The sequence below is a fragment of the Fodinicurvata sp. EGI_FJ10296 genome (assembly GCF_040712075.1).
Lineage (GTDB): Bacteria > Pseudomonadota > Alphaproteobacteria > DSM-16000 > Inquilinaceae > JBFCVL01.
The window spans coordinates 1-57,671 of sequence record NZ_JBFCVL010000004.1 but is presented as its reverse complement, the minus strand read 5'-3'; the positions used below and the strand labels follow the sequence as shown (position 1 = coordinate 57,671).

The 57,671-nt window shown below is 63.4% G+C and carries 54 protein-coding genes and 1 other RNA gene (1 of these 55 running past the window's edge); 26 read left to right on the top strand and 29 right to left on the bottom strand.

Features of this window, described 5'->3' with window-relative positions; translation table 11 throughout:
- A protein-coding gene (gene efp / locus ABZ728_RS09085) for an elongation factor P (protein ID WP_366655787.1) crosses the window boundary here: on the top strand, positions 1-302 show its 3' portion. The gene continues 265 nt to the left of window position 1, outside the view; only the last 302 of its 567 coding nucleotides appear in the window; the start codon falls outside the window, past its left edge; its stop codon occupies positions 300-302.
- A gap of 9 nt (positions 303-311) precedes the next feature.
- Positions 312-1,238 carry an inositol monophosphatase family protein gene (locus tag ABZ728_RS09080; RefSeq protein ID WP_366655786.1) on the top strand — a complete coding sequence of 309 codons (927 nt, stop codon included), beginning with the start codon at positions 312-314 and terminating at the stop codon, positions 1,236-1,238.
- Between the two features lie 271 nt (positions 1,239-1,509).
- On the opposite strand, the gene ABZ728_RS09075 is transcribed toward ABZ728_RS09080, so the two are convergent.
- Positions 1,510-2,361: a hypothetical protein gene (locus tag ABZ728_RS09075; RefSeq protein WP_366655785.1), complete on the bottom strand. Its 852-nt coding sequence runs from the start codon at positions 2,359-2,361 to the stop codon at positions 1,510-1,512.
- 45 nt (positions 2,362-2,406) lie between these two features.
- Here ABZ728_RS09075 and ABZ728_RS09070 point away from each other — a divergent pair, with 45 nt between their 5' ends.
- From ABZ728_RS09070 to ABZ728_RS09060, 3 genes are all read left to right on the top strand, one after another.
- Positions 2,407-2,946: a hypothetical protein gene (locus tag ABZ728_RS09070; RefSeq protein ID WP_366655784.1), complete on the top strand. Its 540-nt coding sequence runs from the start codon at positions 2,407-2,409 to the stop codon at positions 2,944-2,946.
- 98 nt (positions 2,947-3,044) lie between these two features.
- Positions 3,045-4,220, top strand: coding sequence for a flagellar motor protein MotA (locus tag ABZ728_RS09065; RefSeq protein ID WP_366655783.1), 1,176 nt, complete (start codon positions 3,045-3,047; stop codon positions 4,218-4,220).
- A gap of 27 nt (positions 4,221-4,247) precedes the next feature.
- On the top strand, positions 4,248-5,996 hold the full coding sequence (locus ABZ728_RS09060; RefSeq protein ID WP_366655782.1) for a peptidoglycan -binding protein: 1,749 nt from the start codon (positions 4,248-4,250) through the stop codon (positions 5,994-5,996).
- A 16-nt stretch (positions 5,997-6,012) separates the two neighbouring features.
- Here the strand turns inward: ABZ728_RS09060 and ABZ728_RS09055 are convergent, their stop codons facing one another.
- From ABZ728_RS09055 to tkt, 5 genes are all read right to left on the bottom strand, one after another.
- Complete coding sequence (locus tag ABZ728_RS09055) at positions 6,013-6,735, bottom strand: hypothetical protein (RefSeq protein ID WP_366655781.1); 723 nt, start codon at positions 6,733-6,735, stop codon at positions 6,013-6,015.
- 7 nt (positions 6,736-6,742) lie between these two features.
- Positions 6,743-7,672 (bottom strand): class I fructose-bisphosphate aldolase, encoded by a 930-nt coding sequence (locus ABZ728_RS09050; RefSeq protein ID WP_366655780.1) that lies wholly within the window; start codon positions 7,670-7,672, stop codon positions 6,743-6,745.
- 125 nt (positions 7,673-7,797) lie between these two features.
- Positions 7,798-8,466, bottom strand: a complete 669-nt coding sequence (locus ABZ728_RS09045) for a gamma-glutamylcyclotransferase (RefSeq protein WP_366655779.1) — start codon at positions 8,464-8,466, stop codon at positions 7,798-7,800.
- A gap of 68 nt (positions 8,467-8,534) precedes the next feature.
- Entirely contained in the window at positions 8,535-9,542 is a 1,008-nt protein-coding gene (gap, locus tag ABZ728_RS09040; RefSeq protein ID WP_366655778.1) for a type I glyceraldehyde-3-phosphate dehydrogenase, read from the bottom strand.
- Positions 9,543-9,638: 96 nt separating this feature from the next.
- Positions 9,639-11,609: a transketolase gene (gene tkt, locus ABZ728_RS09035; RefSeq protein WP_366656226.1), complete on the bottom strand. Its 1,971-nt coding sequence runs from the start codon at positions 11,607-11,609 to the stop codon at positions 9,639-9,641.
- A gap of 375 nt (positions 11,610-11,984) precedes the next feature.
- On the opposite strand from tkt, the gene ABZ728_RS09030 reads away from it, so the two are divergent.
- The 5 genes from ABZ728_RS09030 (at position 11,985) to ABZ728_RS09010 (ending at position 14,385) form a co-directional block, all read left to right on the top strand.
- Entirely contained in the window at positions 11,985-12,251 is a 267-nt protein-coding gene (locus ABZ728_RS09030; protein ID WP_366655777.1) for a hypothetical protein, read from the top strand.
- A gap of 84 nt (positions 12,252-12,335) precedes the next feature.
- Complete coding sequence (gene zapA / locus ABZ728_RS09025) at positions 12,336-12,665, top strand: cell division protein ZapA (protein ID WP_366655776.1); 330 nt, start codon at positions 12,336-12,338, stop codon at positions 12,663-12,665.
- Between the two features lie 8 nt (positions 12,666-12,673).
- Positions 12,674-12,833: non-coding RNA, 6S RNA (gene ssrS / locus ABZ728_RS09020), on the top strand.
- Positions 12,834-12,922: 89 nt separating this feature from the next.
- The gene (locus ABZ728_RS09015; protein WP_366655775.1) at positions 12,923-13,522 is read left to right on the top strand and encodes a 5-formyltetrahydrofolate cyclo-ligase; all 600 of its coding nucleotides are present in this window, start codon (positions 12,923-12,925) and stop codon (positions 13,520-13,522) included.
- 44 nt (positions 13,523-13,566) lie between these two features.
- On the top strand, positions 13,567-14,385 hold the full coding sequence (locus ABZ728_RS09010) for a TIGR00282 family metallophosphoesterase (RefSeq protein WP_366655774.1): 819 nt from the start codon (positions 13,567-13,569) through the stop codon (positions 14,383-14,385).
- 12 nt (positions 14,386-14,397) lie between these two features.
- Here ABZ728_RS09010 and ABZ728_RS09005 read toward each other — a convergent pair whose 3' ends face one another.
- Positions 14,398-15,561, bottom strand: a complete 1,164-nt coding sequence (locus ABZ728_RS09005; RefSeq protein WP_366655773.1) for a hypothetical protein — start codon at positions 15,559-15,561, stop codon at positions 14,398-14,400.
- Entirely contained in the window at positions 15,558-16,283 is a 726-nt protein-coding gene (locus ABZ728_RS09000) for a hypothetical protein (protein ID WP_366655772.1), read from the bottom strand. The genes ABZ728_RS09005 and ABZ728_RS09000 overlap by 4 nt, the downstream gene beginning before the upstream one ends.
- A 55-nt stretch (positions 16,284-16,338) precedes the next feature.
- On the opposite strand from ABZ728_RS09000, the gene ABZ728_RS08995 reads away from it, so the two are divergent.
- On the top strand, positions 16,339-17,439 hold the full coding sequence (locus ABZ728_RS08995; protein ID WP_366655771.1) for a hypothetical protein: 1,101 nt from the start codon (positions 16,339-16,341) through the stop codon (positions 17,437-17,439).
- Between the two features lie 17 nt (positions 17,440-17,456).
- Here the strand turns inward: ABZ728_RS08995 and ABZ728_RS08990 are convergent, their stop codons facing one another.
- Positions 17,457-18,044, bottom strand: a complete 588-nt coding sequence (locus ABZ728_RS08990; protein WP_366655770.1) for a hypothetical protein — start codon at positions 18,042-18,044, stop codon at positions 17,457-17,459.
- 252 nt (positions 18,045-18,296) lie between these two features.
- Positions 18,297-18,527 (bottom strand): DUF1289 domain-containing protein, encoded by a 231-nt coding sequence (locus ABZ728_RS08985; protein WP_366655769.1) that lies wholly within the window; start codon positions 18,525-18,527, stop codon positions 18,297-18,299.
- Positions 18,528-18,730: 203 nt separating this feature from the next.
- Between ABZ728_RS08985 and ABZ728_RS08980 the strand changes: the two genes are divergently transcribed.
- The 4 genes from ABZ728_RS08980 to ABZ728_RS08965 are packed head-to-tail and all read left to right on the top strand — an operon-like array spanning position 18,731 to position 22,183.
- Positions 18,731-20,380: a trimethylamine methyltransferase family protein gene (locus ABZ728_RS08980; protein WP_366655768.1), complete on the top strand. Its 1,650-nt coding sequence runs from the start codon at positions 18,731-18,733 to the stop codon at positions 20,378-20,380.
- 47 nt (positions 20,381-20,427) lie between these two features.
- Positions 20,428-21,132 carry a B12-binding domain-containing protein gene (locus ABZ728_RS08975; protein WP_366655767.1) on the top strand — a complete coding sequence of 235 codons (705 nt, stop codon included), beginning with the start codon at positions 20,428-20,430 and terminating at the stop codon, positions 21,130-21,132.
- A 30-nt stretch (positions 21,133-21,162) separates the two neighbouring features.
- Positions 21,163-21,858 (top strand): DUF1638 domain-containing protein, encoded by a 696-nt coding sequence (locus tag ABZ728_RS08970; RefSeq protein ID WP_366655766.1) that lies wholly within the window; start codon positions 21,163-21,165, stop codon positions 21,856-21,858.
- Complete coding sequence (locus tag ABZ728_RS08965) at positions 21,836-22,183, top strand: virulence factor (protein ID WP_366655765.1); 348 nt, start codon at positions 21,836-21,838, stop codon at positions 22,181-22,183. The genes ABZ728_RS08970 and ABZ728_RS08965 overlap by 23 nt, the downstream gene beginning before the upstream one ends.
- Positions 22,184-22,191: 8 nt before the next feature.
- Here ABZ728_RS08965 and ABZ728_RS08960 read toward each other — a convergent pair whose 3' ends face one another.
- Positions 22,192-23,112: an AEC family transporter gene (locus tag ABZ728_RS08960; protein WP_366655764.1), complete on the bottom strand. Its 921-nt coding sequence runs from the start codon at positions 23,110-23,112 to the stop codon at positions 22,192-22,194.
- A 151-nt stretch (positions 23,113-23,263) separates the two neighbouring features.
- On the opposite strand from ABZ728_RS08960, the gene ABZ728_RS08955 reads away from it, so the two are divergent.
- The 3 genes from ABZ728_RS08955 (at position 23,264) to ABZ728_RS08945 (ending at position 27,208) form a co-directional block, all read left to right on the top strand.
- Positions 23,264-24,166 (top strand): methyltetrahydrofolate cobalamin methyltransferase, encoded by a 903-nt coding sequence (locus ABZ728_RS08955; protein WP_366655763.1) that lies wholly within the window; start codon positions 23,264-23,266, stop codon positions 24,164-24,166.
- A gap of 86 nt (positions 24,167-24,252) precedes the next feature.
- A complete protein-coding gene (locus ABZ728_RS08950) occupies positions 24,253-26,430 on the top strand; it encodes an ASKHA domain-containing protein (RefSeq protein WP_366655762.1) in 2,178 nt (725 codons plus the stop codon).
- Positions 26,431-26,587: 157 nt separating this feature from the next.
- A complete protein-coding gene (locus tag ABZ728_RS08945) occupies positions 26,588-27,208 on the top strand; it encodes an ATP-dependent Clp protease proteolytic subunit (RefSeq protein WP_366655761.1) in 621 nt (206 codons plus the stop codon).
- A gap of 18 nt (positions 27,209-27,226) precedes the next feature.
- Here the strand turns inward: ABZ728_RS08945 and bmt are convergent, their stop codons facing one another.
- The 14 genes from bmt to lgt all read right to left on the bottom strand — a co-directional run bounded on the left by bmt (position 27,227) and on the right by lgt (position 42,960).
- Entirely contained in the window at positions 27,227-28,306 is a 1,080-nt protein-coding gene (gene bmt, locus ABZ728_RS08940; RefSeq protein ID WP_366655760.1) for a betaine--homocysteine S-methyltransferase, read from the bottom strand.
- A 72-nt stretch (positions 28,307-28,378) separates the two neighbouring features.
- Positions 28,379-29,614 carry an FAD-dependent oxidoreductase gene (locus ABZ728_RS08935; RefSeq protein WP_366655759.1) on the bottom strand — a complete coding sequence of 412 codons (1,236 nt, stop codon included), beginning with the start codon at positions 29,612-29,614 and terminating at the stop codon, positions 28,379-28,381.
- A gap of 73 nt (positions 29,615-29,687) precedes the next feature.
- The gene (locus tag ABZ728_RS08930) at positions 29,688-30,365 is read right to left on the bottom strand and encodes a sarcosine oxidase subunit gamma family protein (protein ID WP_366655758.1); all 678 of its coding nucleotides are present in this window, start codon (positions 30,363-30,365) and stop codon (positions 29,688-29,690) included.
- On the bottom strand, positions 30,358-33,402 hold the full coding sequence (locus tag ABZ728_RS08925; protein WP_366655757.1) for a sarcosine oxidase subunit alpha family protein: 3,045 nt from the start codon (positions 33,400-33,402) through the stop codon (positions 30,358-30,360). Before ABZ728_RS08925 ends, ABZ728_RS08930 begins: the two co-directional genes overlap by 8 nt.
- The gene (locus ABZ728_RS08920) at positions 33,402-33,788 is read right to left on the bottom strand and encodes a sarcosine oxidase subunit delta (RefSeq protein ID WP_366655756.1); all 387 of its coding nucleotides are present in this window, start codon (positions 33,786-33,788) and stop codon (positions 33,402-33,404) included. Before ABZ728_RS08920 ends, ABZ728_RS08925 begins: the two co-directional genes overlap by 1 nt.
- Positions 33,789-33,864: 76 nt before the next feature.
- Positions 33,865-35,115, bottom strand: coding sequence for a sarcosine oxidase subunit beta family protein (locus ABZ728_RS08915; RefSeq protein ID WP_366655755.1), 1,251 nt, complete (start codon positions 35,113-35,115; stop codon positions 33,865-33,867).
- 180 nt (positions 35,116-35,295) lie between these two features.
- The gene (locus ABZ728_RS08910; RefSeq protein WP_366655754.1) at positions 35,296-35,976 is read right to left on the bottom strand and encodes a dienelactone hydrolase family protein; all 681 of its coding nucleotides are present in this window, start codon (positions 35,974-35,976) and stop codon (positions 35,296-35,298) included.
- A gap of 74 nt (positions 35,977-36,050) precedes the next feature.
- A complete protein-coding gene (gene ychF, locus ABZ728_RS08905) occupies positions 36,051-37,154 on the bottom strand; it encodes a redox-regulated ATPase YchF (protein WP_366655753.1) in 1,104 nt (367 codons plus the stop codon).
- Between the two features lie 91 nt (positions 37,155-37,245).
- Positions 37,246-37,818: an aminoacyl-tRNA hydrolase gene (gene pth, locus ABZ728_RS08900; protein ID WP_366655752.1), complete on the bottom strand. Its 573-nt coding sequence runs from the start codon at positions 37,816-37,818 to the stop codon at positions 37,246-37,248.
- Between the two features lie 166 nt (positions 37,819-37,984).
- On the bottom strand, positions 37,985-38,629 hold the full coding sequence (locus ABZ728_RS08895) for a 50S ribosomal protein L25/general stress protein Ctc (protein ID WP_366655751.1): 645 nt from the start codon (positions 38,627-38,629) through the stop codon (positions 37,985-37,987).
- A gap of 219 nt (positions 38,630-38,848) precedes the next feature.
- A complete protein-coding gene (locus tag ABZ728_RS08890; RefSeq protein WP_366655750.1) occupies positions 38,849-39,781 on the bottom strand; it encodes a ribose-phosphate pyrophosphokinase in 933 nt (310 codons plus the stop codon).
- A gap of 243 nt (positions 39,782-40,024) precedes the next feature.
- Positions 40,025-40,882 (bottom strand): peptidoglycan editing factor PgeF, encoded by an 858-nt coding sequence (gene pgeF / locus ABZ728_RS08885; protein ID WP_366655749.1) that lies wholly within the window; start codon positions 40,880-40,882, stop codon positions 40,025-40,027.
- Positions 40,883-40,939: 57 nt separating this feature from the next.
- On the bottom strand, positions 40,940-42,106 hold the full coding sequence (locus ABZ728_RS08880) for an SAM-dependent methyltransferase (protein WP_366655748.1): 1,167 nt from the start codon (positions 42,104-42,106) through the stop codon (positions 40,940-40,942).
- A gap of 20 nt (positions 42,107-42,126) precedes the next feature.
- The gene (gene lgt / locus ABZ728_RS08875; RefSeq protein WP_366655747.1) at positions 42,127-42,960 is read right to left on the bottom strand and encodes a prolipoprotein diacylglyceryl transferase; all 834 of its coding nucleotides are present in this window, start codon (positions 42,958-42,960) and stop codon (positions 42,127-42,129) included.
- Between the two features lie 198 nt (positions 42,961-43,158).
- Between lgt and ABZ728_RS08870 the strand changes: the two genes are divergently transcribed.
- From ABZ728_RS08870 to ABZ728_RS08845, 6 genes are all read left to right on the top strand, one after another.
- Positions 43,159-43,629 (top strand): accessory factor UbiK family protein, encoded by a 471-nt coding sequence (locus ABZ728_RS08870; RefSeq protein WP_366655746.1) that lies wholly within the window; start codon positions 43,159-43,161, stop codon positions 43,627-43,629.
- Between the two features lie 255 nt (positions 43,630-43,884).
- Positions 43,885-44,388 carry a YbjN domain-containing protein gene (locus ABZ728_RS08865; protein ID WP_366655745.1) on the top strand — a complete coding sequence of 168 codons (504 nt, stop codon included), beginning with the start codon at positions 43,885-43,887 and terminating at the stop codon, positions 44,386-44,388.
- A gap of 408 nt (positions 44,389-44,796) precedes the next feature.
- A complete protein-coding gene (locus tag ABZ728_RS08860; RefSeq protein WP_366655744.1) occupies positions 44,797-46,206 on the top strand; it encodes an ABC transporter substrate-binding protein in 1,410 nt (469 codons plus the stop codon).
- Positions 46,207-46,232: 26 nt separating this feature from the next.
- Positions 46,233-47,141 carry a ribokinase gene (locus ABZ728_RS08855; protein WP_366655743.1) on the top strand — a complete coding sequence of 303 codons (909 nt, stop codon included), beginning with the start codon at positions 46,233-46,235 and terminating at the stop codon, positions 47,139-47,141.
- 166 nt (positions 47,142-47,307) lie between these two features.
- A complete protein-coding gene (locus ABZ728_RS08850) occupies positions 47,308-48,486 on the top strand; it encodes a M20 aminoacylase family protein (protein ID WP_366655742.1) in 1,179 nt (392 codons plus the stop codon).
- Between the two features lie 2 nt (positions 48,487-48,488).
- Positions 48,489-48,992 carry a protease complex subunit PrcB family protein gene (locus ABZ728_RS08845; protein WP_366655741.1) on the top strand — a complete coding sequence of 168 codons (504 nt, stop codon included), beginning with the start codon at positions 48,489-48,491 and terminating at the stop codon, positions 48,990-48,992.
- 84 nt (positions 48,993-49,076) lie between these two features.
- On the opposite strand, the gene ABZ728_RS08840 is transcribed toward ABZ728_RS08845, so the two are convergent.
- From ABZ728_RS08840 to ABZ728_RS08830, 3 genes are all read right to left on the bottom strand, one after another.
- Entirely contained in the window at positions 49,077-50,033 is a 957-nt protein-coding gene (locus ABZ728_RS08840; protein WP_366655740.1) for an ABC transporter permease, read from the bottom strand.
- The gene (locus ABZ728_RS08835; protein ID WP_366655739.1) at positions 50,030-50,998 is read right to left on the bottom strand and encodes an ABC transporter permease; all 969 of its coding nucleotides are present in this window, start codon (positions 50,996-50,998) and stop codon (positions 50,030-50,032) included. The genes ABZ728_RS08840 and ABZ728_RS08835 overlap by 4 nt, the downstream gene beginning before the upstream one ends.
- Before the next feature lie 98 nt (positions 50,999-51,096).
- Entirely contained in the window at positions 51,097-52,809 is a 1,713-nt protein-coding gene (locus ABZ728_RS08830) for a peptide ABC transporter substrate-binding protein (RefSeq protein WP_366655738.1), read from the bottom strand.
- Between the two features lie 176 nt (positions 52,810-52,985).
- On the opposite strand from ABZ728_RS08830, the gene ABZ728_RS08825 reads away from it, so the two are divergent.
- Complete coding sequence (locus ABZ728_RS08825) at positions 52,986-53,798, top strand: enoyl-CoA hydratase-related protein (RefSeq protein WP_366655737.1); 813 nt, start codon at positions 52,986-52,988, stop codon at positions 53,796-53,798.
- 54 nt (positions 53,799-53,852) lie between these two features.
- Entirely contained in the window at positions 53,853-54,617 is a 765-nt protein-coding gene (locus ABZ728_RS08820; RefSeq protein WP_366655736.1) for a sulfite exporter TauE/SafE family protein, read from the top strand.
- Positions 54,618-54,821: 204 nt separating this feature from the next.
- Here the strand turns inward: ABZ728_RS08820 and ABZ728_RS08815 are convergent, their stop codons facing one another.
- Positions 54,822-57,257, bottom strand: coding sequence for an FAD-dependent oxidoreductase (locus tag ABZ728_RS08815; protein WP_366655735.1), 2,436 nt, complete (start codon positions 57,255-57,257; stop codon positions 54,822-54,824).
- Positions 57,258-57,671: the final 414 nt, after the last annotated feature.

Sequence of the window (57,671 nt, the reverse complement as noted above, 5' to 3'; positions counted from 1 at the left end):
TCGAGCAACACGTCATCGAGGGCGACACGATCGGGCCGAGCAAGGTCTTTCTCAAGGACGGCATGATCTGCACGGTGAAGATGCATGAGGGGACGCCGATCACGGCCGATCTGCCCTCGACCGTCGTGCTCGAGGTCGTTGAGTCCGAGCCGGTTGTCAAGGGGCAGACGGCGTCGTCGTCCTACAAGCCGGCGATCGTCAGCAACGGCGTCAAGGTGATGGTCCCGCCGCACATTGAAGTCGGCACACGAATCGTCGTCAACACGGCCGATAGTTCCTATCTGGAGCGGTCTAAGGAATAGGCGACAGCCATGGTAATCCGCTCCCCCACCATGAACGTCATGGTCAGAGCCGTCGAACGCGCCGGAAAAGGTTTGGTCCGCGATTTTGGCGAGGTCGAGAATCTGCAGGTGTCCCGCAAAGGACCGGCGGATTTCGTGTCGCAAGCCGATATGAAATCGGAAAAGACCCTTGTGGCCGAACTGCGCAAGGCCCGTCCCGAATACGGATTCGTGCTTGAGGAGAGCAAGGAGATTCCGTCGCAGGACGGACGTCACCGGTTCATGGTCGATCCATTGGACGGGACCACCAACTTTCTGCACGGCATTCCCCACTTTTCGATATCGGTCGGTCTGGAACGTGACGGCGAAATCGTCGCCGGGGTCGTCTACAACCCGATCACGATGGAACTTTACCGCGCCGAAAAAGGCCAGGGTGCCTATCTCAACGACCGGCGCATCCGCGTCTCGGCGCGCCGGGAACTGATCGCTTCGGTCATCGGCACCGGCATTCCCCATCACGGCATGGGTGACGCCGAACGTTTTTCCGAAGAACTGTCGCAACTGATGCCCCGCGTCGCCGGCGTCCGCCGGATGGGATCGGCCGCGCTGGATATGGCCTATGTGGCGGCCGGCCGCTTTGAGGGGTATTGGGAATTCGGCCTTCACCCGTGGGATATCGCCGCCGGAATCATTCTGGTCTCGGAGGCTGGCGGCTACGTGACGGAGGTCGGGGGCGGACGTGCACCGTTAAAGGGCGGTAGCGTCCTGGCCGCCAATGCCGGTCTGCACATTCATCTGGGCAAGCTTCTCAGGTCGGCGGGAGAAAGTGCGGCCCGGAAGCGTGATCAGCGGGAACGGCTGGATAAAGCCTCCGCCGATAGTGGTCCCGGCGTCGCCAACAAGGATGGGGGCGAGGTGAGGAAAGCTGGCGACAACGGAAAGGGACGGCCTGCTTGAAAAACGGACTGCTAAACCGTTTGTTGGCAATGCCCGGCATGGTTTATTGTCCAGTCCGAATGCTGAGCGAAACTTGCTTCCAGACTGACGAGGCGGCGAGTATCGGCAACAACACCGTTGGGCGTCGCTCATGACGACACCACATTCCTTCATCACTTTCCGATATCGCCCTGGTTGCGCCCGCTGTGTCCGGGCAAAGCGTGGTATGGCGGCCGAACTGCTCGGAACGGCCCTGGTGGCGGTGTGTTTGTCGTCTGCTGTGCCGGGAATGTCAGCCGCTCAGGTCATTATTGGCGGATCGAGCGGATCGGGCGTTACAATCGATCAGGGCGTTCTCGACTCGCTTGGACCGGCACCGTCGCGCCCCTCCGGCGATCCACTCCCGGGATTCGAGCGGCCGCCGCCGCCACCGCCACGGCCGTTGTTGCCCGAAACGAGGAAGGAGCCAACCCAGCCGGCGCCAGTGCCCGACGCTCGGGATATCGAAAGGCCTCGTCCGGCGCCGGTCGAGCCGCCGGATCCAGGTCAGGATTTCGATGTAGCAGCACCCCGACCCGCCGACCCGGAGCCGGCCGCCCCCGAACCGACCGATCCACCCCTTGCTTCCGAACCGGATGAGCCAGCTGCCGGCGAGTTGGAATTCGAAGAGCCTGTTGACGTGGAACCAGACCGGCAGCGCGTCGTATCGATTCCCGGCCCGCCGCCTACGCTGGATCTTTCGCAACCGATAACGATGCCTGAGCCGGCGCGTGCGCCCGGCACCGAGGTCGCCGCCGAGCCAACACCGGAACCCCGCCCCGAACCTCGCCCGCAACGCGAACCTCAACCGCAGCCCGAGCCAGCGCCACATCCGGAATCCGAACCGGGGCCTGAGCCGGAATCCCAGCAGCCTGAGCCTGAACCCGAGCCCGCGCCCGAACCGGAACCTGAGCCCGAACCGGAACCTGAGCCCGCGCCCGAACCGGAACCTGAGCCCGAACCGGAACCTGAGCCCGAACCGGAACCTGAGCCCGCGCCCGAACCGGAACCCGAACCGGAACCCGAACCCGAACCGGAACCCGAACCCGAACCGGAACCCGAACCCGAACCCGAACCCGGGCCTGCGTCCTCTGACGCCGATCATGGCGACACTCTGCCGCCCCCGTCTGTCGATCAAACGCCAAATCGTGTGCCCGACGATGCGGAACCGGTACCGGACCTGGTCGCCCGGCCAGAGGATCAGCGGTTGGTCGAGCCGCCGGAATTCGGGGAGTACGCACCCCGTCGACCGGGATCGACAAGCTCGGACATGGCTGCGCTACCACCATTGCCGCCGAATCCAGGCATCGGTGACCTGCCGGAACCGGGACAGACCGTGGACATGGCAGAGGGCGAGACCGTCGGCATGATGGGCGGTGGGCAAGGCTATCGCATCCTTTTCGAGAGTCGCGAAGGCGCGTTGTCCGATGCCGCCGGACTGCTGCTCGGCGGCCTTGCCCAGCGCATGATCGAGAATCCGTCCCTCAGGATCAGAATAGACAGCTTTGCCGATGACGGAACGGGAGCAGGGGCGGGCGCGCGAACGGTATCCCTGGATCGCGGCTTCATGATACGAACGTTCCTCACCGATAGAGGTGTCCGCTCGACGAGGGTCGACGTACGCGCGCTCGGTGACTCTGCGCCAGAGGGTCCGCTCGATCGGGTTGACCTGTACTTGTCGTCCCGCTGATTGGCGGGCACTCTGTAGCCGAGTACGTCTGCCCGGTCGTTGCACGCGTACCGGCCCCGGATCAGCACGGACTGTAAACAGGAGGTCCAGCAACGACGATGTCGCGACCGAATCGCTACCTTACCCGAATGTATATTTTCGTAGCCGCGGTGATCGCGGTTGGTGCGGTCCTGTATCCGGGTCTCTCCGACGCGTTCATGGCCAATGCGGTGCTGAACGGCGTCATCGTGGCGCTCATGCTGGTCGGCATCGGATATACGATGCGATCGGTGATGACGCTCAAGCCGGAAATCACCTGGATGCAGGGCTATAAGGCCCGCAGGCAAGACAAGGCCGCTCCGGCAACCCTGCCTGAGCCGCGGCTGCTGGCGCCGGTGAAACAGGTTCTGGGCGATCGCCGGGGCACTGTTACGATGCCGGCGCCGGTCATGCGTTCGGTCATGGACGCCGTTGGGTCCCGGTTGAACGAATCCCGGGAAATCTCGCGCTACCTGATCGGCCTGCTCATTTTCCTGGGTTTGCTGGGGACGTTCTGGGGGCTGCTGCAGACAATCACCGCCGTATCGGGCGTGATCGGGGATCTGTCGATCGAAGGCGGCAATCTGGGCGTGGTGTTCGCCGATCTGAAAGAGGGACTGGAGGCGCCGCTGGAAGGAATGGGCACCGCCTTTTCGTCGTCCCTGTTCGGCCTGGCGGGGTCGCTCGTTCTCGGCTTCATGGAATTGCAGGCCAGTCAGGCCCAGGGCCGTTTCTACAACGATTTGGAAGACTGGATGGCCAGCGTCGTCCGGATTACCGGTGGAGACGCCGGCGGCGACTCATCCGCGCCGTCCGATCGCTTTTCCTCCTCGGCGCCGCCCGCTTTCCTGCAAGGCATGGTCGAACAGACGGCCGAGAATGTCGAAAATCTGCAGCGCGCCATCGGCGATGCCGAGGACCAGCGCCAAAAGACGAATCAAGCATTGAATGCGCTGACCGACTCGCTGTCGTCTCTGGGGGATCATCTGCACGGGGATCAGGCGATGATGCGGACGATCATGGAGACGCAGCGCGACCTGGCGCCGGTGATGAGCAGGATTGCCAATGCGATGGAGGATGGTACGCTCGGCATCGACGAAGCGACGCGCCATCATATCCGCAATATGGACGGCTATCTAACGAGGCTGGCGGACGATCTTCCGCAGGCGCGCGACCACACGATCCGGGAACTCCGCGGCGAGATCCGACAACTGACCCGGACCATCGCGGCCCTAGCGGAGGATCAGGAAGGCTAACCTTTCTGATCCGGGTGATGGAAACTTATGTTCAGCATGAACCGCCAGCGCGGGTCCGGCCTGCAAAGCGTGAATATCTGGCCGGGCTTCGTCGACGCGCTCTCGGCCCTGCTCATGGTCGTCATATTCGTCCTGATGATTTTCATGGTAGCGCAGTTTTACCTGTCCAACCTGCTGTCCGGTCAGGAAGAGACTGTCTCGCAATTGACCGCTCAGGTTGAGGAACTCGATACGCTGCTGGAGGTCGAACGGGACGAAAGCCGGTCGATGCGAAGCCGGGTCACCGAAATGTCGGCTGACCTACAGGCCGCCATCGAGGATCGGGATGCGCTTCGGTCGTCGCTGACCAGTGTCCGCGCCGAACGCGACTCGGCGCAACGCCAGCTTGCGGATGCAGTGCGGCTGAACCGGGAATTGACAGCCGAATCCGAACAATTGGACAGCCGTCTGGCAGACGCTGTCGAGACCATCGACGCGGATCGCGAGACGATCGAGCTTCAACTTCAGGAAATCGCCAGCCTTCAGGCTGATCTTCAAGCGCTGCGCAGCGTGCGCGATGATCTGGAGATTCAGGTGGCGTCGCTGGAATTCGTGCGCCGCAACCTTGAAGACGATGTTGCTGCGGGTGTGGCCGAGATCGAAGACCGCGAAAATACGATCGCAGCCATGGCCGCCGATTTGGCGGATGCCGAAGGCAACGTCGATGCGCTTCAGACGCAGACGGCCGATGCGGAGGAGGAAATCGACCGCGCACGCAACGCATTGACGGCCGCCCGGGGTGAGGTGGATGCCCTTGAGCGGTCGCTGCGGTTGACCGAGGAAAACCGGGAGCGGCTGATGGCTGAGCTTGCGGCTGCTCGCGATCGGACCGAGGGGCTGGCAGAGACGTTGAGTAGCGAGCAGGAGCGCACGGTGCTGGCGCAACGACAGATCGAAGAGCGCGATATCCGGATCGAGGAACTGACAGCGCGTCTCAGTTCGACCCAGGGTCTGCTGGACCAGCAGCTGGACCTGCGCCGGGAAGCCGAGGGCCGGGTGGCCGTTCTGGATCAGGAGATACTCGACCTTCGCAATCAACTGGATCGGGTTGAGAGCCTTCTGGCCGAATCGGAAAGCCAGATTGATTCGCGGGATGTCGAAATCGCGCAGTTGGAGGGGCGCCTCAACCAGGCATTGCTCCGCGAGGTCGAAGAACTGACTCAGTACCGGTCGGAATTCTTCGGCAGGTTGCGTCAGGTTCTCGGCGGCCGCGAAGATGTGCGGATCGTTGGCGACCGCTTCATCTTTCAGTCAGAGGTTCTGTTCCCGACCGGGTCGGCGGATCTGCAGCAAGGGGGACGGCAACAGCTGGCAGAACTGGCTGACGAACTGATGGCCGTCGCGGAGCAATTCCCCCCGGAAGTCGACTGGATCCTTCGCGTCGACGGTCATACCGACACCATTCCGATCGCGACACCCGATTTCCCATCCAACTGGGAATTGTCGACCGCGCGCGCCGTTGAAGTCGTAAAGTACCTGGCGGATCAGGGAATTCCGCAATCCCGGTTGGCGGCGGCCGGATTCGGCGAGCATCAGCCCATTGCCGAAGGCACATCGCCTGAAGCGCTCGCGCGAAACCGGCGGATAGAATTGCAGCTTGATCGCGCGGCGAGCGATTCCGAGGCGGAAATCGTCGACGGGTTCGAACCCGGCATACCGGCTGACGCCATCCCTGGCGCCACCGGGACGCCCGAGGCCCCCAGTGATAACGACGACGGCGACGACAACCCGGCATAGCTCGTGGAGAGTCGGGCTAGCGACCCGGGTTGAGAATTCTGTTCAGCGCGGTGAGTCGTTCGCGAATATTGGGTTCGGCCCAAAGCCGATGGTCCAGGCCGACGAAGTCGGCTGCAGCGGCTTTGGCCGACTGAGCGGCTTCCGGTGTCGGGGGGATGATTGCGATGCAGGGAGCTTCCATCATCTCGGTCCACCACTGGACCGTTCTCCAATCTCCATTCCCGGTTTCGTCCTTGCCAGACCCGGCCCCGGCCGAGGCGTCGTCTTCCGCGCTGTCGATCCGGAAGATGACCACGTCGGCGCCGCTTTCGGCCGCGACCATGGCGTCGTGGCGGGCGCTGGCGGCCGGGCCGGCGATCGGCCCCGTCAGGCTGCCGACGATATCGCTCTGGCCTGCGGCATCGCGGGCAATCTTTGCGTAGCGGGCGTCGGTTACCACGACACCGTCCATGCCGGCGGCGCGATAGGTATCGAACCAGGCGCTGGAGGTGGCGGGGATGCGCAGCAGTGCCGCCGTCCCATACCGCTGTATTCCGGGCACCAGCGTCCGCAAAAACGGCCGCCACCAAAGGTCCTCGGTCAGAGTGTCGTGCTCGATCTGCGGCGGGACGAATTCCGCCGAGGCCACCGGCACGGCCGCAAGCAAGTCGCTTATGCCCGTTGCAAACGATTCCGGTGTGGCGTCGCCGATCATTTCAGCAGACAGCACTAGATGAAGACCGATGGTGGTGTCCGTCACGTCTTTGTCATGCCTTTCCCTGGAAGATGCGTATCATCGTGTCCAGCAGTTCCAGCGCTTCCTCGCGCGGGCGCCGGAAGCAGTTTCGCCCGATGATCGAGCCATTGCCGCCGCCTTCATGGATCGCCCGCACATCATCAAGTACGGCATCGGTCCCCTTGGCGGCACCGCCGGAGAACACGACGATACGCCGGCCGTTGAAGCAGGAGCGCACCACTTCGGCCACGCGCTCCCCCTGGCTGCCGATCGGGATCCTGGCGTTCTGAAATTCTTTCTTGGCTTCGGCCTGCTCCAGGTGATCCGTCGGCAGCTTGACCTTGATGACGTGCGCACCGAGTTGAGCGGCAAGATGGGCACCATAAGCGACGACGTCCATCGCCGTCTCGCCGTCCTTGGACAGGTTTCCGCCGCGCGGATAGGACCACAGCACCGTGGGCAGACCAACAGCCTTGGCTTCGCGGATCAGTTCGGCAATCTCTTCCATTTGCTCCAGCCCCTGGTCGGAGCCGGGATAGATGGTAAAGCCGATCGCCGATGCGCCAAGCCGGAGGCAATCCTCGACCGAACCGAAGATCGCCTGATCGGCGTCTTCCTTCAGGCGGGAAAGGCTGTTGGAATGGTTGAGTTTGACGATTGTGGGGATCTGGCCGAAAAACGATTGCGTGGACACCTCTAGCTGGCCGAGCGGCGCCGCATAGGCGTTCAGCCCCGCGTCGATGGCCAGTTGATGGTGGTAATCCGGATCGTAGCCATCCGGATTTACGGCGAAACTGCGGGCGGGGCCATGTTCGATGCCCTGGTCAACCGGCAGAATGATCATGCGCCCGGTGCCGCCCAGCTTGCCGGCCATCAGCATCCGCGCAAGATTCGCCTTAACGCCAGGATTTTCGCTGTCGTAGTTGGATAGGATTTTCTTGACGCGTTGGGTGACTCGCATCGGGCATCCCCTTTTATCGGTTGCTGCGATCGCTCGCTGTCGCTGGTGGTCAAAGATCGCTCGTAGTCGAAGGAAATAGACCACGCTTGCGAGCGACGCAACGCCGCGTGGCCCCGATGTTCACTTCAGGTACCGATGATCCGGTTTACGCGGGCGACGAGATCCCGCAGGTGTTCGTCGGGAAGTCCCAGCTCTTCGAGATGGGCGACGGTGTTGAACAGGTATTCCCGGCAGGTGCCCAGGCGGCCAGTCGCGTGTGCGATGGCCGCGGCCGTCGCGTCCGACGTCAACTCGCCGGCATACCGCTCGTTCTCCGGATCCATGACGAAGGTCAGCGCCTGGCGTTGCAAGCCGTCGTCGATCATCTGCAGCGGGACCCATGTCGGTCGGTAGGCGCCTGTAACCATTTCCCGGCGCCAGACGACATCCAGCTCGGTCATGACGGCATCGGCAGCCACCCGGAAGGCGACGCCGCGGCATCGGCCGCCCGGCTTGAGCCCCAGGGTCAGTCCGGGTGTTTCCGGCGATCCGCGTCCGATCGGCGTCCACAGGCAGAATGCCCGGTGAAACCCGTCCAGGACAGCGGTCGATCGTTCTTCGTAATGGAAGGCGGGATTCCAGATCAACGAGCCATAGCCGAAGACCCAGATATCCTCGCCCAAGGTATGAGCCGCAAGCGCCGCCTGAAGCGAACGCTCGCGATCTTCGTCGCTCATGATCCTGTGGCCTTCACCGGCCTCACGGATCATACGGGCCAGATCGCCACTCAGGATGGTGTCGCGCGTCAGACTCAATTCCGCACTTTCATGAATAGCGGGCATAATCGAGGGGCCCTCTGGACGAGGGCCCCGTCAGTCCCTTGTCAGCCGATTTTTGCCATCGCGACGGCCGTGTCCGACATGCGGTTGGAAAAGCCCCACTCGTTGTCGTACCAGGTCATGATGCGCACCAGCCGCTTTTCCATCACCTTGGTTTCGTTGACGGCGAAAATCGAGGAATGGGCGTCGCCGTTGAAATCGCTGGAAACGAGCGGCTCGTCATAGGTGTCGAGAATACCCTTCAGCGGGCCGTTCGCAGCTTCCACAATTGCGGCGTTGACTTCTTCGACGCTGGTATCGCGCTTGGGCACGAATTTGAAATCGACCACCGATACGTTCGGCGTCGGCACCCGAATCGCGACGCCGTCGAGTTTGCCCTTGAGCTCCGGCAGTACCTTGCCGACGGCCTTGGCGGCGCCGGTCGAGGTCGGGATCATGTTTGCCGCCGCCGCACGGGCACGATGCAGATCCTTGTGCATCGTATCGACGGTCCGCTGATCGCCGGTATAGCTGTGGATCGTCGTCATGAAGCCGAGATCGATGCCGACGGACTTCTGCAGGACCCAGGCTACTGGCGCCAGGCAATTCGTCGTGCAGGACGCGTTGGAGACGATCTTGTGTTCCGGTGTCAGGTCGGCGTGATTGACGCCGTAGCAAACAGTGATGTCTTCATCCGTCGCCGGCGCGGAAATCAGGACCTTTTTCGCGCCGGCAGCGATGTGCTTCGCGGCGCCGTCGCGGCCGGTGAAAACGCCGGAGCATTCCAGCACGACGTCGACGCCCAGGTCGCCCCAGGGCAGATCGCCCGGATTGCGCTCCTGGAAGGTCTTGATCAGTTTGCCGTTAACGACCATGCCGTTGTCGGCGCCCTCGGCGGTGCCTTTGAAGCGGCCGTGAACCGTGTCGTATTTCAGCAGATGCACGTTGGTGTGCAGATCGGCCAGATCGTTGACGGCGACGACCTCGATATCGGAGCGGCCGGTTTCCGCGATGGCGCGGAGCACAAGCCGTCCGATACGACCGAAACCGTTAATGGCGACACGAGCTGTCATGAATGTTTCTCCTTACCCACTGATCCCTGTGGGGATCATTATTCCGTCAATTGTTCCGGCACCCGCGCCGGCCGATGGCCGGATCGGCCTGCCGGGTCAAACCGTATCGCGCAGCCGCGCCTTGACGGCGGCGGCCACCGCATCGGCGGTGATGCCGAAATGGCTGTAGAGTTCCTTGTAGGGGCCGCTTTCGCCGAACCCCTTCATGCCGATAAAGATCCCATCGGCGCCGATATACCGCTCCCATCCAAAAGAGACGGCAGCCTCGACGGCCACGCGAACGCCGCCGGACCCCAGGACTTCCGACCGATACGCGGCATCCTGCGTCTCGAAAAGTTCCCAGGAAGGCATGCTTACAACTCTTGTGGGAATCCCGTCGGATTGCAAGAGCCGACGCGCGTCCATGGCAATTTCGACCTCGGATCCGGTGGCGAAGACGGTCGCCTGATGGGCGCCGCCCTCGGCCGATGCAAGGACATAGGCCCCGCGGGCGGATCGGTTGTTGGTCGGGTCGTCCGCCCGCTGGATCGTCAGCCCCTGACGGGTCAGCGCCAATACCGACGGCCCGGTCTGATTGTTCAGCGCCAGTTCCCAGCATTCGGCGGTTTCGATGGCGTCAGCGGGTCGGAAGACCTTGAGATTGGGTATCGCCCGGAGCGCGGCGACATGCTCGACCGGCTGGTGTGTCGGCCCGTCTTCGCCCAGGCCGATGCTGTCATGGGTCATGACCAGAACGATCCGCTGGCGCATCAGGGCCGCGAGGCGAATGGCCGGCCGGCAATAGTCGGTGAAGGTCAGGAACGTCGCGCCATAGGGCAGGAGACCGCCGTGCAGCGTCATGCCGTTCATCATCGCGACCATGGCATGTTCACGCACACCATAGCGAATGTATCGGCCGTCGAAGGAATCGGGACCGATATCGCCCATGCCGTCGACCAGCGTATTGTTTGACGGTGTCAGATCGGCCGATCCGCCGATCATGAAAGGGATGGCCGGGACGAGCGCTTCGAGGGTCTTGCCGGAGGCTTGCCGGGTGGCCAGCGCCTTGCCATCGGTGGCGAAAGCCGTTTTCGTTGCGTTCAGGGCATCGGCGACGCTGGCGGGAATGTTGCCGGCCATTGCCTCCTGGAACGAGGATGCGATCTTTGCGTCGGCGGCTGCCAGCCGCTTGTCCCACGCTTCGCGGGCGGCCTGCGACCGACTTGCGACCGAGCGCCATGCCGAGGCGATATCATCGGGTATATCGAACGGCTCGTGCGTCCAGCCCAGCGCCTTGCGCGCGCCGGCGATTTCCTCGGCCCCGAGGGGTGAACCATGGGCGCTCGCCTTGCCGGCCTTCGTCGGGGCGCCGAAGCCGATTGTGGTGCGGCAACAGATGATCGACGGGCGGTCGTCGTTGCGTGCCGCGGCGATCGCGGCATCGGCCGCTGCCATGTCGTGGCCGTCGATCGACTGGACGTGCCAGCCATACGCGTTGAACCGGGTCACGGCGTCTTCGGAGTAGGAAAGATCGGTCGACCCATCGATCGATATGCCGTTCTGGTCATAGAGGACGACCAGGCGGCCGAGTTTCAGATGGCCGGCCAGCGAGCAGGCTTCGTGGCTGACGCCTTCCATCAGGTCGCCGTCGCTTGCGATCACATAGGTGTGGTGATCGACGAGGTCGGTGCCGAACCGATCGTTCAACACACGCTCCGCCAGCGCCATGCCGACGGCCGTGGATATCCCCTGTCCGAGCGGTCCGGTCGTGGTCTCGATGCCGATGCTGTGATCGACCTCCGGATGGCCCGGCGTAAGGGAGCCGATCTGGCGGAACGCCTTGAGCTGGTCCATGGTCATGGCCGGGACGCCGACGAGGTGCAACAGGCTGTAGAGCAGCATGGATCCATGGCCGGCCGACAGGACGAAACGGTCGCGGTCCGCCCAGTCGGGCTTTGCCGGATCGAAACGGAGGTGCCGGGCCCACAGGACCGTCGCCGCATCGGCCATGCCCATGGGCATGCCGGGATGCCCCGATTTCGCCTTTTCCACGGCATCCATCGACAGTGCGCGAATGGCATTGGCCATAGTGCGCAGGGGAAGCTGTTCGCCGGGAATGCCGGATGCGGCTGTCTGGTCGGGGGTCGATGCTGCGGACATTTGTCGGCTCTGCCTGCTGGTGGACGAGGAACGGCTTTTTTGCGGCTTCAAAACGCGGCCCCCACCGGTCGGGCGGCGCCTTTCCGGTGGGAAACCAGAGGGCGGGAACCCCCCGGTCGTCATGGGCGGCAAACATGCCCCTGCCAGCCCCGAAGGTCAATATACGTTGCCCCATGTGCCTCGCGTTCGGCAGGGGCATTCGGCCTGTTCGGGAAGTGCGACGCGGGCCGTTGTTGACGATTGCCCCTCATTCTCCTTAATCTGCGCATCGGGGTCGCATCGTTCAAAGGGGTCAATACCTGCATGTCCGCCGTGCCGGAACAGCTACAGCGTCTTGCGGCCGCCCTCGATCGACTGGAGGCGGCGCTGAATACCCGCATCGCCGAGGCGGAACAGCTGGATCGCGCCGCTATCGAGGCGGAGATCGAGCATCGGGTCGAAGATCGGCTGCCGCAGCGCATGGCGGCAGAACTGGATGCGATCAAATCTTCCCACGAGTCGGAACGGGCGACTCTGACCCGCAAGGTGGACGATGCGATCGCGCGCCTCGAAACCGTTCTTAGCCGTTGATGCGGGTGCCGGTCGTCCGCTGGCCTCTGTCATCGTTCATCGTTTCCGCCGCCCTATGTGTCGCTGATCGACAGGAAACCAGCCATGCCCATCGTCGATGTCACGCTGAACCATCGGGTTTACCCGATTGCTTGCGAAGAGGGGCAGGAGGATCGGGTCCGTAACGTCGCGCGCTTTCTTCAGCAGCAGGTCAAGGAGGTGCGCAATCAGGCGCCCGGTGCGACGGACGCCCATCTGCTGGTAATGGTCTGCCTGATGCTGGCCGACGAACTGACTGATTCCCGCGGTAAACCCAGCGGTCCCGGCAGGGACCCGGCGTCGCCGGACGACGGCGAGGCCGAAGCCATGGCAGCGATGGTCGCAACCCTCGCCGAACGTATCGAAACCATTGCGCAACGCCTTGAACAGGCCTAAATCTAGAGGCGAGGCTGCGCGGCACGTCAGGCACCGCTATCCCGGGGGCCGATGCGACTCCTCTAGGGAGCTGTCCCTGTCATGACCCTGGTCATGATACTACGGCACCCACCTGCGTAAGCAGGGCCCAAGAGGTGATAGGTTCGCCAACGGTCGTGTGGCCTCGCAGGTTTTGACACCATCCCCGGCATCGACCGGCCGCAGCCAGCGGCAGGGTCGATCCACCCGAACGGATCTCGCAGGTGGCGGAGTACGTCATGACGTCAGTGTCCATCGACGCCAAGGCGGCGCTGCGCCGTCATGCCCGCGCGCGCCGCGCAGCGGCCCATGCGGCGGCGTCCGGGACCGCGCCGTCTGAAATGGCCCGACAGTTGCTCCGGGCCGTCGAATGCGGAAACGGCCCCGTTGTCGCCGGATATACTGCCATACGCGACGAGATCGACCCACTTCCCGCCCTGGCGGCCATGGCGACGGCCGGGTGTACGACGGCCTTGCCGGTGGTGGACGGCGAGGCGCAGCCGCTGGTGTTCCGGCGCTGGTCTCTGGGCGATCCGCTGGTGCCTGACGGGTTTTCGGTCCCGGCACCGCTTCGGGAAAATCCTGAAATCGATCCCGACGTCCTTTTGGTGCCCATGCTTGCCTTCGACCGGGAAGGCAGGCGCATGGGCTATGGCGCCGGGTTCTACGACCGGACGCTGCAGGCTCTCAGACGCCGCCGGCCGGTGATCGCAATCGGCCTGGCCTATGCCGACCAGGAGGTTGATCGCGTGCCGACGGACGCCTATGACGAGCCCCTCGATTGGGTCGTCACAGAGCGGTTCGCGATCCGCTGCGCTCCGACGGTCGATCAGCCGTAATCAGCGTTCGGTCCTTATATGGTTAGTTGATTGGAATCAGGTCGATGAGACTGTTGTTTATCGGCGATATCGTCGGTCGTACGGGGCGCGAGATGCTCGCCGATACCCTGCCGCGGTTGCGGCAGTCACTGAGGCCGGATTTCACCATCGTGAATGGAGAGAACGCAGCCGGCGGCTTCGGAATTACGGCCAAGATTGCGGGTGAGTTCTTCGATCTCGGAGCCGATTGCGTGACGCTCGGCAATCATAGCTGGGATCAGCGCGAGATGCTCAGCCACATCGACGAGGAAACCCGCCTTGTCCGGCCGGGCAACTATCCCGCCGGGACACCGGGGCGCGGCGCGACGGTCCTTTCTGCCGGCGGCGGGCGCCAGGTCATGGTCATCAATCTGATGGGCCGCCTGTTCATGGATGCGCTGGACGATCCGTTCGCCGCGGCCGACAGGCTTCTGGCCGACATCGCGATGCCCCGGGACGTCGATGCGATCGTGGTCGATTTTCATGCCGAGGCGACGTCGGAAAAATACGCCTTTGGTCATTATCTGGATGGTCGGGCCAGTCTCGTGGTCGGAACGCATACGCATGTGCCGACCGCCGACCATCACATCATGGAGCATGGAACGGCCTTCCAGTCGGATGCCGGCATGACCGGCGATTACGACAGTGTCATCGGTATGAGAAAGGAAATCTCGATCCACCGGTTTGTCCGGAAGCTGCCGGGCGATCGCATGACACCGTCAGAAGGGCCGGCGACGTTGTGCGGTCTGGTGGTCGACACAGACGACAAGACCGGCCTGGCGGTCGCAATTCGGCCCTTGCGCGTGGGCGGGGTGCTTTCGACGGCATCCGGAACTGCCGAATAATTTCAGCGCGGGTTACCGGTATTTGCGGATGCGCGATTTTCCGAACCTCAGGACGCCGCCGACCGGGAAGAACAGCCCGAAGACGCCGACCAGGGCGGTCAGCGCAAGCAGGAGCGGGTCCCGCAGGGCGCGTTTGGTCCAGTTGACGTCCACGCGGCTGTCCTCGGCACCGATGCGGCCGATCTCCAGACGGGTGAAGTCCAGCGCCGTGTAGGCGACCGCCGAATAGCCGGCGTCGTCGTCGTTTCCGGGCGCCAGAAATCCATAGGCGAAATAGGTGCCGGTGGCGGAAAGTCCGGGCGGGATGAACTCGGGCTCCAGACCCTGGAATCGTATCTGATCGCCGGCGAAGAACGCGCCTTCGTCCACGGTGATCGGGCGGGATCTGAACGGCAGGGTTTCACGGATCTGGTACCGCCCCTCGCGCACCAGCCCTTCTTCTCCCGCCGCAGGAAGCAATCCCAATACAACGTTGCCGGAACTGAAGGGCAAGGACGGGTGCCGACGCCAATCCGGTCCGTCGATGAGAATCCTGCTCGATCGGCCGAAGGTCGCCTCGGATGATTCGATGCCAATGGTGGCGTTGTCCGCAACTGCGGTGACATCGATCGACACGCCGTCATCGGCGCGCGCCCGCACCCGGATGGTCGTGCCGGCGGGCCAGCGGATCACAGCATTCCGGATTCCGAATGCCAGATAGTGATCGGTGTGGCATTCCGGATGGCGGGTTGGCCGGAAACCGTCCGGCAGCGTTGGCGTTTGGCTCGGCCGGATCGGCAGACACACAGTCGCCGAGGGCAGACGCCAGGTGCCCAGGTCACCGCCATCGAATCCGATCTCGGCGCCGCCGGTAATGACCTCGACCTGGAACGACTGTTTCGCCGGCCAGAGATAACTGACGAGCAGGAACAGCAATATCAACAGCGGGAAGATCCATCCCGCCCTCGCGGCTATCCAGTCTGCCCAGGAGGTGCCCGGAACATCCCTTGACCGGTTCGTCTCGGCCGCCTGACCCGTCGGTGCCGCTTGGCCGCCCGGTGCTTTGGTGCCGCCGGTATCATCGCTTGGAGGCGGATGATCCGGGACGGTTTCATCACCGGGATCCGTGTCGGTCGGGCCATCGTGCCCCGGCGGGGCATTCCCGGGGCGATCCTCAGATTCGCGAGGATCGCTCACGGCGATGGCAACTCGACCGAAAAGCGTATCGGATCGTCGGGAATCCCGCGACGAAAGGCGTTCAGTTCGAGTTCGACGGTCCCCTGGTCGAATACGTCGAACGGAATTCGGCAACGGCGGTCCATTGCGACTGTGTGCCGATGATCGAGCGGCAAACACTCGATGAAATGGGGGTGGTCCGGCGGATTGACCTGAACATAGACGTCGTCGGCGCTCTGCGAGTTCAGATAGATCATGATGTGGTCGATCGGCGCGCCGGCATCACCGTTCCAGATAGCGGGTGCAAAATGATCGGCCTGCTCGGTGCATTCGCCTTTCGCAACACTGATGCCGAGCCGCTCCGGCGTCAGATTGCCGATGGTATCGACATACGCGCTGTCATAGGCCAGCCGAACGCCATTCGCGGGCAGGGTAGCCGGCAGATCATATGTCGCCTGGGCCTCGTAGAGAGCATCGGAACTGAGCCAACGAGCGCATACTGGCGTACCGCTCCAGGCGTCGTGAGCAAGCAGATGCACGCTGGGCCGAACGGCGCTTTGCGACGTCGTGGGCGCGATCACGCTCGCTACGACACGGTTGGCCGAGATTCGGGCAGAGGGCCGAAGTTGTTCTTCGAACAATGTTTGCTCACCCACGATCCGCGGTTCGATAAGAACAGTATCCGCTGCGGCAACGCTGTGAAAGAAACAGGCAAGTATCACTAAAGAGAGCTTCCGTTTCATTTCGGACTCCATTATTCTTGATGCTACCCGTCAATAGGCGATGGTGGAGACGACCATGATTCCTAATGCCACGGCAATGGCGGCGATTTTGTCGCTACTCGTCGCCATTCCCAGTTATGCCGAACCGGTCGCAATCAACCGTGGGCAAGGGCAGGGATATGCGGTCGAGCATCGCAACAATTGCTATATCCTGCTGCCGGCTCACGTTCCGGGCCGGGGCAGCGCCTTGACACTGAGTGCTGGCGCCCCGCCCGTCGTTGGCGAGGCCTATGTGTTTCATCGATTCGCGATCGATGACATGGATCTCGCGGTTGCCTTCGTCCGGGCCGGCCTCCAGGGCCGTTGTTCCAGTACCTTTGCGGATTTGCCGCGCCGCATCGACGATCTTCTGGGCAATGCCCGGGAACTGTCTCTGGTCCGCGTAGCGTCGGGCGGGATCGTGTCCAGAGAGCCGGTCGAGGTTACCGAGATTCTCTATGAGACGCTGCGGGTCCGGACGGCGGCGGAGACGCGCGACCTCTCCGCCGGCAGCAGCGGATCCTTCCTGTTTTCCGGCGATGTTCCGGTTGCGATGCTGACCGACGCGGTGGACCGCAATAACGGCATAGCGCTCAGGATCGATGCGATCGTCTCGCGGGTCTCGCGTTTGCTCGATGGGGGGCCGTCGTTGGGCGATATCGACGAGTCGCCTCCGGCCATGCAGCCGCCTGGGGCCGGCGGAGATGGCGCGATCGGCTTTCGCGTCGTCGCCTGCGAGCCGGAGCCGTTCGATCCCGATTTTGCCTGCAGCAGGCTGGAGGCCGAGGGCGGTGCGGTCCTGATGCCGGCCGGACAGCCGGTAAGGATCGATATGGAATTGACTTATCCGGAGGGGGTGATCCGGTCGATCCGCTCGGTATCGGTGCGGTCCGCAGCTGCTGGCGACGACGATCATGCCGTGCCCAAGGCGATCCGGATCGAAATCGATTCCTCCGCCGGTGGGGCCCGCCGATGGCGGCCGTTTGCAGCGGGGGACATGTCGCCTCTGGGCGAGTTCGATGCCGACCAGGGCGTGGGCCAGTTTGCCGAACGGGTTCGGCTCCACATCACCGGTTCCTGGTCGGATCACCTTGAGCGGGACCTTCCGATCCGTCTCGATCGTGTGACCATACGCTAGGGGATGCCCCGGACACATCAGTCGACCAGCGGTATGCGAGCAGCAACTGGCGCTCCGCTGCCGCCGATCAGAACGTGACCCTGAAGCGTGCCGGCATTGTCGAGTTCGAAATCGCCCGTGACCACACGGCCGCCGGAAAGACGCCAGCTCGTAAGGTGGATCGTGTCACCGATCGGCTGCAGTCGGCAGACGTCGTCGCTGTCGGTCCAGCAGACGTTTTCGGCATCGAAGCCAGGCGTCAGGACGAAGGCAACAGATCCGTTGCCCGCACTGTCCCTTGACCCGCGATAGCGCTGCAGGAACTCGCCTGTATTGGTGCTGTCCTCGCTGACGGGGTCCATTTCGATGCGGAAGGCACCGCCGGCATCGAAGATGGCGTGAACGGCGGTTCGTCTCAGTGTGGGGTCGTCCGAGAACAGCCCGAATTCACGTGCCCGCTGGCGATAGAGGTCGTCATCTGACTGAAGAAGCAATTCCATGGCCGCAACCCGGCGGTCCGGGTCAGGATCGGCAAGAAGCAGGCGAACGCGTTCGAGTTCCCCCGCACGGCCTCCCAGTTCGGCTTCGATCCGGTCCAGCTCGGAGTCCGCAACGGCGTGGTTCACTGAAGCGACGGCTCCCCCCAGGGCCACAGCGATAATGAGCAACGCCCCGCATTTCATGGCATCCTCCGCGTTCCACGGGCCGTATTCCGTGCGTTCGGCCCTCGTTATGCGGAATTATGCGCACGGCATGGGGGCACCGGCAATGTCCCAAACGGACAACCGGCGCCTGAGCAAAGGGAGACCGGGCACTGCTGCTCACGGCAGTTCATGCGGCTACTGGTGTCCGGCCCACTGCCGTTATTCCGCCAGGCGTCAAACGCGCTGTGGCCGTCGCCGGGGTTTGCTGTCGGCGGGGCTGGTACGTCCGGCGGCGCGGCGGCGGGTGCGCAGAAGGCCCAGAATCTCAAGGCGCCTGTCCTGGGTCGCACGTGGCCATTCGGCAATTTCCATGGCCGTCCGCAGGCAGCCGGTGCAGGTGCCGGTCGCTTTGTCGAGTTTGCACGTGCCGTTACACGGCGACGCGACTGCGGAATTGTCGGCCACTGAGCATTCCTGTTTCGATGGTTTCCAGAACCCCTCTAACTGATGCCCCTGACCGGTTCGGTCAAGGCGCAAATGCGTCGATTTTGCGCCAGAAAGGGCGGTTTGCCGCCGATGTCGTAGCCTGATCAGGCGATGTCGCGCGCACGATGGCCGATTATCGGTGCGGCGATGATGCTGGCAGCATAACCTGGAGGGCTGCAATCATGACATCGACCGTTGCTACCGACGTTCTGGCGATCGATCCGACAACGGATGGCGGCGGCGTTGATGTCGCCGCCGTTCCCCAAGCCGAACCTGACCCTCTGACCGCTGGTCAGGGCAGGCGCGGAGGACGGGGTGGCGGCCGGGGTGCCGAAGCACGTCGCGCCGTGCGGCGCAGCGGCGGGCTTCAGCAGATGAAGCCGGTGGAGCGGCGAATCCCGACCTTCGATCTGCTGAGCGAGGAAAGCCTCGCCACAATCGAGCACAATGCGGAGACGATCCTGGAGGAAATCGGCATCGTCTTCCACGATGACGAGGAGACGCTTGCCCTGTGGCGCGAGGCCGGGGCCGACGTTTCTGGCGAGCGGGTGCGCTTTCCCCGCGGGCTGTGCCGGTCGCTGCTGGCGACGGCGCCGGAAACCTTCGTCCAGCATGCCCGCAATCCCGAGCGGTCGGTGACGATCGGCGGACCCGGCACGGTGTTTGCGCCGGTATATGGTCCGCCCTTTGTGCGCGATCTGGAAGGTGGGCGCCGCTATGGCAATATCGGGGACTTCCGCAATCTGGTGAAGCTGACCTATGCGACGCCGTCGCTGCACCATTCCGGCGGAACCGTCTGCGAGCCGGTGGATCTGCCGGTCAACAAGCGTCATCTGGACATGGTGAAGGCCCATCTCACGTTGACCGACAAGCCGTTCATGGGATCGGTCACCGCACCGGAACGCGCTGCCGACACGGTCGAGATGGCTCGCATCGTTTTTGGCGCCGACACCGTCGACCGTCAATGCGTCGTCATCAACCTGATCAACGCCAATTCGCCGCTGTCGTTCGACAGCACGATGCTGGGCGCGCTCAAGGTCTACGCCCGCGCCGGACAGGCCTGCATCGTGACGCCTTTCATTCTGGCCGGGGCCATGGCGCCGGTTACCGGGGCAGGCGTCATGGCGCAGGCTCTGGCGGAGGCCATGGCCGGAATGGCGCTGGCGCAGCTCGTGCGTCCCGGCGCACCGGTGGTGATGGGCACATTCGCGTCATCGATGTCGATGCAGTCCGGGGCGCCGACATTCGGCACGCCGGAACCGGCGCTGGTGCTCTACGGCATGGCGCAACTGGCCCGGCGTCTCAAGGTGCCGTTCCGCTCCGGCGGCTCGCTGTGCGCATCGAAAGTACCCGATGCCCAGTCCGCCTATGAGAGTCAGGCGACGCTGACACCGACGGTCATGGCCGGCACCAATTTCGTCCTGCACGCCGCCGGGTGGCTGGAGGGCGGCCTGGTCAGTTCGTTCGAAAAGCTGGTCATGGACGCCGATCAGCTCGGTATGATGCACGCGATGGCGACCGGCGTGGACATGTCGGAGAACGGCCAGGCGCTGGACGCCATCCGCGAAGTCGGACCCGGGAGCCATTTCCTTGGCTGCAGCCACACCCAGGCGAATTTCGAGACGGCCTTCTTCCGGTCGGTGATCGCCGACAACAACAGCTTCGAACAATGGGAAGCCGAAGGCGCCAAAGACGCCGTCGTCCGGGCCAACGCGGTGTGGAAGGGACGGCTGGCGGCTTATGAGCAGCCGGCGCTCGACCCCGGCCTTGCCGAAGCGCTGGATGCGTTTGTCGCCGAGCGCAAAGCGTCCATGCCCGACCGCTGGGTATGACCTGATCGGATCCGTGCGGATTGCCCCAGACAGAAGGAATGGCCCTCATGAGTGACGAAAACGACCTCGACCTCCACGCCCTCGGCGACGAGGAACTGATCGAACAGATGTATGACGACCTTTACGACGGTCTGGCCGACGCGATCGTCGAAGAGGTCAATATCCTGCTGGAACGGGGCTGGACGCCCTATGACATCCTGACAAAGGGCCTGGTCGCCGGTATGGGAATCGTCGGCGTCGATTTTCGCGACGGCATTCTGTTCGTGCCGGAGGTATTGCTGGCCGCGAACGCCATGAAGGCCGGCATGACCGTCGTCCGGCCGTTGCTGGCCGAAACCGGCGCGCCCAAACAGGGCAAGATGGTCATCGGCACCGTCAAGGGCGACATCCACGACATCGGCAAGAATCTCGTTTCGATGATGCTGGAAGGTGCCGGCTTCGAAGTCATCGATATCGGAATCAACAACCCGGTCGAGAAGTATCTCGAAGCGCTGGAAACCCACAAGCCGGACATACTGGGAATGTCGGCGCTTTTGACGACGACCATGCCGTATATGAAGGTCGTGATCGATACCATGACCGAAAAGGGTATTCGCGACGACTACATCGTCCTGGTCGGCGGTGCGCCGCTGAACGAAGAGTTCGGCCGCGAGATCGGCGCCGATGCCTATTGCCGCGACGCGTCGGTGGCCGTCGACATGGCCAAGGCGCTGATCCAGCGTCGGCACAACCAGCTCGCCGCTGTTGGATGATCAAGGGAGACTGACTGAGGGAGCAGAGCCATGGCGACGTCAGAGGCGATCCCGGGTAATTTCAGCACGGCCATATTGGCTTGCGGGGCATTGGCGCGCGAGATCCGGTCCCTGATCGATCGTCACGGCTGGTCTCATATGCATCTCACCTGCCTGCCGGCAGCGCTCCATAACCGCCCTCAGGCAATCCCCGACCGCGTCGATGCGGCGCTTCACGATCTGACGGCGCGCTTCGATCGGGTGCTGGTGGGATATGCCGATTGCGGTACTGGCGGGGCCCTGGATCGCGTGCTGGAACGCCATGGCGTAACCCGGCTGCCCGGCGCCCATTGCTACGATGTGTTCGGCGGGGCGGCGACGATCGCGCAAATCGTCGACGACGAAATCGGTACCTTCTTCCTGACCGACTTCCTCGCCCGGCAATTCGAGACGCTCATCGTCAAGGGGCTGGGCATCGACCGGCATCCGGAACTGCTGGAGATGTATTTCGGCAACTATCGCCGTCTGGTCTATCTGGCACAAACCGATGATCCCGAACTCGACCGCCGGGCGCGGGCCGGCGCCGACCGGCTAGGCCTTGCTTTCGAGCGGCGATCGGTCGGTTATGGCGTGCTGGGCGATTGGCTCGCCAGCCCTCCGGAAAGCCAGCCCCGGAAAGCCAGCCCCGGAAAGCCAGTCATGGAACGACAGCCGAAAGGGCCGCATGATGACCGAACCGATGCGTGAGCTGACCATCGTCTATTGGCGGGATATTCCATCGCAGGTCACGGTGAAGGCGGGCCGGCGCAACCAGGCGAAACGGCTGTTGCCGGACCGCTTTCAGGAGGCCATCGACACCGCGGCCATGCGCGGCGGCGCGCGCGACTCCGAGGCCTATCTCGCCGACTGGCGGCGCGGCGAACCGCAGCCGCTCGCCGCGGATTTCGGGCAGGATTTCGAGGCGGCGCTCGACGCCGCCGTCGCCGGAATCGAGGCCGAATGGGGCCGTGAGCGCCTGCGTGCCGTGGCGCTGGCCGGCGGTCGCCTGACACCGGAAGAAGTCGGCGAGTAATCCGGGCGCTATCCCGCTCCGATCAGGTACAGCGTCAGCGGTATCGAGATAAGCCCCAGTCCCGTCTGCAATGTAATGATGACGGCCATGAGGTCGGCATCGCCGCCCATCTGCCGGGCGAGGACATAACTGGCCGTGGCGGTTGGCACGCTGGAGAAGACAACCACCGTTCCCATCGCGATTCCGTCGATTCCCGCGATCAGGCAGGCAACGAATGCGACTGCCGGCATGACGACGAAACGCAGTCCCGTCGCCAGCACGGCCAGGGCGACGCGGCTGCGGTCCAGCGTCAGGCGCAGCCCGGCCCCGGCGACCAGAAGCCCGATCAGCAACGAGGCATCCGCCATGATGTCGACCATCTGCCGGATGACCGGTGGCAGGCCGATAGCAGTGACATTCAGCAAAGCGCCGGCCAGAGTCGCAAGGATGAAGGGATTTCGCGCGATCGTCAGCGCGGTTCCGGCGAGCGTGGGGCTCTGTGCCGCGCCGTGGCGGGCAAGGGACCAGATCGACAGCACGTTGACGGTCGGCGGGATCACGGCGATCGGGACGGCAACAAGTGCGACGCCCTCGGGACCGAAGACGCCAGCGATCACCGGCAGGGCGATATAGACGTTGAAGCGGATCGTGCCCTGAACGACCGACGTATGGGCGGGTCCGGGAATGTCCAGAACGCGCCGCAATATCTCGCTCAGGGCAAAGCCGACCAGGATGGTGGCGACGACGGCACCGGCCATCGGCAGGATCGCCACGCCGCTGAGATCGGCGGTCGCGACGCTGCGCAGCAGCAGGGCCGGTATCAGCACCATGAAAGTCAGTTTTTCGGCCGCCGGCCAGAAAGCCTCGTCCAGAAATCGCACCCTGCGGAGCAGATTGCCGACGAACAGCATCAGGAATACCGGCAGTACGGCGAAAACGATCGTGGCCATCGCTCAGCCCCGCCCGCTGCGGCGCAGGGTTTGCCGCCAACGGGCAATTGAAAGCCGGAAACCGGCCATCACCGCCGGATTCCGTGGCGTAGGCTGAACGGGAAGACGACCGGCCGGCGGCTCGTCGGTAAGACAGGCAAGGCACGAGAGCATGACCGATACCGTGGTGAGTTCAGCGACGAAAGAGGTTGTCATCGGATTCGACCGGCCGTTCCGCGTGATCGGCGAACGGATCAATCCGACGGGACGCAAGCTCTTGTCTCAGGAGATGGCGGCTGGCGACTTCAGCCGTGTGGAGGCCGACACGCTAGCACAGGTCGAAGCGGGCGCCCATATGCTTGACGTCAATGCCGGCATTCCGCTGGCGGACGAACCGGCGATCCTGGCCAAGACCATTCAACTCGTCCAGTCGCTGACCGATCTGCCGCTCTCCATCGACAGCTCCGTGCTTGAGGCGCTTGCCGCCGGGCTGGAGGTTTACAAGGGCAAGCCGCTGCTGAATTCCGTGACCGGCGAGGAAGAGCGCCTGGAGGCGGTTCTGCCGCTGGTCAAGAAATACAATTGCGCGGTGGTCGCGATCTCCAACGACGAAACCGGAATCTCCGAGGATCCCGACGTTCGTTTTGCCGTGGCCCGCAAGATCGTGGAACATGCCGCCGATTATGGCATTCCGCGCTCTGATATCGTGGTCGATCCGCTCGTCATGCCGATCGGGGCGATCAACACTGCCGGGTTGCAAGTTTTCCAGCTCGTCCGTCGGCTGCGCGACGAACTGGGTGTCAATACGACCTGCGGCGCATCCAACATTTCGTTCGGGCTGCCGAACCGGCGCGGCATGAACATGGCCTTTCTGGCGATGGCGTCGGGCGCGGGCATGACGTCGGCGATCATGAACCCGCTGCACGAGGAAGACATGGTCGGCATCCGCGCCGCCGATGTCCTGAATGGCCGCGATCCGGACTGCAAGCGCTGGATCGGCAAGTACCGCGATCCCGCGACCGTTGCCGGCAGCGGGCGGAGCAATCGGGAAGGCCGCCGCCGCCGGGCCAGTTAGCTTCGGGCCAGTTGGGTTCGCAGCGTGAATGACGGCGTTCCGTGGTCGCGCCGGCCGGGATCGCGCCGGATTGGGAGTACCAGCCAATGACCGATGAAATGCATGCATATGCCGGCCGATCCGACGCACCGGCCGAGGCGCTGGTGGTGTTTCTGCCCTCCGGCCGCCGGGGCCGATTTGCGGTTGGAACGCCGGTTCTGACCGCTGCCCGGCGGCTGGGCGTGGATCTGGACAGCGTCTGCGGCGGCCGCTCGATCTGCGGTCGCTGTCAGATCGACGTCGCCGAGGGCAACTTTCCCAAACACGGCATCGTGTCCCGCGCCGACGCGTTGTCGCCGATCGACGTGGCCGAGCAGCGATACGCCCTTAAACGGGGACTCGCCAATGGCCGGCGTTTGTCCTGTCAGGCCCTGATCGGCGGCGATCTCGTCGTCGACGTACCGGCCGAAAGTCAGGTGCACAAGCAACTGGTGCGCAAGCGGGCCGAGGTCCGGGACATCAAGGTCGATCCCGAGGTCAAGCTGCACTACGTCGAAGTGCGCGAACCCGACATGCACGATCCTTCCGGCGATCTCAGGCGGCTGGAAATCGCGCTGGCCGAGCAATGGGACATTTCGGGCCTGCATTGCGACCTTCGCGTGCTTCAGACCCTGCAAAAGGCGCTGCGCGACGGCGATTGGCACGTTACCGTCGCCGTACGCGAGGGCATCCGCCTGCTGGCGGTGTGGCCGGGCTTCCGCGACAAGGCATACGGCATTGCGTTCGATATTGGCTCGACCACGATCGCGGCGCATCTGTGCGACCTTGAAACCGGCGAGGTTATCGCCGCGGGTGGCATCATGAACCCGCAGATCCGGTTCGGCGAAGACCTGATGAGCCGGGTTTCCTATGTCATGATGAATCCCGGTGGCCATACCAGGATGACAGAGGCTCTTTACGGCGCCCTCAACTCTCTGGTGGGGGATGTGACGGCGCAGGCCGGGATTGCGCCGTCGGAGGTGCTGGAGGCGACTTTTGTCGGCAATCCTATCATGCATCACCTGTTGCTGGGCATCGATCCGACCGAACTGGGCGGCGCACCCTTCGCGCTTGCCACCGACAGCGCGATCAACCTCTGGGCTCAGGAACTCGATCTCAAGATCAATCCCAATGCCCGTGTCTATGTGCTGCCGTGCATTGCCGGACATGTCGGTGCCGATACCGCAGCGGTTATTCTGTCCGAAGGGCCACATCTGAGCGACGAGGTGCGCCTGATCGTTGATGTCGGCACGAACGCGGAAATCGTGCTGGGCAACCGGCACCGGCTGATGGCGTGTTCCAGCCCGACCGGGCCGGCCTTTGAGGGCGCACAGATCAGCAGCGGCCAGCGGGCCGCCCCGGGCGCGATCGAGCGCATCCGCATCGACCCGGAATCGCTGGAGCCGCGATACAAGATCATCGGCAGCGATCTCTGGTCGGATGAGGCCGGCTTCGCCGATGCCGTTCGGCCGACGGGCATTACCGGCATCTGCGGTTCGGGCATCATCGAGGGGGTGGGCGAATTGTTTCTGTCCGGCATATTGCGGCCGGACGGAATCATCGATCCGGCGATGGCCGGACGGACTCCCCGCGTTGTCGCCGATGGCCGGACCTGCAGCTATGTCCTGTTCCCAGGTGACCTGATGTCGGGAGAAATCCGGATCACCCAGGGCGATATTCGCGCGATTCAGCTGGCCAAGGCTGCGCTTTACGCCGGTATCCGCCTGCTGATGGACCGTTTCGGCATCGACCGGGTGGACCGGATAACGCTGGCCGGCGCGTTCGGCAGCCATATTGATACTACGTATGCGATGGTGCTGGGCCTGATACCCGACTGCGATCCGGCCAAGGTGACCTCCGCCGGCAATGCCGCCGGTACGGGGGCAAGGATTGCGCTGGTCAATCGGCTGGCACGCCAGGAGATCGAGGCGCTCGTGCGAACGGTGGAAAAGGTCGAAACCGCCGTCGAGCCGCGATTCCAGGAGCATTTCGTCGACGCCATGGCGATTCCCCATCGCGTCGATCCGTTCCCGTCGCTGCGCGCGGCGATTTCCTTGCCATCGGCCCCCATCCCTGACGAGGGCGGCGGCGGCCGTCGCCGCGGACTGCGGCGGCGTGGGTCGTCAACAACCTCGCCGCTGGCGGCGGGGCCGCTTGCCGAATCGGCTGTCAATACCGGGCCGGAGCCGGGTTTTTCAGGCGCCGGTACTTCCGACGGCGGGGCCGGTATCGGGCTCGTCCCGTGATCGGAATGATGCGGTCGCTCCCCTGCTGCTATTGGTCCCGGTGATTGGCGACTGTTGCGGTTGCCGGGCAGGGGTGCGATACGTTACCAAACATGAGGGGCGTTCCCGTGATCGGGTCGTCCCTGGATGCCTACTTGCAGTGACCGGGAAAACCTTGATGACAATCAACAGTCATTCCGCCGCCCCATCCACTCGACTGGAGTCGGACGACGACGACGAGCGGAGCCGACCCTCGACCTATCAGGTCGAAAAACACCTTTTTGACGGGCGCAAGGTACTGATTGCAGGGCAGATCAATCAGAATGTTGCCCGCGACACGACCGCCCGGCTGCTGGCACTGGCCGAAGCGTCGAAGGATCCCATCCAGGTGATCGTTTCGTCGCCGGGCGGACACGTGGAATCCGGCGACATGATCCACGACATGATCCAGTTCATCGACGCCCCGGTCTATATCATCGGGTCAGGCTGGGTGGCGAGTGCCGGCGCGCTCATCTATGTGTCGGTGCCGACGGAGCGTCGTTTCTGCACCCCGAACACCCGTTTCCTGTTGCACCAGCCGTCCGGCGGTGCCGGCGGTCCGGCTGCCGACATCGAGATTCAGGCGCGCGAAATCATCAAGATGCGCGAGCGGCTGAACCGGATTTTTGCCAAGGCAACCGGCCAATCATTGGATCGTATCGCCAAGGATACCGACCGCGATTATTGGATGGGCGCTGAAGAGGCGATCAACTACGGTCTGGCCGGCAAAATCATCAACGTCCAGAGCGAAATCCGATAGGTTCGCGCGGCGTCGTTCTTACGATGCCGCACGGGATTGGGCACGGCCGCGTCGGCGGCCGCGCCCCGCGGGTGATTGCTCGTCTCCGCCCGGTTCCGCCTGCTCTGTAGCGGATGCCCCGATGGTTGCAATGGCTCCCAGTACCCGTTCGATTGTCGCATAGTCCGGCGATGGACCCGTCGGACGAGCGGCCAGAGTGCGCGCGATCGCCGCGATATGGGCTGGTGTCGTGCCGCAGCAGCCACCGATAATTCTGGCGCCGGCATCGCGGGCAAGACAGGCATAATCGCCCATGATTTCCGGACTGCCGGAATAGGAAAGCTGGCCGTCCTTGTAGACTGGAATGCCGCAATTGCCCTTGGCCACGATCGGCGTCGGCCCGGCTTGCCGAAGGGCGAGAACACTTTCCAGCAACTGGGCCGGCCCGATGCCGCAATTGGCGCCGAATGCCGCCGGGGCCGCACTCACACCACCGGCACCGGTGGCGGCAAGCGCGCTGGCCAGGGCGTCAGCCGGGGTGAGGCCCATCATCGTACGTCCATGGGTATCGAAGCTCATGGTCGCCACGACCGGCAGACCGATTTCCGCAGCGGCGGCCAATGCTGCCTGCAGTTCCTCACGCGACGAAATGGTTTCGATCCAGATAGCATCGACGCCCCCTTCGGCCAGAGCCACCATCTGCTCGGCGAATACGGCCGTGGCCTCGGCGATCGACAAGGCGCCCACGGGCGCCAGAATATCGCCCGTCGGACCGACGGAGCCGCAGACCGCTACTCGTTTGCCGGTGCGGGCGCGGGCATCATCGGCCACGCGCCGGCCGATGGCCGCCCCCACCCGATTGAAGTCGCCGACCCGGTCGGTAGCTTCGTGAAGCATCAGGCGGCGGCGGTTGGCCCCGAAGGTGTTGGTCAGGAACAGGTCACTTCCCGCCTCGACGAATCCGGCGTGGACGCTCGCCACCTTGTCAGGGTGGTCGATATTCCAGCGTTCCGGACAATCGCCCGTTTCGAGCCCGAGAGCGAACAGGCTGGTGCCCATGGCCCCGTCCGCAACCAGAACCGGCCGGGTTTCCAGAAGCTCGGAGAACAGTGACGACATCGGCAGGTACCCTTTCGCCGGAGTCAGGCAATATTTTGTGTCGGGGCCAGTGAGAGTTGCCGGCGAGAGGGATCAGTGAAGGGTCGCACCAATTCCGGTGTCGTCGGCGGTCCATGGGCTCGCCCACCGATCGGCCCCTTCGCCGGCCATCCAGGCTGCCGGCGCCGACTCCAGGCGGCAAAGGTCGCGGTCCCGCGCCGCGCGACGCTCGGCCGAATCGCCGGCGATGTCGCGGGCAATGCGGCGCCCGAGACCGACGGCCAGCCCGCAAGGTACCGGCGGGCAGGCTATCCCGGTATCGACCATCGGGTTCATCCCGCCAGCAAGGGCCGATTGAACCGACGGCTGCCCGCGGGTCGGCAGGGCGTTTACCAGACTGGACGTCGAGATACTGGCATGACCCAACTCCGGGAAGAGTTCCGCAGCGCGGGCGGCGAGAGCAAGTCCCTGGTCGCGCCCGTTCCGGCCGGTGACCGTTGCCGTTCCCAGAATGCCGAGGCAACTGTGACGCTGTCTGAGCGATAGGCCGCTTTCCCAGTGATGGACGGCCGGCAGCGTAACTTCGCGATCCGCCAGCCATTTCAGGCCGGGCAGGGGCGCCGTCTCGACGTAGAGGGCACGGGGCGGCTGACCGATTGGTCCCCGATTCAGTGGCTGTGGCGCGCCGTCGCCTGTCCAGACCACGAAGCGGGCATCGACGGCCCCTCGGCTGCTGTCGATTCGCCAGCCCCGGTCGGTCTGCTGAATGCTGTTGACGTCGACATCGCCGCGAAAGATGACGGCCGACTCCGCGTCGACGTTCCGTACCGGCGAGGCGGGTTCGATCGTGCGCTCGATCAGTCCCGCGCGCACGACATGCGGCCGGATGATGCCGTCGCCGGGAACAGACAAGGAGCCGGCGATCCGCGCAGGGTCGACCAGTGGCAGGCGCATGGCCGTTTCGGTCGCGGTGAGGATGACGACCTCGACTCCGGCGGCGGCGAGAACTGCCGCGCGGTTGGTGAGCGCGTCCATCCCGTCCGACGTGGTTGCAATCGTCAGACTGCCGACCCGGTCGAAGGCCGTTTCGCCACGGAACGACAGATCGCGACCGATCAGGTGGGATTCGCGCAGCAACGGCAAGTCGTCCTCGGCCGTGAGCGGCGCAAAGACGAAGCCGGGATCGATATCGGGGAACGGTACGGTGCCCGGAAGCTTCCGGCGGTCGAGAACGAGAATATCCTGCCAGCCGAACGACGCCAGGGTACCCGCGGTCGCGCAGCCTGTCGCCGTAGCGCCGACGATTGCGATGGTGACCGTGCTCTTCATAGCCCTCTCCCCCTAAGACACCGACTTGATCGGAGCCGCTGATCGAACAGGCGGCCCCGGATTCCAACCCCGTTCAGGTTGCCCCGGCCGCCCTTTGGGCGCGCACCGTGGCGACCCCGTATTCCCCGCCGGCATCGCACAGCCATTGCCACAGATAGGCGGCAAAGGACCGACGCACATGTATGTCGAATACCGGCGCACCGGTGCTGTCTTCCTGCCGGTGCAGGATGACGTCCGCCTTGGCGATCAGGCTCTGCGCGACGGCGCCGACCGGAAACCGGCTGTCGTGGATGTCGAGCGGCATCCCCTTTGCCAGTGTGTCACGGGCCCGGCCGCCCGCAAGGCGCAGCACGGTACTGTTCTCGGTTACGTCGACGACGGCGGCGTGGATGCCGTCGAAGGCATCCGACAGCGCTGGTGTCAGATTGCGTTCGACGCCCGGATCGGCTGTGATCAGCCATTCGTCCGGCCCCAGGTTCAAGGCGGCGACGGTGCCGTATGACCCCGTGGTGCCGACCGAGCTTAGCGGGTCAGTCGGCAGTACCATATCGAGGACCCGCCCGGCGGCAGCCATGAACTGGGCGTCCGACGGGCGGCCGCGCAGGCTGATCTTGGCGATATGCGGCCGCTCGGCCAGCGTGACGGCTGCGTCGGCCGCGCTTCCGACAGCGGCAACGTGGTCCAGTGGCGTGCGCCTTGACGACGGCGCCGCGGCGGACGGTGGGGTGGGACGCGATGCGTTCTCAAGCATGCTGACGCTCCCCTTCGGGATCGACGAATACGGGGCTGGTAACGGTGACCGGGATGGTCGTCCTGCCATCCGGCGCAACGGCATAAAGGGTTCGTCCCTGCATGTCGCGGCCTCCCGCGATCAGGGCCAGCGCGAACGAGCCGCCAACATTCGGGCTGTCATAGCTGGACGTCACATGGCCCAGCATGGGAACCGGCGGCGCGGGAAGGTCGGGCGATGCGACGATATGCGCCCCTTCCTCAAGCACGAGGCCACGGTCGGTCGGCAGCAGGCCGACGAGATGCTTGCGGTCGGGACGGATCGTGTCCGTTCGTGCCAGCGACCGCTTGCCGATATAGTCGGCGGCTTTTTTGCCGCTGATCCAGTCCATGCCCAGATCCGGCGGGGTGATCGTCCCGTCCGTTTCCTGGCCGACGATGATCAGACCCTTTTCGGCGCGCAGAACATGCATCGACTCCGTGCCATAGGGTGTCAGACCGTCTTCGGCGCCGGTTTCCATCAACGCCGTCCAGACGGCCAGTCCATAAGAGGCGGGGACGTTGATCTCGAACGACAGTTCCCCGGTAAAGCTGATCCGGAAGACCCGCGCCGGAACGCCGGCCACATGGCCATAGCGCACCGTCATGAACGGGAATGCCTCGGCCGACAGATCGATATCCGGACACAGGCGGGCCAGGATATCGCGGCTTTTCGGTCCGCCCAGCGTCATCACCGCCCATTGTTCGGTGACCGATGTCAGGAACACCTCCAGTGACGGCCACTCGGTCTGATGCCATTCCTCTAGCCACGACAGGACAGTCGCTGCACCACCGGTGGTCGTGGTCATGTGGAAGTGGTCGTCGGCCAGACGGGTCGTCACGCCGTCATCCTTGACCATGCCGTCCTCGCCCAGCATGAGGCCGTAGCGGGCACGGCCGACGCCGAGCTTCAGCCAGCCATTGGTATAGATGCGGTTCAGGAACTCCGCCGCATCGCGGCCCTGGATATCGATCTTGCCCAGGGTCGTGGCGTCGAGCAGACCGGCGCTGGATCGCACCGCGGCGCATTCCCGCTTGACCGCCGCATCCATGGTTTCTCCTGGTTTCGGATAGTACCAGGCCCGTTTCCACTGGCCGACATTTTCGAACATGGCGCCTTTGGCTGCGTGCCATTCATGAATCGGCGTGGTTCTGACCGGGTCATAGAGCGCCTTGACGCTGCGTCCGGCGATCGCGCCCAGGGTGACCGGCGTATAGGGCGGCCGGAACGTGGTGACCCCGACATCGGGAATGGTAGAGGCCATCGCCTCGGCGACGATTCCGAGCGCTGTGACGTTGCCGATCTTACCCTGGTCGGTACCCATACCGGTCGTGGTGTAGCGTTTTACATGTTCGACGGAACTGAACCCCTCGCGGATCGCCAGTTTCAGATCCTTGGCGGTGACATCGTTCTGCTGGTCCACGAAGGCCCGGACCCTGTGCGCGGGCCGTGGATTGGGCAACTGCCAGATCGTGCGCATCGGCGTGATCTCGCCGGCCAATCGATCACTGACCGCCGGATCGGATAGGGGCGGGGCGGGCGCGGCGATTCCGGCCGCAATGGCGCCTTGGGCGCCGGCGCGATGACCCTCGGCCAGACAGCCGGCAAGCGTCCAGGTGCCGGCGCAGCTGCCGGCGGACGCCGTGCCTTGGCCGGGACGGTCGGGGATGAAGGTGTCGTGTTCGGGGTCGAAGCCGAGGGTGCCGCGCGCTTGCGAGAACAGATGCACTGCCGGATTCCAGCCGCCGGAGACGGCCAGGATATCGGTGTCGATCCATCTGGGGCCGGGCCCGGTAACGCCGGAGCCGTCGGATGACAACGCCATCACGGCGACCCGCTTCAGCTTTGTTCGACCTTTTGTTTCCGTCACCGCATGCCCGGCGACGATCTCGATCCCGGCAGCGCGGGCGGCGTTCGGCAACGCGCCCCTGGGGCGGGGCCGGATGTCGACGACGGTGACGTCGGCACCGGCGCGGTCGGCATCCAGCGCGGTTCGATAGGCGCCGTCATTGTTGGCGAAAACCACGATCCGCTTGCCTGGGAGTACGGCATAGCGATTGATGTAGCTGCGAACCGACGCCGCCAGCATCACGCCGGGACGGTCGTTGCCGTGAAACACCATGGACCGTTCGATGGCGCCGGTTGCCAGCACCGTCCGCCGCGCTCGTACCTTCCACAGGCGCTGGCGGGGCATGGCAACCGGTCTGTTGGCGGGCGCCATGTGGTCCGTGACACGCTCCAGCAGGCCCAGGAAGTTATCCTGATAATAGCCGAAGCAGGTCGTGCGCGGCAGGATCGTGACTGTATCGTACGATGCGAGTTCGGCCACCGCCGACGCCACCCAGTCGGCGGCCGGGTTGCCGTCGAGGGTGATGCCGTCGGCCGGCTCGGAGAGCAGTGAACCGCCCGGTTCCGACTGCTCGTCGCACAGGATAACGCGTGCGCCGGTTCGTGCCGCGGCCAGGGCGGCTGAAATGCCTGCCGGACCGGCGCCGGCAACCAGCACGTCGCAGAAGTCGTAGCGCTGGTCGTAGCGGTCCGGATCGTCTTCGCGTGGGGATCGTCCGAGGCCGGCGGCCCGGCGAATGACGTATTCATAGCCCTTCCAGAAGGACGCCGGCCACATGAAGGTCTTGTAGTAGAAGCCGGCGGCAAACAGCGGATTCAGCACGTCGTTGACCGCGCTCACGTCCAGCCCCACCGACGGCCAGCAATTCTGACTCTCGGCTTCCATGCCCTCGTACAGGTCGGCCTGGGTGGCCCGTATGTTCGGATCCGTACGCGCGGCGCCGCGTCCGATCTGGACCAGGGCGTTGGGTTCCTCTGCGCCCGCGCTGACGATGCCGCGCGGGCGGTGATACTTGAAGCTGCGCGCGATCAGGTGAACGTCGTTGGCCAGCAACGCGGCGGCGAGCGTGTCGCCATGGTACCCATCGAGGGTCAGGCCGTTGAACCGGAACCGTACCGGGGAGGTGCGGTCGATGCGTCCGCCATCGGTCAGGCGGTTGGGCTGTGTCATCAGCGCAATCCTCCTTCCCGAAGCAGGGCGTCCTCGTCGCTTCCACCGTCATAGGCAGAGATATCGCCGGGATGGGCCGCAGTCACTTCTGCTGCCGGTGGATTATTGTCGCCGAACTGGGGCGGTGCTTCGGCCGCGCCATAGGCCTTCAGCGTGGTGTCGCTGGCGGTGTCGCGGGCCAGATGGAACCAGCGCCGACAGCCATGAATATGCACCCACCGTTCAAAATGCACGCCACGTGGATTCTTGCGCATGAAGACGTAATCCGCCCATTCGGCGTCGGTCAGCGCCGCCGGATCGTCCGGACGCCTGATATGCCCTTCGCCGGCGGCCTTGAACTCCGACTGCTCGCGCTCGCCACACCAGGGACAGGAGATCTGGAACATGGGCGGGATCCTCCGTGGATCGTGTGGTTTTTGCATCAACCGGTCGAAACGGCCTTCGTTCCAGCCGGACATTGTTTCAGTGTGCCACTGCGGCCGCGCCGTGTTCCGCGACCAGGGCGCCGGACGAAAATCGTTCCAGCGTGTAGGGCGCGCAAAGGGCGTTCGGACGGCCATTGGCCACCAGATCGGCAAATACATGGCCCGAACCCGGCGTCGCCTTGAATCCGCCGGTACCCCAGCCGCAGTTGAAGTAGAGGCCGTCGACCGGTGTTCGCGATATGATGGCGCTGGCATCGGGCGATATGTCGACGATGCCGCCCCATTGGCGCATCATTCTCAGGCGCGAGAAGATCGGAAACAGTTCGACTACCGCAGCGACCGTCGTTTCCACGACGTCGAAGCCACCGCGCTGGGTATAGGACAGGTGGTGGTCGATACCGGCGCCAATCACCAGTTCGCCCTTGTCGGACTGGCTGACATAGGCGTGAACGGCATTGGACATGACGACGGTATCGATGATCGGCTTGACCGGCTCGGAAACCAGCGCCTGCAGGGGATGGCTTTCCAGCGGCAATCTGATGCCCGCCATATCCGCGATCAGCGAGGAATGGCCCGAGGCGACCACGCCGACCTTTGGTGTGCGGATCGATCCACGGGTGGTCCGGATGCCGGTGATGCGCCCCTGGTCGAAATCGAATCCGGTCAATTCGCAGTTCTGGATGATGTCGACGCCCATGGCGTCGGCGCCGCGCGCATAGCCCCAGGCGACGGCGTCATGGCGAGCCGTACCCGCGCGGCGTTGCAGCGTCGAGCCGTAAACCGGATAGCGGATGCCGGGGTCGCCATTCAGGACAGGGCAGAAAGCCAGGGCGGCATCCCGGTCGAGCCATTCGGCATCGATGCCGTTCAACTGATTGGCACGGGTACGCCGGATCAGGTCGCGCGCTTCATGCTGGTCGTGAGCCAGATTCATCACGCCGCGCTGGCTGAACATGACGTTATAGTTCAGCTCCGCCGACAGCCCTTCCCAAAGTTTCAGCGCGTGCTCGTAGAGATGAGCGGACGCGTCGAACAGGTAGTTCGACCGGACGATGGTAGTGTTGCGGCCGGTATTTCCGCCGCCGAGCCAGCCTTTCTCGATGACGGCGATGTTGGTCAGGCCGTGTTCCCTGGCCATGTAATAGGCCGTGGCCAGCCCATGTCCGCCCCCGCCGATAATGACGGCGTCGTAATAGGGCTTGGGGTCCGGCGAACGCCAGACCTTGTGCCAGTCCTTGTGCCCGGTCAGCGCATTTCGGGCCAACGAGAAAATTGAATACCGCTTCACCGCACCGCACCCCGACCCAATGGCACCACGTAGCCTGCAGAGGCGGGCGCGCGACCCGCTTCTGCATCAAGGGTGGAACGGACGGTGTGCCGCCGCAATTCCGCAAGCGACACGCGTCATGCCGTTAACGCCGCATTTGCGACAGGCCCCGTTCGGGCACGCCGGGGTTGGGACCCTGAGTTACAGAAGGTGGCGATTCAGGAATTCCAACGTCCGTTCCCGCGCCAGTTTTGCCGCATCGGGAACGAAGTCGTCGCGTTCAGTGCAATTGAATCCATGGCCCGCGTCGTAGACGTGCAATTCGACGGAGGGTTGAGCGGCGAGGATCGCGGAGCGGTCGGCTTCCGGGATATGGGCATCGTGTTCGCCAAAATGCATCTGAACGGGGCAGGTCGGTGTCCGGTCGCTGAACTGGGCGATCTGACCGCCGTAGTAGCAGACCGCGGCTGCAGGTTTCAGATCGGCGGCGGCCAGCCAGGCGAGCGAGCCGCCCCAGCAGTAGCCGATAACGCCGATTGGCCCGTTGCGGGTTGTGGCGCGGCACCAGTCCACGGCCGCGGCTACATCGCGCATGGCCGTTTCCCACGGCACCTGCTGGCGCAATTCGCGGCCCCTGGCGATACCGTCGGGGTCGTATCCCAGTTCGATATCCGGCCCGATCCGGTCGAAAAGGGCCGGCGCCACCGCAACGAAGCCTTCGGCCGCATAGCTTTCGACTACGGCCTTTATGTGCCCATTGACGCCGAAAATCTCCTGGCAGATGACCAGGGCAGCTTTCGCTGGCTGGTCCGGTTCAGCGATATGCAGCGTCAGCCCGTGGCCGTCCACCGCCGTGATCGTTTCAATGCGCTTTTTGGGCATGTATCGGGCCTCGTTTGCCGGGCGACGGGGGTCGAAGAATTGTCGGCCGTGCTCAGGTCCGGAAGGCCGACCGATCACACATTGAACCGGAAGTGGAACACATCCCCGTCGCGGACCACGTATTCCTTGCCTTCCTGGCGCATTTTTCCGGCCTCTTTGGCGCCCTGTTCGCCGCCCAGAGCGACATAGCTGTCGTAGTCGATCGTTTCGGCCCGGATGAATCCGCGCTGAAAATCGGTATGGATCGCGCCCGCGGCTTCCGGCGCCGTCGCCCCCACGCGAACCGTCCAGGCCCGGGCCTCTTTCGGTCCGACAGTGAAGAATGTCAGCAGACCGAGAAGACGGTACCCTGCTCTGATGACCTTGTTAAGCCCAGGCTCTTCGAGACCGATGCTTTCTAGAAAGCCCTGCTTCTCTTCGGCATCGGTAATCTGGGCCAGTTCCGCCTCGATCGCTGCGGATATGACTACGGCCTCGGCGCCCTTTTCGCGCGCCATGGCTTTCACGGCCTCGCTATGGGCGTTGCCAGTGGCCGCTTCATCCTCGCCGACATTGCACACGTAGAGAACCGGTTTGGCGCTGAGCAGGTGCAACTGATCGAACGTTGTGCGTTCATCCGGGGACAGATTGGCCAGGACGGATCGCGCGGGCCGGCCATCCTGCAATGCCGGCAATATCTTGCCGATCAGTTCGAGCTGGGCTTTGGATTCCTTGTCGCCGGTCTTTGCCCTTTTCGACAGCGTCTGGGACCGGCGCTCAAGGCCGTCCATGTCGGCCATGACCAATTCGATGTCGACGGTTTCGGCGTCGCGCACCGGGTCGACCGACCCGTCGACGTGGGTCACGTCGCCCTCGAAACACCGCAGCACGTGAAGGACGGCGTCAGTTTCCCGGATGTTGCCGAGGAACTGGTTGCCCAGGCCCTCGCCCCTCGACGCGCCCTTGACCAGGCCCGCGATATCCACGAATTCGAGCTGGGTCGGAATGACCTTGGCCGATTTCGCCAGCCTCGCCAGTTCGTCCAGTCTACCGTCCGGGACGCCGACCCGGCCGGTATTGGGCTCGATCGTGCAGAACGGATAATTCGCGGCCTCGGCCGCCTGGGTCGAGGTCAGGGCGTTGAAAAGGGTGGATTTGCCGACATTCGGCAGTCCGACGATCCCGCAATTGAAGCCCATGACGGTCTGGTTCCCTTCTGGCTGTGCCCCTGGTCGCCGTCATGCGTCGGGGCGGGATGTGTGCAAAACGCGGGAGCCCCTGGCGGGCGGATCACTCAGCGCGGGTCTTCTGCGCCACTTGCGTCATGAATTTGTCCGGCGCGCCGTCGACGAGATGGGGCGCGGCATCGGCCATGGCTTCCAGCAACGGGTCGAGCCAGTCTTCGTCGCGCCCCGCGAAGTTGGAGAGGACATAACCGGTGACCCGATCCTTGTCGCCCGGGTGCCCGATGCCGATACGCACCCGCCAATATTCCGGCCCGATATGCTGGTCGATCGATCTCAGCCCGTTGTGACCGCCCGCACCGCCGCCACGCTTGACGCGGACCTTTCCGGGCGCAAGGTCGAGATCGTCGTAAAAAACGATCACATCACCCGGCGGTACCTTGTAAAAGCGGATCGCCTCGCCGACAGCCTGTCCTGAACGGTTCATGAATGTCTGCGGCTTCAGGGCGATGATCTTCGTATCGCCGATTCGGCCTTCCGCCAACAGAGCGTTGAACTTCTGTTTGAACGGAGAAAATCGGTGGCGTTCGGCAATGTCGTCAAGGGCCATGAAGCCGATGTTATGCCGGTTATAGGCGTATTGGTTGCCCGGATTGCCCAGCCCGACCATCACGATCATGGCTCTATCCCCTTCAAGCGGCTACCGCGACGACCCGCCGGCGTTCCCGCAGGCACAAATGGAGTCGCAACCGGCAACGGCATACCCGAAAGCCGGTCCGAAACGTACCAGCCAACGGGGGTCGACTCCCGGTGGCCGGCACGGATGGGGCAGCAGCAGCTTCTGCCTACTCTTCCTTGGTCTCGGCTTCCTCGGCCACTTCTGCACCGGTTTCTTCGCCGGTGTCCGCGCCTTCGGACTTCATCGCCGACGGCGCGGTCATCGTTGCGACGGTGAAGTCACGGTCGGTGATGTTGGGCGTGACGCCGCGCGGCAGCTTGACCTGAGAAATGTGGATGCTGTCGCCGACATTGACGCCCGTCAGATCGATCTCGATCGTGTCGGGAATGCTGTCGGCCCGGCAGTCGACCTCGATCTCGTGGCGGACAACGTTCAGGACGCCGCCTTCCTGAATGCCGGGGCAGTCGTCTTCATTGATGAATGCAACCGGCACATTCATGGTGACGCTGGTCCGGTCGCTGACGCGCAGGAAATCCACATGGATCGGGAACTCGGTCACGACATCGACCTGAAGGGCCCGGATAAGGGTGTGGTGGGGCGTGCCGTTGACCATGACATCGTAGAGATGCGTGGCATAGTGAGGATCGCGGGTGATCCTGAAGAGTTCGAGTTCATCGACATTGATGACGACAGGCTGCTGCTTGTTCCCGTAGATGACGCCCGGAATTTTCTTCTCGCGGCGTGCCTGACGGGCTGCCCCCTTACCGGCCCGTTCGCGCAGCTGTGCATCGATTTTGATTGCTTCGGCCATAGATCCGTTCTCTCCTGACAAACGACGAAAAAGGGCGTCGACCTCCAGGGGTGTCGACGCCGCTTAAATACGCGGGGGCCGAAACGGCTCCCGCGCTCGGGGGTCTATAGCAGGCGATGGCGGTTCGTTCAACGTTCAAGCTGTCCGGGGTTCAAGCTGTCCGGGGTTCAAGCTGTCCGGGCTGTCGCCCCCTTGTCTTGACCATCCATCGCTGGTGGTTCAGTCGAACAGGCTGGAGACCGACTGCTCGCTGCTGATCCGGAACATCGCCTCGCCGATCAGCGGCGCGATCGTCAACTGCCGGATATTGTGGCTGACCCGAACTGCTTCGGTGGCAAGAATGCTGTCCGTCGTGACCAGTTCCTTCATCGGAGATGCCGTGATACGGGCCACGGCGCCGCCGGAAAGGACGCCATGGGTCACATAGGCGCTGACCGATGTTGCGCCGGCCTCGGTCAGAGCAACGGCGGCGTTGCACAGCGTACCGGCACTATCGACGATATCGTCGACAAGGATGCAATCCCGCCCCCGCACATCGCCGATGATGTTCATGACTTCGGAGACCCCGGCGCGTTCCCGCCGCTTGTCGATGATCGCCAGATCGGCGTCGAGCCGTTTGGCCATGCCGCGGGCCCTGACCACGCCGCCGACATCGGGCGAGACGATTACCAGACCGTCGGGATCGTAACGCTCCTTGATGTCCTTCACGAAAACGGGTGCGGCGTAGAGATTGTCCACGGGGATATCGAAAAAGCCCTGGATCTGGCTGGCATGAAGGTCGAGCGTCAGCACACGGTCGGCGCCGGCGTTGGTCAGCAGGTTGGCGACCAGCTTTGCGGAAATCGGCGTGCGGGGGCCGGTTTTTCGATCCTGCCGGGCATAGCCGTAATACGGCATGACAGCCGTGATCCGCTGTGCCGATCCGCGCCGGAGAGCGTCGATTGCGACCAGCAGTTCCATGAGGTTGTCGTTTGCCGGATAGCAGGTCGACTGGATGACAAAAACGTCTTCCCCGCGAACGTTTTCCAGGATCTCGACGAAGACTTCCATGTCGGCAAAACGTCTGATCGACGCCTTTGTCAACGTGTCTTGCAAATAGGTGGAAATGGCCTCGCTCAGCGGGCGGTTGCTGTTACAGGCGAGGATTTTCATTGGCGGCTAACCTTTTGGGGACGACGATGCGGGCCCTGGTCTGGAGAGCCGGAAGGAGTATCACCCATGGAATTCGAGCTTCCTGCCGACCTCAAAATCGGGCGCGTGGAGGGTGGAGGTCCTATAACAGCCGGTCCCCGTCTTGTAAACGCTGAAGGGGGGCGATTATCCCGATTTGTGACGGTCGGATGACAATGGACGTCGACCTTCTGCCGGGGGCACGGCATCTGACGCGCAGGGCAGCTATCGGCCGATTCCGATCACGGCGATCTGGCGACCGTAGTCGGCTATCCCCTCAAGTGTGCCTCGGCGATAGCTGTAGTAGTCATCGGGATTTGCCAGTGTATCCACGGCCAGATCGCCGACCGAGCCAATGCCTGCCGCCTGCAGGCGAGTGATGACATAGCCCGGCAGATCGAAATGATGGTGGCCCGGCCGCCCCTGAACAAAGAAGCGGCTGTTCGTGGCGTCGGCATCGGTGAATCTGGTCACAAACGCCTCGTCCACCTCGTAGGAAGATTGGGCGATCGACGGACCGACGGCCGCACGCAGGCTATCGGGCGCAGCGCCCCGGCGCAGCATCGACTCGATCGCGGCCTCGGCGATACCGGCCAGCGCGCCTTTCCAGCCGGCATGCGCCGCGCCGACGATCGGGTCGCCGGTGTCCGCCAATTGACCGGCAAACAGAATTGGAACGCAGTCGGCCGTGAGAATGCCGATCGCGATCCCGGGCGCCGCGGTTACGATCGCGTCGGCGCGAGGCGGTTTGGCGAAATCCCATGTACCGGGGCTGGCAGCGTCGGCGACATGGACGTCGTTTCCGTGGACCTGATGGACTGTCAGGACGTCCGCTGCGGCAAGGCCGACCGAGGTCGCCGTCCGGTGCCGGTTCCGGTGGACGAGCGCGCGATCGTCATTCGATCCGTATCCACAATTCAACGAGGCGTAGCGACCGGCGGATACGCCGCCACGGCGGCCGAAGAATGCATGACGCACACCGCCGATAGCCGAAAGTGACGGCGAGGTCAGCGACGGCGGGACCGATGAGTCGGCACGCGGTTCGCGGGCGTTCGGCGTGTCGAACCGGGACTGCAGTGTCATGATCGTGACTTCATCGGGTTTCGGTTCCGAAAACGGGTGATAGTCGGTTCGTGCCGGTCAGGGGCCGGCGAATCCGGCCGGCGGCATGGTGCGGTCAAAGCCACGGTCGCCGGTCACGGCCAGTACCTTGAACAGCGTGCCCATTTGATCCGCAGCGGTCAATCGCTCGACGGCCGTGTCGATGGCAGCGGACTGGTCGTCGTTGGCTGCCCGTTTAAGGGCAACCGCCCGCATGGCGATGCCGAGTTCGAGCAGGAACGTCCCTTGGTTCACTGGCCCGAAAGTTCTCGCACCACTGTCGCGGGCCGCTGCGGATAGCGCCGCGAAATCGACATGGGCCGTCAGATCGACAGTCCCGGCGGCTTGCAGTGGGTCTGCGAAAGCGTGGCGCGAAACGGCCTGGAAGGTGTCGCCGAATCCGGATCGCGCATGTCCATAATCGATGATCAGGACAGCACCGCCCTGGCGGCGGACAATCCCGGCGAGATCGCGGATAACGGCAATGGCGGCCGGGCATGTCTCGAATATCGCGCCATCGGGCACCTTTTGGCCGAGGCCTGCGTCGAAGAGTCCGCGATCCCGCATCGTCTGGATCGCCGGCTCGACGAACGGCGCATGTGCCCCGGGTCCAAAGGAAAGGCCGTCATTGGTTGCGGTCGCAGCGCTCGCCTGCACGACCATGCGTTCACGCCAGACGCCCCCTGACATTACATACTGATGAATGGGAAGAGCGTCGAAGAACTCGTTCGCCACGATGAAGAGCGGTCGGTCGTCGGGCAGTCCGGCAGTATTTTCATGCCAGGTCGGTGTTATCGCGAGCGGTTTCAGTGCCGCTGCCTGATGCGCCCGCAACGTCGTGCTTGTCTCCACCAGATGCACGTCCAGAGCATCGCGGAACGCCGGCAGGCCCGCTGCGGCGCGCAGCGCATCGGCCATGAGGGTGCCGCGGCCCGGGCCAAGTTCCGCCAGTACCGGCCGCTCCGGCCGGCCGCTGCGGTCCCAGACGTCGGCAAGCCATAGGCCGATCAGTTCGCCGAACATCTGGGATACTTCCGGCGCGGTTACGAAATCGCCCGATCGGCCGATCGGCTCCGCGCGCCTGTAATAGCCATGCTGGTCGTGCCCCAGGCACAGGGTCATATAGTCATGGATCGTCATCGCCCCGCCGGTCGCCAGTCGGTCGCGAATGAGGAAGTCCAGCGGTGTGGTCGGGGCGGCGCACATTCGCAAAATCCGTGCTGCTGCTAGCGGCCGTTGCCGGCGGGTGCCGCAGACACTGCCGATTGCGCGACCGGTTGGCGATAGACACCATACAGGATCAGCCCGGCACCCGCGACGATCATCGGCAGTGAAAGAAGCTGACCCATTGTCGTCCCGAACACGAGATAACCGAGTTGAGGATCAGGTTCGCGAAAGAACTCTACCATGAAGCGCGAAAGGCCATAGCCTGTCACGAAGACACCCGTCAGGATACCGGGTCGCCGCATGATTGACTGGCGCCGCGTCAGCACGAACAGCACGACGAACAATAGAAGCCCTTCAAGCGCGGCCTCGTAAAGCTGGCTGGGGTGGCGGGGCAGGGGGCCGCCGGTCGGGAAAATCACGCCCCACGGCACATCGGTCGGCCGTCCATACAATTCTGCATTGATGTAGTTGGCGATGCGTCCGAAAAACAGGCCGATCGGTGCCGCGGCGGCAATCAGGTCGGACAGCGCCAGCGATTCGGCGGCGCGGGCGCGCGCAAATACGATCATGGCGACGGCAACGCCCGCCAGTCCACCGTGGAACGACATCCCCCCTTCCCAGATGCGGATCACCGACAGCGGATCGGCGGCCGCAATGCCGGGCTGGTAGAACAGGACATATCCGAGCCGCCCGCCGATCACGGTGCCGACCACGGCCCAGACGAGAAAGTCGTCGACATCGCGATCAGTCGGTTTGAGATCGGGCACGCGGCGGGCCAGGCGGATGGCATAGCGCCAGCCGGCGACGAAACCGACCAGATAGGCGAGGCCATACCATCGAACGGCGAATGGGCCGATCTCGAACAGGACCGGATCGATAGCGGGAAAATCCATGGATGGGCCGTCCAATCGCTGGAAAAATGTCGTCGGGTGAGCCGACCGGCCCGCGTTGCAAGCAGGCTCGGGCTGTTATAGGGGCGGGTAGCCTCGCCTTGCAACCCGGGCCAGCCGGCCCCATACTTCACGATAGTGGCCAGGCGCAAGATCGAAGACGCAGGTCCCAGTACGCAGGTTTATGAATCGGAAGCGGTCATGCAGACGAATAGCAAAATTCTCGACGATCTCGCCAAGGTGGCTCAGGGGGCCGTCGGCGCCGCATTCACCGCGCGCGACGAGGTTCGTTCCAGATTGCGGGCCGAATTCGAACGGGTACTCGACCGCATGGATCTTGTGACTCGTGAAGAATTCGAGGCGACACGGGCCATGGCCGCCAAGGCTCGCGACGAGCAGGAGGAGATGACCGGTCGTATCGCCGCCCTGGAAGCCAGGCTCGCGGCGCTGGAAGCGCCAGCCCAAGGCAAGACGCAGAACAAAGCCAAAGCCAAATCCGGGACGAGAACCCAATCCGCACCCCGGGCAAAATCGACCGGACGCAGCAAGTCTTCGGCGGCCGCCGACAAGGCGGAAACCGGAGCGACAGAGGCGGGAGCCAGGAAGCCGCGCACCAGGCGGACCAAGGCCCAATCGTCCGGTGAGCAGCCGGGTGAGCGCTCGGACAGTTGACACTTTTCCTTTCTGCGGGACCGAAAGCGGAAAACATCATTCATCCCGGGCGCTACGGCCACCAGCTGTGGCGGCGGTCGGGCGTATCTACCCGCGACATTGCCTGCCTGTAATTTCTGATACCCCCTGTTGTGAGGGCGTGATCTGATGTACTGAAAGGCAGGCACCAGGCGAGGCCGGAATTGTGGCGGCATTCCATGTCCATTTCCGGGTCCATTTCCGGCGCCATGCGGACGCATTTTGAGGGACCATGCCATGACAGAGGGCGCGACATTCGAATCGGGTTTCGCCAACAACCCGCTGGATGTGGTGGAAGAGATCGTAATCGCCAATGACTGGCCGTTCGAGCGCCTTTCCAGCGACGAAATGGTTGTTGAGTGCCGCGGGCGCTGGTCGACCTACCGTTTGTTTTTCTTCTGGCAGGACGACGTCAACGCGATTCAGTTTTCCTGCCAGATGGGGATGAATGCTCCGACCGACCGGCCAGTAGCAATGAACGAGCTTCTCGTGCTGATCAACGAGCGGATGTGGTTGGGCCATTTCGACATAGAGCGGGAAGAGCGGGTACCGACGTTCCGCCACACCTCGTTGTTGCGCGGCAATAGCGGGTCCGACGCCGAAATGCTCGAAGATATGGTCGATATCGCATTGACTGAATGCGAGCGATTTTACCCGGCTTTCCATTTCGTTTGTGCAGAAAACTGCGATCCGGTCGACGCGATGTCCGCAGCCATCATCGATACGGTGGCTGAGGCCTGATTGTTCCGGCGTCAGTCAGGGTGAGCAGCTTGGTGCAGCCGGAACGGACTGCCCGGCGCTGCCTCGATTAGCGCGGTCTGTCGCAAAAGCTCTCGCCCATCTACACAACACTACGTTGAACCGTTTGGTTTTATTCCCCGGGTTTGACGGAGCGTTATTCTATTATTTCATTCTGGCGCCATCCTCGATATGCTTTGGCATCACGGGGGGTGTCTTTCAATGCATGCGCGTAGAACGTCTTTTATTGCTACCATCGCTCTGTATGGCGTTTCCTTCTTCTTATTTCCATTTGCGATTACGATCGGATCGGCTTCCGCGGATATATCGGAAGATGAAAATTTGCTCCGGGTCGTTGGCCCGGCGGGGCCGGCTACGCTGGATCCTCACGTTGCCAGTGATGCTTTTACAGTGGCCGTGCTCGCGAACTTCTTTGAGCCTCTGCTGAAACGCGATCCTGATCTCAATCTTCGTTCTGCACTTGCGACGGATTGGGAGCAGGTCGCCCCGCGCCAGTGGCGCTTTCATCTTCGTGAGGGGGTGCGATTCCACGACGGCCAGCCTTTCGGGGCCGAGGACGTCGTTCACAGCTTCAACAGATCCATCGACGAGAGCGCGCGCCTGTCCACACGGATGGCCGGGATCGAACGCGTCGAGCAAGTCGACCCCCTGACGGTGGATTTCCATACATCCGAGCCGATGCCATTGCTGCCTGGCCAACTCGATGCGTGGCTGATCGTCAGCCGGAATACGTCCGACGCGCCCGAATTCACTGAGTCGCTGTCGGCGGATTTCGTGAACGGCACCGGCCCCTTCGAACTGACCGAGTACGAATCCGATGTCGCCTTGGCGGCCGTTTCCAATCGTGACTGGTGGCGGGAGCCGACGCACAATCTGGATGCCGTCGCCTATGAGGTCGCCGGGTCCGCGCCGGCGAGGGTCGCCACTGCATTGGGCGGCGATGCCGACATCGTGCTTTCGGTGCCCGTGCAGGACGTCACGGCGATCGCCGAGGCGCCGGAGGTCGAAGTTCTTGCCGTCGATGAGCCGCGCGCCATATTTCTCGGGCTCGCTCAGCGGCGGCCGGACGGGTCCGAGACACCGTTGGCCGATGCACGTGTGCGGCAGGCCGTCTATAATGCCGTCGATGTCGACACCCTGATCTCGGTCATCCTGCGGGGGCAGGGCGTACCACTGGCGGCGCCGGTTGCGCGTCAGGTGACGGGTTATCCGCAATCGCTGGAACGCCGTCCCCATGACCCGGAGCGCGCAAGGCACTTGCTGCGCCAGGCCGGTTACGGTTCGGGTGTCACGGTGCCGCTCGATTGCCCCAATGACCGCTATATCAACGATGAAGCCATCTGCACCGCTATCGCCGGCATGCTTGAGCGGGTCGGATTCGACATCCGGCTACGGGTCGAGCCGGGTGGGCCGTTCACCAATCGGCTTTTCCAGCAGGGGGAACCCGATCCGGGGATTTATCTGATCGGCTGGCTCCCTTCCAGCCTGGACAGTGGCCGTGTTCTGGCCGATCTTGTCGCCGGTGCGGATCCGGCCCGGCGGCTCGGCGTTGTCAACATCACCGGCAATGAGGATACCGACCTGGACGCGCTGATCGAGACGATTCAGCGCGAGACCGACATGGTGGCCCGCTCCGAGATGATGATCGATGCATGGCACAGGGTACACGAGCGGACGGTTTATGTGCCACTGTATCAGCAACAGTCGGCGTGGGCCGTTCGGTCGGGCGTAACGGTCGTCCGGCGCGCCGACGGCATCCTGCTTTGGAATGGCGTGCGTCTGCCCGATGGCGGCGGGTAACGGCGGGCGGGAAGATTGGGGGGTTAATGATCAGGGTATTCGGCTCGCTGAACATGGATCTGGTTGCTGCGGCCGATCATATTCCGGTACCTGGCGAGACCGTCCTGACAGGAACTTATCTTCGCGTGCCCGGCGGCAAGGGGAACAATCAGGCAGTAGCCGCCGCGCGGGCCGGCGGCGCGGTTGCGATGGCCGGATGTGTCGGGCGTGACGGGTTCGGCGAAATCCTGATCGACAATCTGCGCCGCAACGGAATCGATACTGCGGCCGTGCGTCCGGTCGATGAGCCGACCGGCATCGCGATGATTACCGTCGACAAGGCCGGCGAGAACATCATCACGGTCGCATCAGGTGCGAACATGGCGGTAACGGCGGACCTGTTCGGCCCGAATCAATGGACGACGGGCGATACGCTCGTTGTTCAGATGGAAGTGCCGCCTGAGGAAACCTGGAAGACCGTGCGTCAGGCGCATGAGCGCGGGGCGCGGACGATCGTCAATGTCGCGCCGGCCGCCCCAATACCGCACGATATTCTGGAAGCGGTGGATGTGCTGGTCGTGAACGAAGGCGAGGCAATGACCGTCGCCCGTGGACTCGGCCTGACGACGCCGGACATCGCCGCTACCGCGCGGGCACTGGTCGAGGCCGGCGCGGGTGCCTGTGTGGTGACCTTGGGTGGCGACGGCGCGATGGCGGCCGTTGGTGACCACGTGTACCGCGTTGTGCCAGCACGGATCACCGTTGCCGACACGACCGGGGCAGGTGACACGTTCACCGGAGTGCTGGCACAAGGGCTTGATGCCGGCCTGTCGATGCAGGATGCCCTGCGGCGGGCTTCGCTGGCGGCGGGGTTGGCGTGCGAGGCGCTTGGTGCTCAGGCAAGCATGCCTGCCGCCGAGGCGATAGACGCTGCAATGGCCGAGCGGCGCATTTGAGCGGCCTGCCCCTGCGATCCAAGCCAACGTGATTTTGGCGGATGCCAGCGACGGTCTTCCCATTTGGCAATACGGGTTCTAGGCTGTGGCCGGGCGGTACGCAGGCGGCCTCGACCGAGGAGTCGCAGCGGCACCGGACTGCATTGAAAAACTCAAGAGTATGAACATGCCCGTATACAATTCCCTGGCGGCCCTGAAACCGACAATGACCGAGTGGCGCCGCGATATTCATGCCCATCCCGAGACGGCGTTCGAAGAAGTGCGGACCAGTGCCAAAGTTGCGGATCTGCTGGAATCCTGGGGTATCGAGGTTCACCGGGGTATCGCCGGGACCGGTGTCGTCGGCGTGCTCGCCGGGTCCGGGGGCGGCAAGCGCGCCATCGGATTGCGGGCCGATATGGACGCCCTGCCGATGCAGGAAGTCAATGAATTCGCTCACAAATCGACGATTCCCGGCAAGATGCACGGCTGTGGCCATGACGGTCATACATCGATGCTGCTTGGGGCCGCCAAATATCTCAGCGAGACCAGAAATTTCGACGGCGTCGTGCATTTCATCTTTCAGCCGGGTGAAGAAGGCGCTGCCGGGGCACGGGTGATGATCGAAGACGGCCTGTTCGACCGCTTTCCGTGTGACGAGGTTTATGCCCTGCACAACTGGCCGCAGCTTCCTCAGGGGACAGTGGGTGTCAAGACCGGCCCGATGATGGCGGCGACCGGATCCTTCGACCTGACGGTAAATGCTCGCGGCGGCCATGCGGCCATGCCGCATCAATCGATCGACCCGATCGTCATCGCATCGCAGATCATCACCGCCTGGCAGGCTCTGGTCAGCCGGACCGTCGATCCGTTGGACAATGCGGTCCTGTCGGTGACTCAGGTGCATGCGGGGAGCGCGTATAACGTCATCCCGACGAATGCGACGATGTGCGGAACCGTCCGCACGTTCCGCGAACCCGTTCAGGATGCGTTGAGCGAGAAGATGGGGGCATTGGCCGAAGGTATCGCCGGTGGTTATGGCGCTACCGTCTCGTTCAGCTTCCGAAAGGGCTATCCTGCGACGATCAACGCCGACGAACAGACCGCAAAGATCGGGCGGGTCGCGGCCGAAGTCGTCGGTGAGGAAAACATCGACGGCACGATCCTGCCATCCATGGGTGGGGAAGATTTCGCCTACATGCTCGAAAAGGTCCCCGGGGCCTATATCTGGGTCGGGCAGGGCGGCGGTCCGAGCGCCTGCAACGTCCACAACCCGGGCTATGACTTCAACGACGATATCCTTCCGATCGGTGCCAGCATCCTGGCGCGTATGGTCGAGACGGAACTTCCCAAGGGAGCGAAATGATCATGATCCGATCCATGGGGCTCGGTATGCCCATTGTGACCGCCGCACTGGCCCTGGGCCTGTCGGGGTGCGTCGCCGGTGGATCGCCCAGTGCGGAGCAGGTTGCCGCTGCGCCGAACTCCAGGGTGATTTCGGCTGAGGAACGCCCCACCATCGAGGGACAGAGTTCGTGGTCGGGAAATCTGGCCGCGGCCGGAATGGACCTGACCTCGGTCGCGCGGGACGAACGCGGCTGGCTGATCCTTTGGCAACTGATCGGTGAAGAGCCACCCGCCGACTTGCCTGACGACACCATGGCCGTGGGGGTCTTTCTGGGCGCCCGTCCCACGGATGGCTACAGCGTCGGGATCAATGAAGTCGTTTCTTCGGACAACGGGATGGTCGTTCGCTATTCCGAGAACGAACCCGCCGTCGGCGCCGATGTCGCGGATGCGGTGATCGCACCCTATACCGTGATGTTGCTGCCGGAGTCGGCGGACGTGGTTCATTTCGAACGGCTGCGCTAGAACCCCGGGCTACGGTGCCTCGGAGATCGGCGGGCGGGTGCCGGAATACGGCTCCCGTCTGCCGGCCCGTAACAAGCGTCGGTTTCAGGCCCGATCTGTTTGGCTGCGCGGGTCCAGGGCATCCTGGAGTCCGTCGCCCAGAAAATTGAATGCGATTACCGTGACGAAGATCGCGAGGCCCGGATAGATTGCAAGATGCGGCGCGGACCAGATGATCTCCTGGGCATTGGTCAGCATGTTGCCCCAGGTCGGCGTTGGGGGCTGCACACCCAGTGCCAGGAAGCTCAGTACCGACTCCAGCAGGATGATATTGCCGACCGACAGGGTGGTGGCGACAACGATGGGCGAAGCCACGTTCGGCAGCACATGGGTCAGCATGACCCTGGAGGGTCGAGACCCCAAAGCCGTGGCAGCGCGCACGAATTCTCTTTGACGGACACTCAGTGTTGCGCCCCGTACCAGTCTTGCAACGATGGTCCAGCCGAACAGGGCGATGATCCCGACGATGCGGTAAAGATCGGCGCCGTCGCCCGACAGCAGGCCACCGACGAGCGGCAGCCGGTCCATTTCGATGGCGGCAAGCACGATCAGGAATGGCAGCATCGGCATTGCGATGACACCGTCGGTAAAGCGCATGAGCAGGTTGTCGGCCCATCCGCCGTACCAGCCGGCCAGAATGCCGATGGTCGTTCCGATCACCGCGGCGAAAACAGCGGCCATGATGCCGACGGCAAGCGAGATTCGGCCCCCGTACAGCAGGCGGACGAGAAAATCACGGCCCAGCTCGTCGGTGCCGAGCGGGTGGGACCATGACGACCCGGCAAAGCGGTTCAGCAGATTGACGTCGTCGCGACCGTGCCCCAGCAGGATCTCGACTGCCGGCGCGGCAATGGTCGCGCAGATCAGCGTGGCAAGGACCAGGGCGCTGAAGACGGCGGCCCGGTGCATCAGGAATCTGTCGAGGCGTAATCGTCCGGGCGTCCTGAACCGCCCGGTCACCGGGCGTTCTTCAACGTCGCTGGAAACGGTCGGCAGGGTCATAGGCTCTGGTCTCCGAACCGGATTCTCGGGTCGATGATGGCATAGGCGATATCCGCCATCAGGTTTCCGACAATGGTCATCAGCGTCGCGACGAGCAGTCCGACAAGGGCAAGATTATAGTCGTTTCCCATGATGCTGTCGTAGATCAGCCGTCCCATGCCGGGGAAACTGAACATGGTCTCGGTAATCAGCGCGCCCCCGAACAGGGTGCCGAGATCGACGGCAATGACGGTGACGATCGGTATCGCGGCATTTCGCAGCGCGTGGTTCCAGACGACGGAGACCCGCGATACCCCTTTGGCAACAGCGGTGCGAATGTAATCGGCGCGAAGCTGCTCCATCATCGACGCACGAATAAAGCGCGTGTAGCTGCCGACGGAAATGATCACGAGGGTCGCTACCGGCAATACGAGATAAGTCAGACGATCCGCAATTCCGCCACTCCCGCCGGCCGTCCCGAAACCACCGGCGGGGAACCATCCGAGCAGGACCGAAAACAGGATAATCAGCATCAGCGCCAGCCAGAAAACCGGCATCGAGATGCCGGCGAAGCAGGCGAGATTGATCACCGTGTCGAGGCGGCTATAGGGCCTGATGGCGGCAAGAAGGCCGACGGGGAAGGCGATCAGCACGGCGATGATCATGGCCGCACCAAGCAGGACCAGCGTGTTCCCGACTCGCGGAAACAGGATGTCGGGGACGGGCTGGTTATAGAGGCGGCTATAGCCCAGATCTCCCTGAAGGGCAGCGGCCAGCCAGTTGCCGTATCGCCGCCAGATCGGCTGGTCGAGGCCATACAATTCGCGAAGATGGGCAGCATCCGCCGGCGAGAGCGACGGATCGGCGTTGATCATGATGTCGATCGGATCGCCCGGCATCAGGCCCATCAGGTAATAGATCGCCACGCTCATGACGAACAGAAGTGCCAGCGACTGCAACAGGCGCCCGGTCAGGATAGCGAACATGTTTCGATCACTTGCGCGACGATGCGGGTGGGACAATGCGGGTGCCGACCGTCGCGGCGCCCCCCGCATTTCTATCCGGGGCAGTCTTGGTCGATCAATTACAGGTCGTTCCGACGCCAGTTCTCGACATGGTTGGTCGACTGGTGCAAATGACCGGTCGGCTCCAGCCCATCGAGCCAGTTCGGCAGAATGAAGGGATTGGCCCGGAAATACAGCGGCAGGATCGGCAAATCGTCGGCGTAAAGCTGCTGGACGGTGACCCAATGCGCCAGTCGGCGTTCCGCGTCCAGCTCCTCTTCCAGTGCTTCGAGGGCTTCATCCATCACCGGATTGACATAACCGGGAAAATTCTGGCCCGCCCAATTGTTTTCCTCGGTCGGAATGTGCCCACTGTGAAGCTGCTCGCGCGGCGGGTTCTCCGGCGCCGAGATCCAGGCATACATTGCCAGCCCCTCGAACCGCCGCTCCGCCGTGGTCTGGCCGAAGAACACCCGCGCCGGCTCGTTGTCGATGGTGACCTCGATGCCGATCTCGGACCACTGGCTCTGCAGGACCTGTTGCACAAGTTCCCGCGTCCGGTTTCCGGATGTGGTCTGAAACGCAAAACTCAGCCGGTCGCCGTCGCCATTCACACGGACACCGTTTTCCAGGCTGTCGAAACCTGCCTCTTCCAACAGCGCGACCGCGCGTTCGGGGTCATAGTTGTACCGGGTCACGTCGTCGGTCGAAACGGCGTCCAGGGGCGATATGTTGGTGTGCGCGACCGGCTGCTCACCCTGGAACAGTTGTTCTGTGAGGGCATCGCGGTCGGCGCCATAAAGAAGGGCTCGGCGGACGCGAATATCGGCAAGGACCGGATTGTTCAGATTGAGGTCGATATGCTCGTAGACCAGGCCGGGCACGAAGTCGACGTCGTAGTCGTCGCCGTGCCGGTCGCGAAACGCGAGCGCCTGATCGATGGTCAGGCCGAGCTCCCCCGAGATCATGTCGACTTCGCCGGAAAGCAGGTTGGCCTCAAGTGCGGATGTGTTTTCGATGGTGCGGATGACGATGCGGTCGAAATGCGGCCCGTCGCCGTACCAGGTTTCGTTGGGTTCCAGCACGACAAAAGAGCCGGTCTCTACCTCTGTGATGCGATAGGGGCCGAAATAAAGTCCTGGATTCGTTGTATCCGCGTCGTAGCTGGTGCGCTGCTTGTACTCGCGCGGATTGTCGTCAAAAACAGCACTCTCGATATGAGCCGGCAGCAGACGAAAATCAGGGATGCGATTATAGTCGAACGTCACGCGGTTCATGTGAAGCGTGAAGGTCTTCTCGTCGTGGACCGTTATGTCGTAGACCGTTCGATAGAATTCCGAATTGCGAAAGGCAGAAACGGGATTGCGGCCGGCTTCCCAGGTGAACATGACGTCCTCGGTGGTCACCGCAGTGCCGTCGCCCCAGGTAGCCTCGGGATGAATGTCGAAGGTAACGGCAATGCCGGCATCGCCCTCGGGCGTTGTTTCGAGTTCGGCCAACCCGTTTTCCAGCGTCGGTACCTCGGTGCAGAGGAAACACTGAAGGATCCAGTCCGGCGAATAGCCCGTGAACATCCGCTGGCCCATGTCCGCGATGTAGAACTTCGCGGCCATGCTTTCGATATTCGGATGGAAGTTATCCGGGAACTGGGATACGCCGATCGTCAGCGTCCCATGGCCCCCCATTGCATCGCCCGGGTTCCCGGTGGCCGAACTTGCGATGGCCGAACTGACTATTGCCGGAACCGTCATCGATGCCGTGGCTGCCGCGAACAGCGCCGTTCTGTATTTCATGTGCCCCTCCACAATCGAAAGATGTCGGATACTCACGGTTGCTACAACCCCAAGTCAACATTGGTGGCGACCGTGCAGCTGTATTTCGGCGCAAGGCGGTGGATGGTGCAATCGGGCCGGCTGTCGTATGCTGCCGCAGCACCGCCTGCAATGGCGACCGAATGGAGAGTGCCGGTTTGAAACCAGATGAACAAGCAGATCAGGACGCTTCGACCGGCCGAGTCGATCTGCAACGGGAAGGGCCGACGGCGACTGTCGTCCTGAACAGGCCGGAGCGGCGCAATGCGCTGGATGCCGCCATGTGGGGCTCCCTGGCCGAGCATTTCCGCAGCCTTGCGGCAGCCGACGACAGTCTCCGCTGCGTCGTCCTGTCGGGCGCGGGCGGAAGTTTCTCTCCCGGAGCCGACATCGGCGAGTTCGAGACACATCGGTCCGATGCAGCGAGTGCCCGTGACTATGGCGCCGTCATGGACCGGACCTATGATGCCATTCGCGGCTGTCCGGTCCCCGTGATCGCCGCGATCAATGGCCCCTGCACCGGGGCGGGGCTGGTGCTGGCGCTGCTCTGTGACATCCGTATCGCCACCTCCGGATCGGTCTTTGGCGCACCGGTCAGCAGGCTCGGGCTGGCAATGCCCTATCCGGAGTATGCGGTGCTCTGGCAAAGCGCGGGACCGGCAAAGACGCTTGAGCTGCTCTTCGAAGCACGGGTCATTTCGGCGGCGGAGGCAGCGGCGATTGGGCTGGTGAATCGCGTCGTGGCCGACGACGCTCTTGATGCCTGTTTGCGCGAGAGCGTCGACCGCATCATTGCCGGGGCGCCTCTGGTTCATCGGTGGCACAAGGCGTTTTCGCGACGAATGTCGGCAGGAGGCGATTGGCCCGCCGACGAGGTTGCCGCCAGCTACGACAGTTTTGCCACCGACGATTACCGCGAGGGCTACCGCGCATTCCTGGAGAAGCGGCGACCGGCATTCAAAGGCCGCTGACACCCGGCCAAAGCCGAACCGGCCGGCGCCAATCAAAAAAAGAGAGCACCTTCCTTGATCGAAGATCCGATATTCTACCTGCTTGCCGTTCCGGCGGTTCTGATCGCCGGCATTTCCAAGGGCGGGCTCGGCGGGGGGCTGGGGATTGTCGCCGTTCCAATGATGGCGCTGGCCATTGGACCGGTTCAGGCCGCCGCAATCATGCTGCCGATCCTCTGCGTCATGGACCTGCACGGGCTGTGGCTTTATGCGGGCCAATGGTCGCGACCCAATATGGCAACGATGATCCCCGGTGCCATGGTGGGCACCGTCGTTGGGACCTTATCGTTCCAGTATCTCGACCCGGCAGCGATCCAACTGCTGATCGGAATAATTGCCCTTGCTTTCGTCGCTTATCGCTTTGCGCCGGTATCCCAGGTCCTGGTTGAGCAACCTGCGGGCGGAAAGCCGCTTTCCGGCGTTGTCTGGGGCGCCGTATCGGGATTCACCAGCTTCGTCGCCCATGCCGGCGGACCGCCTGCCTCCGTTCACCTGCTGCCTCAGCGTCTGCACAAGACGGAGTTCGTCGGAACGACTGTCGTCTTCTTCACCGTCGTCAATTATGTGAAGCTGGTTCCCTACTGGTTCCTCGACCAATTCCCGGTCGGTAATCTGATGACGGCGGGCATCCTGTTGCCGCTCGCCCCGCTCGGCATGTGGGTCGGCTGGATCCTGCACCACCGTATTTCCCAGGGTTGGTTCTATGCGATCTGCTACGTATTCCTGACGATAACGGGTGTGAAGCTGACATGGGACGGGATCGTGGCGCTTGTCGGCTGACGGTATTCCCGCCAAAAAAATCCCCACGTCCCGGACCAGTGGGAGTGGGGAAGGGTGTCAGGGAGGCTTCACACGATACATTAAGTTATCACCGTTAGCCCCTGAAATGAAGGGGAAAAGGGGCGTCATTGTTTCAGCCACAAAAAAGTCACCGTTCAGCCTGGACAAGGGTGGCCGGACTGAACGGTGACCGCAGTTTCGCTCTCAGGCGCGCAGGCTGGTATTCTCCGGATCGTAGGGCGAATCCTCGCAGACTTCGGCCCGGTGCCGGACCCCCAGTAACTCGATCTCCAGCTGTGTACCGACCTCCTGGTATTCGGGGCCGACATAGGCCAGCGACAAGCCGCAACCGAATGTGTGGCTATGGGCGCCGCTGGTCGCCCGGCCGACCATGATGCCGTCGGCATAGACGGGTTCGCTGCCCAGCGGATCGCAGCCATCGACATCGACTTTCATGGTCACGAGGCGGTGGCGAAGGCCGTCCTCGCGCTGGCGCAACAAAGCGGCCCGTCCGACGAATTCGCCCTTGTCGAGGCGCACGAAACGATCGAGTCCGGATTCGAGTGCAGAGTATTCGGTCACGAGGTCCGAGCCCCACATGCGATAGGATTTCTCAAGCCTCATACTGTCCAGTGCCCGCATGCCGAAGAGCGTCAGGCCATGGGGTTCGCCGGCTGCCATGAGGGCGTCGAAAAGATGATTCTGGTACTCGATGGGGTGGTGCAGTTCCCAGCCCAGCTCGCCGATGAAATTCACTCGCAGTGCCCGGACATCCGGGGCCAGGCCGACGGATATATCCTGCGCCGAAAGCCACGGAAACGCCCCGTTGGAAAGGTCGGCATCGGTCAGAGACTTGAGCACATCCCGCGATTTCGGCCCGGCGAGGACGAAAACACCGCGGCGCGTGGTGTGGTTTTCCAGCTTGACGCTGCCATCGGCCGGCAGCGCCTTTTCCAGCAGATCCTGGTCATAGCGTTCGGCCGCTCCGGAACTGACCAGATAGAATCTGTCGGCAGCGAGTCGGCAGATCGTGAATTCAGATCTGACGCCGCCGCTGGGGGTCAGTGAATGGGCAAGCGCGATCCGGCCGATCTTTTTCGGCAGTTTGTTGGCGACCAGACCATCCAGGAAGGCTTCCGCGCCGGGGCCGGAAACCTCGAACTTGGTAAAGCTGGTCAGGTCGGTCATGCCGACTCCTGCCCGCGTTGCGCGGACCTCATTTCCGACATGCTCCCACCAGTTGCCGCGGCGGAAGCTGTAGATGTCCCGGCGCTCCACGCCATCGGGCGCAAACCAGTTCGGCCGCTCCCAGCCATAGCGCTGACCCCACACGGCACCGCGGGCGTCCAGCCGGTCGTGACAAGGGCTGGTTTTCGCTGGTCGGCATGCCGGTCGTTCTTCCATCGGGTAGTGGGTTATGAAGACATGGGCATAAGCTTCTTCGTTCTTGGCCTTGGTATAAGCCTTGTTGGCATAAGCGCCAAAGCGGCGGGGGTCGACCGGCAGCATATCCAGGCTCGACTCGCCCTCGGTGATCCATTCGGCCAGATACCGTCCGGCGCCACCGGCGGCGGTGACGCCAAAGCTGAAGCCTTCGGCCAACCAGAAATTCTGTAATCCAAAGGCTGGTCCGAGCAAGGGGTTGCCATCCGGGGTATAGGCGATCGGGCCGTTGACGACGTCCTTGATACCAACCTCACCGAAGATCGGCACCCGGCGGATGGCTGCTTCGATATGGGGTTCCAGCCGCTCCAGATCGCCCGGGAACAGATCCTGCCCGAAACTGTCCGGGACCCCGTCGACGAAACAGGCGGGCGCGCCTTTCTCATAAGGGCCGAGAATCAGGCCCTGGCGCTCTTCTCGCATATAGTAGGACGCGTCGGACTCCCGCAGGACCGGCATTTCCGCATATCCGGCCTCATGGCGTTTGACCAGTTCGGGATGGGCGTCCGTGACGATGTACTGGTGCTCGACCGGGATGACCGGGATGTCCAGCCCGACCATTGCGGCAGTCTGGCGGGCATAATTGCCCGACGCCGTGATCACATGCTCGCAGACGATATCGCCCTTGTCGGTGGATACACACCATTCACCGCTGGCTGTGCGGGCAATGCCGACGACCTTGGTGTGCCGGTTAATCTCGGCACCGCCCATGCGCGCACCCTTGGCAAGGGCCATTGTGACGTCGACCGGAGCGACATGGCCATCATGCGGGTGGAAGAGGGCGCCGACGATTCCGTCGATGTCAGCCAGCGGCCATAGTGACTTCACCTCTGACGGACCGACCAGTTCGAATGGCACGCCGATCGTGTTGGCCGTGCCGCAATAGTGCCGGTACTCGTCCATGCGCTCCTGGTTGGTGGCCAGGCGCAGATTGCCGGTGACATGGAAGCTTACCGGCTGCCCGGTTTCTTCCTCCAGCCGCTTATAGAGGTCGACCGAGTATTTATGGATCTGGCCAACGCTGTAGCTCATGTTGAAAAGCGGCAAGAGACCGGCGGCGTGCCAGGTCGAGCCGGCGGTCAGCTCGGTGCGCTCCAATAGCACGACATCCGACCATCCCTGTTTGGTCAGGTGATACAGGATGCTGGCGCCGACAACGCCGCCGCCTATGACCACTGCCCGGGCGTGTGTCTTCATTTCCCCCTCCTTAGCGTGCCGGCGATCGGCAGAACGACATTCAAGCTTCTGGTTCTGCTTATCAGAGGTTGCCGCGGGGCAATCCAGCCGCTGCGACCGGGTCTGGCGCATTTGCGGCATTCAGCCTTTCGGACGGACTCAGGTGGGCGAATACCCATAGGAGGGAGGGGCCGACGGGGGCGGCGAATTTTTCTGCAAAAAGGTATTGCGTTTGGTTGGTGAGGTTGGCTATAAGCTCGCTCACGCACTGCGGCGCTGACCGGTTGGCAACGACGGGTTGGGGGGCTCCTGAGGGGGCCTTGAAGCTGGGGTGCATGCAGATCAGATGCTGGACGATCCTTTGGTGGGTTGCTTATGCGGCCCGCGGGGGATTTTTGGTCTCTGATTTTGGATTTTGGACATTGTGATGAAAAA

Coding starts and splice junctions, on each gene's coding strand:
- ABZ728_RS09080 (WP_366655786.1), top strand. CDS start 312: ATGGTAATCCGCTCCCCCACCATGAACGTCATGGTCAGAGCCGTCGAA.
- ABZ728_RS09075 (WP_366655785.1), bottom strand. CDS start 2,361: ATGATCGGCGTCAGAGGACGCAGGCCCGGGTTCGGGTTCGGGTTCGGG.
- ABZ728_RS09065 (WP_366655783.1), top strand. CDS start 3,045: ATGTCGCGACCGAATCGCTACCTTACCCGAATGTATATTTTCGTAGCC.
- ABZ728_RS09060 (WP_366655782.1), top strand. CDS start 4,248: ATGTTCAGCATGAACCGCCAGCGCGGGTCCGGCCTGCAAAGCGTGAAT.
- ABZ728_RS09050 (WP_366655780.1), bottom strand. CDS start 7,672: ATGCGAGTCACCCAACGCGTCAAGAAAATCCTATCCAACTACGACAGC.
- gap (WP_366655778.1), bottom strand. CDS start 9,542: ATGACAGCTCGTGTCGCCATTAACGGTTTCGGTCGTATCGGACGGCTT.
- tkt (WP_366656226.1), bottom strand. CDS start 11,609: ATGGCCAATGCCATTCGCGCACTGTCGATGGATGCCGTGGAAAAGGCG.
- ABZ728_RS09030 (WP_366655777.1), top strand. CDS start 11,985: ATGTCCGCCGTGCCGGAACAGCTACAGCGTCTTGCGGCCGCCCTCGAT.
- zapA (WP_366655776.1), top strand. CDS start 12,336: ATGCCCATCGTCGATGTCACGCTGAACCATCGGGTTTACCCGATTGCT.
- ABZ728_RS09015 (WP_366655775.1), top strand. CDS start 12,923: ATGACGTCAGTGTCCATCGACGCCAAGGCGGCGCTGCGCCGTCATGCC.
- ABZ728_RS09010 (WP_366655774.1), top strand. CDS start 13,567: ATGAGACTGTTGTTTATCGGCGATATCGTCGGTCGTACGGGGCGCGAG.
- ABZ728_RS09000 (WP_366655772.1), bottom strand. CDS start 16,283: ATGAAACGGAAGCTCTCTTTAGTGATACTTGCCTGTTTCTTTCACAGC.
- ABZ728_RS08995 (WP_366655771.1), top strand. CDS start 16,339: ATGATTCCTAATGCCACGGCAATGGCGGCGATTTTGTCGCTACTCGTC.
- ABZ728_RS08980 (WP_366655768.1), top strand. CDS start 18,731: ATGACATCGACCGTTGCTACCGACGTTCTGGCGATCGATCCGACAACG.
- ABZ728_RS08975 (WP_366655767.1), top strand. CDS start 20,428: ATGAGTGACGAAAACGACCTCGACCTCCACGCCCTCGGCGACGAGGAA.
- ABZ728_RS08970 (WP_366655766.1), top strand. CDS start 21,163: ATGGCGACGTCAGAGGCGATCCCGGGTAATTTCAGCACGGCCATATTG.
- ABZ728_RS08965 (WP_366655765.1), top strand. CDS start 21,836: ATGATGACCGAACCGATGCGTGAGCTGACCATCGTCTATTGGCGGGAT.
- ABZ728_RS08960 (WP_366655764.1), bottom strand. CDS start 23,112: ATGGCCACGATCGTTTTCGCCGTACTGCCGGTATTCCTGATGCTGTTC.
- ABZ728_RS08955 (WP_366655763.1), top strand. CDS start 23,264: ATGACCGATACCGTGGTGAGTTCAGCGACGAAAGAGGTTGTCATCGGA.
- ABZ728_RS08950 (WP_366655762.1), top strand. CDS start 24,253: ATGACCGATGAAATGCATGCATATGCCGGCCGATCCGACGCACCGGCC.
- ABZ728_RS08945 (WP_366655761.1), top strand. CDS start 26,588: ATGACAATCAACAGTCATTCCGCCGCCCCATCCACTCGACTGGAGTCG.
- bmt (WP_366655760.1), bottom strand. CDS start 28,306: ATGTCGTCACTGTTCTCCGAGCTTCTGGAAACCCGGCCGGTTCTGGTT.
- ABZ728_RS08935 (WP_366655759.1), bottom strand. CDS start 29,614: ATGAAGAGCACGGTCACCATCGCAATCGTCGGCGCTACGGCGACAGGC.
- ABZ728_RS08930 (WP_366655758.1), bottom strand. CDS start 30,365: ATGCTTGAGAACGCATCGCGTCCCACCCCACCGTCCGCCGCGGCGCCG.
- ABZ728_RS08925 (WP_366655757.1), bottom strand. CDS start 33,402: ATGACACAGCCCAACCGCCTGACCGATGGCGGACGCATCGACCGCACC.
- ABZ728_RS08920 (WP_366655756.1), bottom strand. CDS start 33,788: ATGTTCCAGATCTCCTGTCCCTGGTGTGGCGAGCGCGAGCAGTCGGAG.
- ABZ728_RS08910 (WP_366655754.1), bottom strand. CDS start 35,976: ATGCCCAAAAAGCGCATTGAAACGATCACGGCGGTGGACGGCCACGGG.
- ychF (WP_366655753.1), bottom strand. CDS start 37,154: ATGGGCTTCAATTGCGGGATCGTCGGACTGCCGAATGTCGGCAAATCC.
- pth (WP_366655752.1), bottom strand. CDS start 37,818: ATGATCGTGATGGTCGGGCTGGGCAATCCGGGCAACCAATACGCCTAT.
- ABZ728_RS08895 (WP_366655751.1), bottom strand. CDS start 38,629: ATGGCCGAAGCAATCAAAATCGATGCACAGCTGCGCGAACGGGCCGGT.
- ABZ728_RS08890 (WP_366655750.1), bottom strand. CDS start 39,781: ATGAAAATCCTCGCCTGTAACAGCAACCGCCCGCTGAGCGAGGCCATT.
- pgeF (WP_366655749.1), bottom strand. CDS start 40,882: ATGACACTGCAGTCCCGGTTCGACACGCCGAACGCCCGCGAACCGCGT.
- ABZ728_RS08880 (WP_366655748.1), bottom strand. CDS start 42,106: ATGTGCGCCGCCCCGACCACACCGCTGGACTTCCTCATTCGCGACCGA.
- lgt (WP_366655747.1), bottom strand. CDS start 42,960: ATGGATTTTCCCGCTATCGATCCGGTCCTGTTCGAGATCGGCCCATTC.
- ABZ728_RS08870 (WP_366655746.1), top strand. CDS start 43,159: ATGCAGACGAATAGCAAAATTCTCGACGATCTCGCCAAGGTGGCTCAG.
- ABZ728_RS08865 (WP_366655745.1), top strand. CDS start 43,885: ATGACAGAGGGCGCGACATTCGAATCGGGTTTCGCCAACAACCCGCTG.
- ABZ728_RS08855 (WP_366655743.1), top strand. CDS start 46,233: ATGATCAGGGTATTCGGCTCGCTGAACATGGATCTGGTTGCTGCGGCC.
- ABZ728_RS08850 (WP_366655742.1), top strand. CDS start 47,308: ATGCCCGTATACAATTCCCTGGCGGCCCTGAAACCGACAATGACCGAG.
- ABZ728_RS08845 (WP_366655741.1), top strand. CDS start 48,489: ATGATCCGATCCATGGGGCTCGGTATGCCCATTGTGACCGCCGCACTG.
- ABZ728_RS08840 (WP_366655740.1), bottom strand. CDS start 50,033: ATGACCCTGCCGACCGTTTCCAGCGACGTTGAAGAACGCCCGGTGACC.
- ABZ728_RS08835 (WP_366655739.1), bottom strand. CDS start 50,998: ATGTTCGCTATCCTGACCGGGCGCCTGTTGCAGTCGCTGGCACTTCTG.
- ABZ728_RS08830 (WP_366655738.1), bottom strand. CDS start 52,809: ATGAAATACAGAACGGCGCTGTTCGCGGCAGCCACGGCATCGATGACG.
- ABZ728_RS08815 (WP_366655735.1), bottom strand. CDS start 57,257: ATGAAGACACACGCCCGGGCAGTGGTCATAGGCGGCGGCGTTGTCGGC.